Genomic DNA, 57,465 nt, shown 5'->3' on the forward strand with positions numbered 1-57,465 from the left:
GTGGATGTGCATGCGTTTCATGATTTAGCTCCTTGGCACTGCGACACAGCTTGAACGGAACAGTCAGCGCCCGCACAGCAGTTCTCGGTCAGAAACCCGAGCAGTGCGTTCATCGCATCGAAGTTGGCTGAATAGAAGATGAACCGTCCCTTCTGCTCGCTGTTGACGAGGCCCGCATGCGACAGGTCTTTAAGGTGGAACGACAAGCCAGACGGCGAGAGGCCAAGCTGCTGAGCAATCTCACCAGCCGGCATGCCTTCGGGGCCCGCGACAACCAGTGCGCGGAAGATCGCCAGGCGCGATTCATGAGCGAGCGCGCCGAGCGCGCGTACAACGAGGTTCGAGTCCATGGCGGCATCATAGACCTGTCGATTCAAAGATTCAAGTAATCTTGAAACGATGCGGCCACGGTGTTTGATGGTCAATTAGGGACGGTAGATAGCGAGTGGAGGGAAGAAAGTTGAACCCGCCCTCCAACCCTCAAACTCGAAATCTTGGGCTAGAATACCTGTATATTTATACAGTACTCCTGGAGCCAGATCGTGGGTCGGCCTGTCTTAGCCGCACAGCAGTTACGCACGCCCGAGGAACGGGCGCGCTCCCTCGATGCTGCGCTCGACAGAAATATGTATTCGGAGTCGGGGGGAATAACCCTTTGGCGCGGCTCGCAGCTCGCGCGCGGCGGCCCGCGCACGATCGACACGGGCTTCGCGCCGCTGTCGGCCGAGCTGCCGGGCGGCGGCTGGCCGGTCGGCGGCCTCGTCGAACTGCTGGCCGCGCAGCCGGGCTGCGGCGAGATGCGACTGCTCGCGCCGGCGCTTGCCCGCACCGTCAGCGTCCGGCGGCCGCTCGCGCTCGTCGCGCCGCCGCAGTCGCCGCATGCCACCGCGCTCGCCAGTCTCGGCGTGCCGGCCGACACGCTGCTGTGGCTGCGCGCCGGTAGCCGTACCGATGCGTTGTGGGCCGCCGAGCAGGCGCTCAAGACCGGCTGTTGCGGCGCGCTGCTGCTCTGGCAGGACGCGCGGCCCGATGCGCTGCGGCGCCTGCATCTCGCGGCCGCGCGCACGGGCGACACGCTGTTCGTGATGCTGCGTCCGCTGTCGGCCGCGCGGCAGCCGTCGCCGGCCGTGCTGCGCGTCGCGCTGTATCCGGTGCCGGGCGGCGTGTCGCTCGACATCGTCAAGCGTCGCGGGCCCGCGCGCAGCGAGCCGCTCGTGCTCGATTTGCCGTCGCCCATCGTGGAGAGCCGCTATGCGCGTCTTGCTCGGCATCCATCTGCCGCGCCTGCCGCTCGACGTGTGCGCCCCGCCGCCGTCTGACGCGGCGGCCGGCGAGGCCGGCTGCGCGGTGCTCGAGCAGGGCGTCGTGCTGATCGCCGACGCGGCCGCGCGCCGGCAGGGCGTGCGCGCGGGCATGAAGCGCGGCGGCGTGCTCACGCTCGCGCCCGATACGCAACTCGTCGAACGCGATCCCGCGCGCGAAGCCGATGCGCTGCGCGCGGTCGCGCTCGCGTTGCTGCGTTTCTCGCCGTGCGTCGCGCTCGACGACGAAGCCACGCTGATCGTCGACGTCGGCCCGAGCCTGCGCCTGTTCGGCGGCCTGCCGTCGCTGTGCCGCCAGGTGTGCGCGACGCTCGCGACGCTCGGCTACGCGGCGCGCCTGTCCGCCGCGCCGACCGGGCGCGGTGCATGGCTGCTCGCGCGCACGTCGGCCCGCGCACGCAGCCGGCGCCGCGTCGCACGCCAGGCCTCGCTCGTCCGCACGCTCGACCGGCTGCCGTGCGTGCTGTTGCCCGATGCGCGTCCGTATGCGGGCTGGTTCGACGGTCTCGGCTGCCGCACGCTCGCCGATCTGCGCCGCCTGCCGCGCGCAGGGCTGCAGCGACGCTGCGGTCCCGCGTTGCTGGCCGCGCTCGATCGTGCGTACGGCGAAGCGGTCGAGCCGCTGGCGTGGATGGCGGTGCCGCCCGTGTTCGACGTGCGGCTCGAGTTGCCGGAGCGCGTCGAATACGCGGAAGCCGTGCTGTTCGCCGCGCGGCGGCTCGTCGTGCAGCTGTGCGGCTGGCTGGCCGCGCGGCACCTGTCGCTCGCCGCGATGACGTTCGATCTCGAGCACGAACGCGGCCGCCAGGCCGTGCCGCCGACCCCGCTCGCGCTCGCGTTCGCCGCCCCCGTGCGCGACGAGGGGCATTTCATGCGGCTGCTCGGCGAGCGGCTCGCGCGCGTCGAGCTGCCGGCCGCGGTGATCGCGGTGCGTCTGAAGGCCACGCGCGTCGAATCGGTCGCGCCGCCGGCCGACGATCTTTTTCCCGAGCCGGGCGGTACGCGGGAAACCCGCGAGCGGTTGCTCGAGTTGCTGGTCGCGCGGCTCGGCGCGGAGAACGTGCTGCGCGCGGCGCCCGTCGCCGATCATCGGCCCGAAGCCGCGAACCGCTGGTTGCCGCTCGATGCGCAGGCGGGCAAGCCGGCCGGCGGGCCGCCGGCCGTGCCGCCGCGCCCCGCGTGGTTGCTGGCCGAACCGCTGCCGTTGCTGATGCGTGGCGAGCGGCCGGTATTCCATACGCCGCTGAGGATGATGTCGTCGGCGGAGCGGATCGAGGCCGGGTGGTTCGATGGTCAGCTCGCGGCACGCGATTACCACGTCGCGCAGGACGAAGCCGGTGCGTGCTATTGGGTGTTCAGGGAACGAGCGGGGAGCGAGTCCGAACCGCACTGGTTCCTGCACGGCCTGTTCGGGTGAACGAAGATGATGGCGGATTTCAGCGGGCTGCCCGATTACGCGGAGTTGTTCTGCCGTTCGAACTTTTCATTCCTGCATGGCGCGTCGCATGCGGACGAACTGGTCGAGCGTGCGGTGGAACTCGGCTATCGCGGGATCGCGATCACCGACGAATGCTCGCTCGCCGGCGCGCCGCGCATGCATGTCGCGGCGAAGGCGAACGGATTGCCGCTCGTCATCGGTTCGTATTTCGACGTCACGCCGGATGACGTCGCGCCCGGCCACGACCCGGGCCCCGGTGCGTTCGGGCTCGTGCTGCTCGCGCAGAACCGCGAAGGGTACGGCAATCTTTCCGAGTTGATTTCGTGGCGGCGGATGGCATCGTCGAAGGGCACTTACCAGCTGACGTCGCGGATGCTGTCGGCGCCGCCGGCGGAGTTTGCCCACTTGCGCGGCATGCCCGACTGCTTCGCGATTCTCGTGCCGACGTACCCGGTGCGGGCGGACGTGCTCGATGCGCAGGTCGCGTGGTTTCGCGCGATGTTCGGCGAGCGGGCGCGGCTCGGGCTCGTGCAGTTGCAGCGCGCGCTGGACGGCGCGCAGCGCGACGAGATTCGCGAGGCCGGCAAACGGCGCGGCGTGCGACTCGTCGCGCTGGGCGACGTGACGATGCACGTGCGCTCGTGCAAGCCGCTGCAGGACGTGATGACGGCGATTCGCGTCGGGATGCCGGTCTCCGAATGCGGGTACGCGCTCGCGCCGAATGCGGAGCAGCATCTGCGTTCGCGCGGGCGGATCGCGAAGTTGTTTTCGTCGGCCGAGATCGCGGAGACGTGCGCGATGTTCGATGCATGCGATTTCGGACTCGACTCGCTGCGTTACGAGTATCCCGACGAGATCGTGCCGGCGGGACTGACGCCGACGCGCTATCTGGAACAGGAAACCTTCGCCGGAGCGGCGGTGCGTTATCCGCAGGGCATTCCGGAGAAGGTCGACAAGCAGATCCGCCATGAACTCGACCTGATCGCCCGGCTGAGCTACGAGCCGTTCTTCCTGACCGTCTACGACATCGTCAAATACGCGCGCAGCCAGAACATCCTGTGCCAGGGCCGTGGCTCGGCCGCGAACTCGGTCGTCTGTTATTGCCTCGGCATCACCGAAGTGAATCCCGAGCAAAGCACGATGCTGTTCGAGCGTTTCATCAGCGAGGAACGCGGCGAGCCGCCGGATATCGACGTCGACTTCGAGCATCAGCGCCGCGAAGAAGTGATCCAGCACATCTACGCAAAATACGGCAAGGATCGCGCCGCGCTCGCGGCCGCCGTTTCGACGTATCGTCCGCGCGGCGTGCTGCGCGAAACCGGCAAGGCGCTCGGCGTCGATCCGATGCTGGTCGATCGCGTCGCAAAGGGGCATCGCTGGTTCGACGGCAGTCGCGATCTGCTGCGGCAATTCGCGTCGACCGGGCTCGATCCCGAAACGCCGCTGATTCGCACATGGGCCGAACTGGCCGGGCGCTTGCTCAACTTTCCGCGCCACCTGTCGCAGCATTCGGGCGGCTTCGTGATCAGCCGCGGCAAGCTCACGCGGCTCGTGCCGGTCGAGAACGCGGCGATGGACGGGCGGCGCGTGATCCAGTGGGACAAGGACGATCTCGAAGCGCTCGGGCTGATGAAGGTCGACGTGCTCGCGCTCGGCATGCTGTCGGCGCTGCATCGCGCGTTCGACCTGCGCACCGCGTGGCGCGGGCCAGCGAGGGACGGCGAACCGTTCACGCTGAAACACATTCCGCAGGACGACAAAGCAACTTACGACATGATCTGTCGCGCCGATACGGTCGGCGTGTTCCAGATCGAATCGCGTGCGCAGATGTCGATGCTGCCGCGGCTGAAGCCGCGCAACTACTACGATCTCGTCGTTCAGGTATCGATCGTGCGGCCCGGTCCGATTCAAGGCGGCGCCGTGCATCCGTATTTGCAGCGGCGCAGGATCGTGGCCGGTGAAGAGGAGGGCGAGGTCACGTATCCGAGCGACGCGCTCAAGGAAGTGCTCGTTCGTACGCTGGGTGTGCCGATCTTCCAGGAACAGGTGATGCAGATTGCGATCGTCGCCGCGGGTTTTACACCTGGCGAAGCGGATGACTTGCGTCGTGCGATGGCCGCGTGGAAGCGCAAGGGCAATCTCGAGAAATATCAGGACAAGATCATCAGCGGCATGCTCGAACGCAACTACACACGCGAATTCGCCGAACAGATCTTCGAGCAGATCAAAGGCTTCGGCGAATACGGGTTCCCCGAAAGCCACGCCGCGAGCTTCGCGAAACTCGCGTACGCGAGCAGCTGGCTCAAATGCCACGAACCCGCGATCTTTCTCGCCGCGCTGCTGAACAGCCAGCCGATGGGGTTCTACCCGCCGTCGCAACTCGTGCAGGACGCGAAGCGTCACCGCGTGAAGGTGCTGCCGATCGACGTGACGCAAAGCACCTGGGAAGCCGCGCTCGAAGCGTTGCCCGACCAGCCGCCGCCGCACGGTCAGCCGGCCGTGCGGCTCGGCCTGTCGCTCGTGCGCGGCCTGAGCGAAGCCGCCGCGCGGCGCATCGAAGCCGCACGCGCCGCCGGCCCGTTCGACAACGTCGACACCCTCGCGCGCCGCGCGCAACTCGAACGTCGCGATCTCGAGGCGCTCGCCGCCGCGAATGCGCTCGCGACGCTCGCCGGCCATCGTCGCGATGCGTTGTGGCAGGCCGTCGCCGCGGCGCCGGAGCGCGACCTGCTCGCCGCCGCGCCGATCGACGAGGTGGAGCAACCTGCGCTCGGCGCGCCGTCGGAAGCCGACGACATCCTCGCCGACTATCACACCACCGGCCTCACGCTGAACCGCCATCCGGTCGCGTTGCTGCGGCCGGCCTTGCGCGCGCAGCGGCTGTCGTCGGCGGCCGAGTTGCGCGACCGTCCCGACGGCCGGCTCGCACGCGCATGCGGGCTCGTGATCGCCCGGCAGATGCCGGGCACCGCGAAGGGCGTGATGTTCATGACGCTCGAGGACGAAACGGGCTGCGTGAACGTGATCGTCCGGCCCGAGCTGCTCGCGCGGCAGCGCCGCGAAACACTCGATTCGCGGCTGCTCGCGGCGTCCGGCGTGTGGCAGGTCGTGAGCGACGTGCGGCACCTCGTCGCGCAGCATTTCGAGGATCTGACGCCGTTGCTCGGTGGCCTGCGCACGTCGAGCCGGGAATTCCACTAAGGCCGGCATGCAGCGCCGGCACGACGGGTACGATGCCGCACGGCACGGCACGGCACGGCACGGCACGGCACGGCACGGCACGGCACGGCACGGCACGGCACCGCCGCCGCCGCCGCCGCCGCCGTCACCGTCACCGTCACCGCCGCCGCACCACCACCACCCAAGACCGCAAGCCGCCCCCCATACCCGTTACGGCATCACCGGCGGATGGTAAGCGAGCGTACCGGCGAGCGCCCACAGCATGAAGATCACGAGCGGCAGGTGAACGACCAGTTGCGTGAACGTGAAGCCGACGATGTCGCGGGCACGCAACCCGAGCACGCCGAGCAGCGGCAGCATCCAGAACGGATTGATCAGGTTCGGCAATGCCTCGGCCGCGTTGTAGACCGTCACGGCCCAGCCCAGATGAACCTGCAGCAGTTTGGCCGCCTCGATCACGTACGGCGCCTCGATGATCCACTTGCCGCCGCCGGACGGCACGAAGAACCCGAGCACGGCCGAATACACGCCCATCACCGCGGGGAACGACGCATGCGACGACAGCGCGACGAAGAAGTGGGCGAGGTGATCGGACAGCGGCAGTCCGGTGGGCGCGGCCGCCTTGGTCAGGATGTACGCGATCCCGCCGTACAGCGGAAACTGGATCAGCACGCCCGCGACCGACGGCACCGAACGCGCGACGGCATTGAGGAAGCGCCGCGGTCGCCAGTTGAGCAGCATGCCCAGCAGCAGGAACAGGAAGTTGTACGTGTTCAGGTTCGAGATCGCGATCAGCGGATTTTTCGTCGTGAACTCGTGCCACGCCCAGATTGCACCGATCGCCACGATCACGATGGTGACGAGCGGACTGTATTCGAGCCAGTCGCCCGGGCGGCTCGGGCGGGCGAGCGCGGCATGGCTCTCGTCGAGCGCAATGCCGAGTTCCGTCGCGGTCTTCGCCCGCGCGTCGTTCGGCGCGGACAGATACGCGATCAGCAGCGACGCGACGGTCAGCACCGCGGCCATCAGCATCGACTGCGGGAGAAAGATCGTCTCGGTGAACGGGATGACGCCGGAGATCGCGAGCAGCGCCTTGGGCAGGCTGTCCGGATTCGCCTGCAATTGCGACGCGGATGAACTCAAACCCAGCGCCCACGTCGCACCCATGCCGAGATAAGCGGCCGCGCCGGCCGCGCGGTAATCCATCCGCAGATCGGTGCGGCGCGCGAGCGCACGCACCAGCAGGCCGCTGAAGATCAGGCTGATCGCCCAGTTGAACAACGACGCGACGATGCTGACGAGCGCGACGAACGTCACCGCGGCGCGCCCGGACGCGGGCACGCGCGCGAGCGCATCGATCAGCCTCGACGCGGGCGGCGACACCGCGACGACATAACCCGAGATCGCGACGATCGCCATCTGCATCGTGAACGGGATGAGGCTCCAGAAGCCGTCGCCGAACGCCACGCCGATCCGCGCGACCGGCGCCCCGGCCGTCAGCGCGCCCGCCGCCACGATGATCACCGCGAGCGCGGCGAAGATATAGGCGTCCGGAAACCACTTCTCCGACCAGCGCGCCATGCCCGCGGCCATCCGTTCCAGCACGCGTTCGCGGTCCGCCGCCGGCGCGTCGCCGCGCTGCACGTCCATCAGCTCTTTCATCTCGATCTCCTTGCCCGTCACGGGTTCAATTCGTTTTTTCATGGATTTGAATGGCCGCGGCCAGATCCTCCAGCGCGGTGCCGACGGCCTTGAACACGGTGCGCTGCAGGTCGTTCGTCCGGCCCCGCGCGTCGCCCCGGCAAAGCGCCGTCAGCGTCCGACCCAGGTGGTCGGGCGCAATGACGTTGCGCGCCAGCGGGCCCAGCAGGTCGCCGGACTTTTGCGCGGCCTCGTCCGTGTCGACGTAAATCTCCGCGTGCCGGAAGCAGTCGTCGTCCGCTTCGCGCATGCGCGGCGTGAAGCTGCCGATCAGGTCCAGATGCGAGCCCGGTGCGAGCCACTCGCCGCGGACGATCGGCTCCGTCGCGAGCGTCGCGCAGGCGACGACGTCGGCGCGCCGGACGCTGTCCTCGAGATGCGTGACGGGCGCCGCGTCGAAACCGTCGCGGGTCAGCCGGTCGACCAGGCGCGCCACCGCTGCGGGGTCCTTGTCCCAGACCTCGACGTGCGAGATCGGCAACTGGCTGCGATACGCGAGCGGCACGAGGCTGCCGACCCGGCCGGCGCCCAGCAGCACGATGCGCGATGCGTCCGGCCGGGCCAGGTAGGTGGCGGCCAGCGCCGACGCCGCCGCGGTGCGGCGCGACGTGATTTCGTTGCCGTCCAGTTGCGCGAGCGGGCGACCCGTCCGCCCGTCGTAGAGCACGTAGGTCGAATGCAAGCCGGGCAGGCCGTGTTCCGCATTGCCGGGGAAGATGTTGACCGTCTTGATGCCCAGATAGCCGTGGTCCTGCCACGCGGGCATGACGAGTACCGTGCCTTCGTCCGTGCTGCCGGCATTGACGACGTGCGAATGTCGCAGCGGCACGTGGCAGCCGTCGACGAACGCTTGCCGCAGGCGGGCGACCAGCGATTCGAAATCCAGCGCGTCGCGGGTCGCGACGGCGTCGAAATGTTTCATGGTGAACCTTTCCTCGAATGGGGTTTATGCGTCGATGCTGATGTCGGTTGCCGGAATGGCCTGGCAGGCGAGGCACAGGTCGGCTTCGTCCGGCCCCTGTCCGCTCGGATGCGAGACTTCGCCCGAGACGACCTTGACCGCGCAGCTCTCGCACTGTCCGACCCGGCAACCGCTCGGCAACGCGATGCCGAGGCTTTCCGCGAACGACAGCAGGCTGCCGTCGCCGGGTGTCCAGGTGGCCGTGCGGCGCGACCGCGTGAACTGCACCGCGTATCGCTTCGACGGGTCGAGCGTCGGCCGGGACGGTGACCGGAACGCTTCCTTGAAGATGTCGAAGGGCGGGACGCCGCGCGCGATCAGGCCCGCCGTGATCGCCTCCATCATCGGTTCGGGGCCGCACAGATAAAACCGCGCACGCCGCCGGATCAGGTCGTCGGCGACCACGTCGGCCGACAGGTAGCCGTGCAGCTGAAAGTCGCGCCCCGGTATCTCGTCGCCCGGCTGGTTGTAGCAATTGACGACGTCGAGCGTCGGCAGGCGCTGCTTCAACGTCTCGATGCGGTCGCGGAACGCGTGCGTCCTGCTGTTCAGGTTCGCATAGAAGAGCCGCGATTCCGGTGCGCGGTCCGCCAGATCACGAATCGATTCGAGGTACGAAATGAACGGCGTGATGCCGATGCCGCCCGCGAACATCACGACGGGTTGGCGCGATGCCGGCGGCACGACGAACGTGCCGCCGGGCGCACCGAGCAACACCGGGTCGCCGACCTTGAGCACGCCGTGAATGTAGGACGACATCGCACCTTCGAACGCGGCGCCGTCGCGCGTCTGACCCTTCTGGTGCCGCACCGAGATCGCGTAACTGCGGCGATCGTCCTCGTGCGCGGCGCCCGTCAGCGAATAGGCGCGTGTCGTCCCGCCGTCGCCGAGCGACGGGATATGCAGCGTCACGTGCTGACCGGGCAAATAGTCCGGCAGCGCGCCGCCGTCCGCGGCCCGAAACGTGACGGTGCGCACGCCGCTCGCTTCTTCGCGGATCGCGGACACGACGAAATCGCGCAGCCCTTTCCATGCGCGGCGCGCCGGATCGACCGACGGATCGCGCCGGATGCGGCAGCGCACGGAGCGCAGCGGCGACGAGCCGCTGACCGGATCGAGTCGTGTCGCCGACACGAGCTGGTTGAAATTGCTGTTGTCGCGGCCGCCCGCGGCGAGCGCATCGAGGCCGACCTCGTCGCACGCCTGCCACCAGCCGTACTCGGCCACGATCACGTTGCGCGCCAGTTCCGGGACGACGCGCGCCTTGAAGCGCGCCGAACCGTTGGTCGTTTCGATCACGCACCAGTCGCCGTCGACGATGCCGTGCTCCGCCGCGAGTGCGTCGTTGAGTTCCGCCATCGGGTACGGCGCGCGGCGACGCAGGCTCGGCAGGCCGCGATGCTGGCTGTGGCAGTAGTACCCGTTCTTCATCGACGTCAACGTGCACGGAAAGCGGCGGCGGTTGTCCGCGCGCGCATCGTCGCCATGCTGCGGCGGCTCGTACTGCGGGACCGGCGGATAGCCGTGACGATGCAACTTCTCGGAATACAGTTCGACGCGCAGCGTCTCCGTGTTGAAACCGCGAACGCCGTCGGGCGTCGCCGCCGCGTATTGCCGCTCGCGTTGCGGCAACGGCCGGTAGAGGCCTTCCGGATGCGCGCGCAGCGACGCGACGTCCAGCCCGAGCGGTTCGAGCACGTGATTCCAGCCGGCCTCGATGCTGCCGCCGAAGAATGCGTCCTGCATGCCGAGCCGCACGGCCAGGTCGAAGACGATGTCGTAGTCGGCGCGGCTCTCGCCTCGCGGCGGCACCATGCGCTGTCGCAACTGAACCAGTTCGACCGCGCGCTCGTCGATCTCGAAGCCGAGCCGCAGCCCTTCGCGTTCCCACGGCGTGTTCACCGGGAGCAGGATGTCCGCATAGCGTGACGACGGCGTCTCGAAGAGATCGCAGTGGACATGAAAGTCGAGCGCGCAGAGCGCCTCGTGCGCGAGGCCGCCATCCGCCTGCGACATCACCATGTTCGTGCCGAACGCGAACAGCGCGCGCACGCGGTAGGGTTCGCCGTCGAGGATCGCGCGATAGACGTCGCGTGCCGTGACCCAGCCTTGCGCGGGCGGGCCGAGCGGCCGCTCCGCGAGGCCGAGCGCTTTCGCGCGTTGCTGCGGGCTCAGCATCGCGTAGCTGCTGACCGCGTTGGCCGGCTGCTTCGTCCATTCGCGGTTCGAGCCGCGCGTGTCGAACGCCCCCGTCAACGCATACAACGTCGCGATGGCGCGCTCGGTCTGCGTGGCATTGGTGTGCATGCCGACGCCCGACCATGCGTGATAGGCGATCGCCTGGTGCGGGCGCAGCATGGCGGCGGCCTTCACGATGTCGGCTGCGGCGACGCCGGTGAGCGCGGCCGCCTGTTCCGGCGTATAGGCGTCGAGCGCCTTCGCATAGAGGTCGAAGGCCGGCGTGCAGTCCACCTCCACGCAGCGGCCGGCCGCATCGCGGATCGCCACGCGACGCACGCCGGTCGTCAACAGGTCGGCGGACCGCGTCGCGGATTCCTCGCCGGCGCATTCCAGCCGCTCGAGCGTCGCGTTCCAGACCACGTAGCGGTTGCCGGACGCCTCGCCGTCGAGATCCCGCTCGCGCAGGAACCGCCCGGTGTCGGCCCGCACGAGCAACGGGCCGTTGGTCCATTCGCGCACGAATGCGTCGTCGACGTTGCCGGTCGCGATCATCTGCCGCGCGATCGCCATCGCGAGCGCGCCGTCGGTGCCGGGCTGCACGCGCAGCCACAGATCGGCCTCCCGCGCGAGCGCGGTCGGCCGCGGATCGACGACGATCAGCCTGGCGCCGTTGCGGCGGCCTTTCGCGATCGCGTCGGCCTGCGCGAGCCAGGTGTTGGCGGGGTTGTTGCCCCACAGCACGATGAGCTCGGCATGCCGGTAATCCGCGACGGGAATGCCGCAGCCGAACGTGAACGCATGCGCGCTGTCCTTGTGCCAGTTGCAGATCTCGGTCGCGTAGCAAATATTCGGGCTCCCGAACAACCAGACGAATCGCTCGACCCAGTCGATGCTGTCGCTCATCGGCGTGCCGCTGGGCGTGGTCACGCCGAACGCGACCGATTCGGCGCCGTTTTCCCGCTTGAAATACGCGAGACGCCCGGCGATCTCGGCCAGCGCTTCGTCCCAGCCGATGCGTTGCCAGCCGGGGTCGGCGGCACCCTTCGGACGCGTGCGCCGCATCGGGTACAGCACGCGGGTCGGGCTATGCACGAGTTCCGGCGCCGCTTTCCCCTTCATGCACATCGCGTGGCCGGTCGGGTGCGTATCGTCGGGCCGGACCTTGATCATCATGTCGCCACGCACGACGTTGATCGTGCCGCATCGCGACCGGCACAACGTGCAATAGCCCTTCTTTTCCTGCGTCTCCATCGCCTGGCACCGTCCGCTTCATGTTTGCGACTATGCTAGGAAGCCGCGGCGGCCATGACAAATTCATCCTTTCGATGGTCCGGTATATATTGAATCAATATCGCGTCCATCGATCTGCGGTACTGTTCGGGCCTTCGAGGCAGTGCTGATTCGGAGCTGCCCGGCCTTCCCGGACCTTTTCCCGTGAACACGCACATCACCCTGCGCCAGATCGAATACTTCGTGTCGGTTGCCGACACGGGGCAGATTTCGAAGTCGGCCAATCTCTGTTCGGTGTCGCAATCGTCGATGACGATCGCGTTGAAGAACCTCGAGGAGGCGGTCGGCGTCACGCTGCTGCTGCGTCATCCGAAAGGCGTGCGCCTGACCCCGGCCGGCGAGCGGTTCCTGCGTCACGTGCAGCACGCGACGACGTCGATCGATCGCGCGGTCGCGGCCGCGCAGGAGGAGCCGGAGCAGATCTCCGGACATGTCCGGATCGGGATGACCGAAACCATCTCGGCGTATCTGATGCCGGCGCTGATGTCCGCCATTTCCCGGCGCTTCGGCAACCTCGGCGTGAGCATCGTCGAAAGCGAACGCGAAGCGATCGAGACGATGCTGGTCGACGATCGCCTCGATATCGCGCTGCTGCTGGTGTCGAATACCGCGGAAGTCGCCGACCTCAAATACGAGACGATTCTGCGCTCGCCGCGCCGGCTGTGGACCCATCCGGCGCATCCACTGCAGGACGCCCATCGCGTGACCCTCGAGGACGTCGCGCGCGAGAACTATCTGCTGCTCGACATGGACGAGCACCTGCGCACCGTCGGCAAGTACTGGGGCAGCTACGGCATCGCGCCGAACGTCTGGATGCAGAGCAAGTCGATCGAAGCGGTGAGAAGCCTCGTCGCGCTCGGGCACGGGGTGACGATCCTCTCGGATCTCGTCTATCGGCCGTGGTCGCTGGAAGGTAACCGGATCAGCCGTCGCAATCTCAGCGTGACGGTGCCGACGATGGACGTCGGCGCGGTGTGGCGGCGGGGCGGCGCGACGTCGACGCCGTGCCGCGCGCTGCTGGAGCTGTTCCGGTCGTGGAGAAAGACGGCCGGGTAGGGCATCGGCCCGCCGCGTGATGCATACCAGTCGCCCCAAGTGGTTCTATCCTGGTCTGCTCCCGCCCTCCAAAAACGCGGTAAATCCGCCCATCGAACTGTCCCCCTGCATACCACTTCGGGTAAATCCCTATCCCGCACTGCGTTGTAAACAAAGGCCTTGCCGGTACTAAAACGCTTGCCGCGCAAGGCTTTCGGCGATTTCCGCGGCGCTAATACCAGTTCGTTGACTGGTATTATTGTGGTTATATAATGCGTTCACTTTCGACGGTCGGAGATCGTCGTCCGACACGCGGAGGCACATGGAAACCGGCTGGGCCGAACTGGCGCCCGATCCCCTCGACGATACGCCGCTCTATCTGCAGCTCGCCCGCAATCTGGCGAGCGCGATCCACGCGGGCGCGTGGCAGGCCGGCGAGGCGCTGCCGTCGGAGCGGCTGCTGTCGGTGTCGGTCGGCGTGTCGCGGATCACCGCGCGTCGCGCCCTCGCGCTGCTGGTCGAGCAGGGCCTGATCAAGCGGGCGCGCGGCGCGGGCAGCTTCATCACGCCGCGCGTTGCCGATCCGCTGTCGCGCCTCGTCGGCTTCACCGCGAAGATGCGCCAGCGCGGCTTCGTGCCCGATTCGGTGTGGCTGTCGCGCACGCTGCGCACCGCGAGCCGCGACGAGCTCACGCATCTCGGCCTCGCGCCCGGCGCGACGGTGGCGCGGCTCGAACGGCTGCGCCGCGCGGACGGCATCGTGATGGCGGTCGAGCATTCGACGCTGCCCGCGGCGGTGGTGCCCGATCCGCAGGTGCTCGGTGCATCGCTGTACGAATACCTGGAGGCGCGCGGCATGACCGTCGTGCGCGCGCTGCAGCACTTTCGCGCGGCGAACGCGACGCACGCGATCGCGAAATGGATGGCGGTGAAGCCGGGCTCGGCGCTGCTGGTGATCACGCGGATCGGCTACGGTGTCGACCAGCGCGCGATCGAAATGAGCGAAACGTATTGCCGCGACGACTATTACGACTTCGTCGCCGAACTGAAACGCTGACGCGCGAGACTGCCCGCGCAGCACATGCAACGGATTTGCAAATCACGACGCGGATGCCCGCGTCACCAGATCATCAAGAGAACGTCATGCTGACTGGAAACATCCTCACCCCCGACGGCTGGATTCACGGTTCGCTCGATAGCGAGAACGGCCGCATCACCACGCTCGACGGCGCGCCCGTCGATCCCGCGAAGAACGACGCGCCGTACATCCTGCCCGGCTTCATCGACCTGCACGTGCATGGCGGCGGCGGCGCCGACGTGATGGAAGGCGGCGACGCGATCGAAACGATCGTCCGCACGCATGCGCAATTCGGCACGACGAGCCTGCTCGCGACGACGATGACCGCGCCGCGCGACGAACTGATGGAAGTCGTCGCGAATCTCGGCACCGCCGCGCGGGCCCGCACGCCGGGCGGCGCCCGCGTGCTCGGCGTGCATCTCGAAGGGCCGTACATCAACCCCGGCAAGCTCGGCGCGCAGCCCGACGCGGCCGTGTCGGCCGTGCTCGACGAGGTGCTGAAGTACCTGTCGATCGCGCCGATCCGCGTCGTCACGCTCGCGCCGGAAATCGCGGGCCACATCGAGATCATCGGCGAGATGGCCGCGCGCGGCGTGCGCGTGCAGCTCGGCCACTCGCTCGCGACCTACGACGACGCGGTCGCCGCGCTCAAGCACGGCGCATGCGGTTTCACGCACCTGTTCAACGCGATGTCGCCGCTGCATCACCGCAACCCGGGCCTCGTCGGCGCGGCGCTCGCGCATGCCGAATACGCGGAAATCATCCCCGATCTGCTGCACGTCCACCCGGGCGCGATTCGTGCTGCGCTGCGCGCGATTCCGCGCCTGTACGTCGTGACCGACAGCACGTCCGCCACCGGCATGCCCGACGGCGAATACCGGCTTGGCAGCCAGCACGTGACGAAGTGCCTCGGCGGCGTGCGGCTCGCCGACGGCACGCTCGCCGGCAGCACGCTGACGATGGACCAGGCGCTGCGCAACCTCGTGTCGCTCGGCCTGCCGATCGCCGACGTGTCGAACCGGATGTCGCGCTACGCGGCCGACTACCTCGGCGTGACCGATCGCGGCCGCCTCGAGCGCGGCGCATGGGCCGACCTCGCGGTGTTCGATCGCGACCTGAACCTCACCGCGACCTACGTCGAAGGAGAATCGATTGTCGAATATGCTTAAGGAAGCGCGCGAGTCCGCCCAGGTCGTCGCCGCGCAGATCGCCGACACCGCGCGCGTCGAAGCGCTCGCCGGCCAATTGCTCGATCACCCGCCGGCCGTCGCGCTGACGGTCGCGCGCGGCAGCTCGGATCACGCCGCCAGCTATTTCGCGAGCCTGACGATGAGCCGCCTCGGCGTGCCGGTCGCGTCGCTGCCGATGTCGGTCGCGACGCTGCAGCAGGCGCCGCTGAAGGTGCAGGACCAGCTCGCGATCGCGTTCTCCCAGTCGGGCAAGAGCCCCGATCTCGTCAATACGATGGCCGCGCTGCGCGAAGCCGGCGCGCGCACCGTCGCCGCCGTGAACGTGCTGCCGTCGCCGCTCGCCGATGCGTGCGAGCACCAGTTGCCGCTGCTGGCCGGCCCCGAACTGTCGGTCGCCGCGACCAAGAGCTATATCGCGATGCTGTCGCTGTCCGCGCAGATCGTCGCGTACTGGCAGCGCGACGCCGCGCTGATGACCGCGCTGCGCGGGCTGCCCGACGTGCTCGCGCAGGCCGGCCGGCTCGACTGGTCGCAAGCCGTCGCGGCGCTCGCGGGCGTCGAGCGGATGATCGTCATCGGCCGTGGTCTGGGCCTCGCGATCGCGCAGGAAGCCGCGCTGAAGCTGAAGGAAACGTCCGGCATCCAGGCCGAGGCATTCTCGAGCGCCGAAGTCCGTCACGGCCCGATGGAGCTGATCGACCGCGACTATCCGCTGCTCGTGTTCGCGCCGCCGGGGCCCGAACAGGCCGGCCTGCTGCAGCTCGCCGCGGACATGCGCGCCCGCGGCGCCGCCGTGCTGCTCGCGGCGCCGGCCGGCACGCCCGGCGTATCGACGCCCGGCGTATCGGGCACCGTGCTGCCGCTCGCGCAGTCCGCCCATTCGGCGCTCGACCCGATCGCCGCCATTCTTTCGTTCTACGTGATGGCGGCGGATCTCGCCGTCGCGCGCGGGCGCAATCCCGACACGCCGCGCCACCTGAACAAAGTCACCGAAACGCACTGATAGCCGAGAAAGCCGATGAGACGCGCCGAGGAATCCCAGTTGAAGAGCCCCACCCACGATCAGATCGTTCTGCTCAGCCCATTGACGGGGCCGATCGTCGCGCTGGCCGACGTGCCCGATCCGGTGTTCTCCGGCGGGATGTTCGGCGACGGCATCGGCATCGACCCGCTCGCGGGCCGGCTCGTCGCGCCGTGCGCGGGCGTCGTGTCGCATCTCGCGCGCACGGGCCATGCGGTCACGATCACGACACCGCAAGGCGCGGAAGTGCTGCTGCACATCGGCATCGACACCGTCGAGCTGAACGGGCAGGGCTTCATCGCGCACGTCGAAGCCGGCGCGCGTGTCGAGGCGGGCGCGCTGTTGATCGAGTTCGACCAGGACGCGGTGGCGCGCCACGCGCATTCGCTCGTGTCGGTGATCGCGATCGCGAATTCCGACGCGTTCGAGGTGGTCGAGCGCGCAAGCGGTTTCGCGACCGCCGGCGAGACGCCGTTGCTCGCGCTGCGCGGCAAGGGCGAAGCCGCCGCGCAGGCGGCGCAGGCCGGTGCTGCCGCGCAGAACGAAGTGCGCCGCGAGATCGTGCTCGCGCAGCCGGGCGGGCTGCATGCGCGGCCGGCCGCACGGGCGCGTGAAGCCGTGCGCGGGTTCGATGCGACCGTCGACGTGCTGTTCGACGGCCGCAAGGCGTCGATCGCGAGCGTCGTCGGCCTGCTCGGCCTCGGCGCCGGCGAAGGCGCGACGGTCGAACTGGTCGGGCGCGGCGCGCACGCGCAGCAGGCCGTCGATGCGGTCGAGCGCGAGCTGCTGCGCGAGGCGCACGGCGAAGTGGAAGAAAAGCCGGCGCGGCTGAAGTCGCCCGCGCCGCAAGCCATCGCACACGCACCCGGCGCGACGCTCGACCCGAACACGCTCGCCGGCGTATGCGCGGCGCCCGGCATCGCGGTTGGCACGCTGGTGCGTCTCGACGATGCGGACATCGTGCCGCCCGAGCAGGCGTCCGGCACGCCGGCCGCGGAAAGCCGCCGCCTCGACCAGGCGCTGAAGGCGGTCGACGCCGAACTCGGCGAAACGGTGCGCAACGCCTCGGCGCGCGGCGCGGTGGGCGAGGCGGGCATCTTCGCGGTGCATCGCGTGCTGCTGGAGGACCCGACGCTGGTCGACGCGGCGCGCGACCTGATCAGTCTCGGCAAGGGCGCGGGCTTCGCGTGGCGCGCGACGATCCGCACGCAGATCGACACGCTGTCGAAGCTCGACGACGCGCTGCTCGCCGAACGCGCGGCCGACCTGCGCGACATCGAGAAGCGCGTGCTGCGCGCGCTCGGCCATACGAACGGCGCCGCGCGCGCGCTGCCCGACGAGGCCGTGCTCGCGGCCGAGGAATTCACGCCGTCCGACCTGGCGTCGCTCGATCGCGAACGTGTGACCGCGCTCGTGATGGCGCGCGGCGGCGCGACGTCGCACGCGGCGATCATCGCGCGGCAGCTCGGCATCCCGGCGCTGGTGGCGGTCGGCGATGCACTGTACGCGATTCCGGACGGCACGCAGGTCGTCGTCGATGCGAGCGCGGGCCGGCTCGAACATGCCCCGACCGCGCTCGACGTCGAGCGCGCGCGGCACGAGCGCCAGCGCCTGGACGGCGTGCGCGAGGCGAACCGGCAACAGGCCGGCGAGGCGGCCGCGACGGTCGACGGTCGCGCGATCGAGGTCGCCGCGAACATCGCGACGCTCGACGACGCGAGTACCGCGGTCGACAACGGCGCGGACGCGGTCGGCCTGCTGCGCACCGAACTGATGTTCATCCATCGCCAGGCCGCGCCGACGGTGGTCGAGCATCAGCAGAGCTACCAGTCGATCGTCGACGCGCTGCAGGGCCGCACGGCGATCATCCGCACGCTCGACGTCGGCGCGGACAAGGAAGTCGACTACCTGACGCTGCCGCCCGAACCGAACCCGGCGCTCGGCCTGCGCGGCATCCGTCTCGCGCAGGTGCGCCCCGATCTGCTCGACGATCAGTTGCAGGGCCTGCTCGCGGTGAAGCCGTTCGGCGCGGTGCGCATCCTGCTGCCGATGGTGACCGACGCAGGCGAGCTCGTGCGGCTGCGCAAGCGCATCGACGAATTCGCGCGCGCGCAGGGCCGCACCGAGCCGATCGAGGTCGGCGTGATGATCGAGGTGCCGTCGGCCGCGCTGCTGGCCGACCAGCTCGCGCAGCACGCGGATTTCCTGTCGATCGGCACCAACGACCTGACCCAGTACACGCTCGCGATGGACCGCTGCCAGGCCGACCTGGCCGCGCTGTCCGACGGCCTGCATCCGGCCGTGCTGCGCCTGATCGACATCGCGGTGCGCGGCGCCGCGAAGCACGGCAAGTGGGTCGGCGTATGCGGCGCGCTCGGCGGCGATCCGCTCGCGGTGCCGGTCCTGGTGGGCCTCGGCGTGACCGAACTGTCGGTCGATCCGGTGTCGGTGCCGGGCATCAAGGCGCGTGTGCGCCGTCTCGATTACCAGTTGTGCCGTCAGCGCGCGCAGGATCTGCTCGCGCTCGACTCGGCACAGGCGGTAAGGGCAGCAAGCCGCGAGGTCTGGCCGCTCGACTGAGCGTCGACGGCAGGTTCGCGACCGGTTTCACGACGAAGGCATTCGCTCAACGACGATTAATGACGAGACAAGGATTGGAGGACTGAATGAACGGGAATCCGTTTCTGAAAATACAGGGCCTGGGCCGGGCACTGATGCTGCCGATCGCGGTATTGCCGGTCGCCGGCATCCTGCTGCGACTCGGCCAGCCGGACGTGTTCAATATCAAGATGATCGCCGACGCCGGCGGCGCGATCTTCGACAACCTGCCGCTCTTGTTCGCGATCGGCGTGGCGGTCGGCTTCGCGAAGGACAACAACGGCGTGGCGGCGCTCGCGGGCGCGATCGGTTACCTGATCGAAACCGCGATCATGAAGGACATCGATCCCAAGCTGAACATGGGCGTGCTGTCCGGGATCATCGCGGGGGTCGTCGCGGGCCTGCTGTACAACCGCTACAAGGACATCAAGCTGCCGGACTACCTCGCGTTCTTCGGCGGCAAGCGGTTCGTGCCGATCATCACCGGGCTGGTCTGCGTGATACTGGGCATCGCGTTCGGGTACGTGTGGCAGCCGATCCAGCATGCGATCGACGCGGCCGGCCAGTGGCTGACGACGGCGGGCGCGATCGGTGCGTTCGTGTTCGGCTTCCTGAACCGTCTGCTGCTCGTCACCGGCCTGCACCACATCATCAACTCGCTCGCGTGGTTCGTGTTCGGCAACTTCACGCCGCCCGCCGGCGGCGAGATCGTGCACGGCGACCTGCACCGCTTCTTCGCGGGCGACCCGACCGCGGGCACCTTCATGGCCGGTTTCTTCCCGATCATGATGTTCGGCCTGCCGGCGGCGTGTCTCGCGATGCTGCACGAGGCGCCGAAGGAGCGCCGCGCGATGGTCGGCGGCCTGCTGTTCTCGATGGCGCTGACGTCGTTCCTGACCGGCGTGACCGAGCCGATCGAGTTCAGCTTCATGTTCCTCGCGCCGGTGCTGTACGTGATCCATGCGGTGCTGACGGGCTTGTCGCTCGCGATCTGCCAGATTCTCGGCGTGAAGCTCGGCTTCACGTTCTCCGCCGGCGCGATCGACTACGTGCTGAACTACGGGCTGTCGACGAAGGGCTGGATCGCGATTCCGCTCGGCATCGCATACGGCGCCGCGTACTACGGGCTGTTCCGCTTCTTCATCCGCAAGTTCAACATGGCCACGCCGGGCCGCGAGCCGGCGTCGACCGATGCGGCCACGGAATCGTACGCATCGGGCGGGTTCGTCGCACCGGCCGCGGGCGCGGCTGCAACGGCTGCCGCACCGCGCGCGCAACGCTACATCGCCGCGCTCGGCGGCGCGGCCAACCTGTCGGTCGTCGACGCGTGCACGACGCGCTTGCGCCTGACCGTGGTCGATCCGGAGCAGGTGTCGGAGCCGGAACTGAAGTCGATCGGCGCGCGCGGCGTGCTCAAGCGCGGCGGCAACAGCGTGCAGGTGATCATCGGGCCCGAGGCCGACATCATTGCCGACGAGATGCGCGCCGCGATCGGCGGCGGCGCGACCGGTGCGGCCGCGCCGGCGACGGCCGCCGCGCAGCCGGTCACGGGCGCGGCCGCCGGCCCGCTCGATCCGGAACCGACCCGATGGCTCGCGGTGTTCGGCGGCGCGACCAACGTCGCGTCGCTCGATGCGGTGGCCACGACGCGCCTGCGTGTGGTCGTGCGCGATCCGTCGGCGGTCGATCGCGAGCGTCTCGGCACGCTCGACGTCGCGTGGGTGTCGCTCGACACGTTCCACATCGTCTGCGGCAACGCGGCCGCACGCTATGCCGAACAACTCGGCGCGCGCCTGCCGCCGTCGGGCGGCGGGGCGGCAGCCCAACCGGCGTGATGCGGTGAAGCCGGCCTGACATCCGCGCGGCGGATGCGGGTCGGCGGTCAAGAGAGGCCAAAAGAAAACGGCTTGCGACGACGATGTCGCAAGCCGTTTTTGCTTTGGAGACGGCGGTGCGCGATACGCGATGCGTTGCGCCGCATCGCTTGTCGCTCGACTGCCTGGCCGGTCAGCCGATCACGGATTCGTCAGCGTGAAGGTCGGCTTCCGGTAGCCGACGCCGGCGCGGTCGAGCTTCGGCAATTCGCGTTGCGTGAGCAGCGTCGCGAAGCCGGCCCAGTCGCGCTGCAGCGCGGCGATGTCGACGTGATGCGTGTCGCCGCGCTTGAAGCGCACGCCGGCCGCATACGGCAGCTCCCAGTCGGCCCGGTGCCACGCGCGCTCGGCGAGCGCGAGCAGTCGCGGATAGGTCATGTATTCGAGAAAGGTGTCGTTGCGCATCACCTCGCCCCACGCCTGGCCCTGCATGCCTTCGATGCGCGGCGCGGGGCCCGTGCCCGTCACCTCGAACGGGTTGCCGTCGCGGTCGCCCATCACTTCGGCGTTCTGCGGCAGGTTCTCCGGCGCGAGCGAGAACACCTTGTACTCGTCGGTCGCGTGCGAGCCCCAGTAGTAGCCGCGCTCGCGCGGATTGAGCGTGTACGGGAAGTCGAAGTACAGGTAGTCGGGCAGCGCGAGCACCGTCTGGTAGCCCTTGCCGCTCAGGTCGCGCGCGCTGTCCGACGCGCCCCAGAAGATCGTGTCCCACAGCGACACCATCACGTGGCGCGTGCTGAAATCCTGCGGCCCGTTCGCATGCTTGATGCCGTCCTGCCACGCGGCCATCGTGCCGATCCCGTTCGCGTTGACCGCCGCGCTCACCTGTTTCGCGAAACGCGTCGGCAGCTCGTCGATCGACTTGATCTCGCCGCGCTGGAGCAGCGCCGTGCAAGCGGGCGAACGCGCCCACGGCTTGTCCTGCGCGGCCAGATCGATGCGCCCCTTGTTCGGGTCGGTGCCGTTCAGCGGCTGGAAGCCGCCGCCGAGGAAGATGTTCTTCGCTTCGTCGCCGCCGTAGTGCCAGGTCTGCAGCGGCGCCTGCGCGTCCGCGTGCATCGCCGCGATCTCGCGGATCACCTTCGACGCGAAGTTGAGCGCGCCCGGCACGCACGGGTTCAGGTCGCTGCGCCGGTCGTAGAACTGCACCGTCGTCAGGTTCGTCGTGTCCTGCGGGTCGAGCAGCCGGTATGCGTTCGCTTCCTGCTCGCGACCCGCCGCATGCAGCCGCCGGTAGCGCGCCTCCATCGTCACGACGGCCGCCCGCGCATGCGCGGGCATGTCGATCTCGGGGATGATCTGAACGAAGCGCGCGGCCGCGTAGCGCACGAGCGCCACGTAGTCGTCGCGCGTCAGGTAGCCGCCGCCCGAGCGATTGTCCGGCCCGGAGCCGAGCTGCGGCAGCAGGCAGCGCGTCTCGCTCGGGTCGTGGCAGCGGCGTCCCCCGATCTCGGTCAGCTCGGGCAGGCCGGGAATCTCGATGCGCCAGCCTTCGTCGTCGGACAGATGCAGGTGCAGGCGGTTGAGCTTGTACGCGCTCATCTGGTCGATCAGGCGGCGCAGCGTCGCCGGCTGCTTGAAGTTGCGCGCGAGGTCGACGTGCATCCCGCGATGCGTGAAGCGCGGCGCATCCTCGACGAGCATCGCCGGGATCGGGCCGCCGCCGGCCGGCGCGAGCGAGTAGAGCGTCTGCACGCCGTAGTAGAGGCCCGCGCGATCGTAGCCTTCGATCAGCACGCCGCGCGGCCCGATCGCGAGCCGGTAGCCGCCCGGTGTCGCGAGGTCGGCCGGCAGCCGGCGCGGCGCGACGAAGCCGCGTACCGGCACGCCTGCGCCGTCGAGTCCGAGGGTCGTCGCGCGCTCGCGCAGCGCCGCGACCTGTGCGTCAGGCAGGTCCGGCAGCGCGAGTTCGACGCCGCGCAGCTCGAGCGTGCCGGGCAGCGGCAGCTCGCGCTTCACGCTCGGCAGCGCGCGACCGGGATCGGGCCGCACGGCCACGGGCGGCGCGTTGCCGGTCGAATTGTTCTGCGCGTCGGCCGGCAGCGATTCGACGTAGCGCAGCTCGTTGTCGGTGTCGTCGTAGCGCAGCACGGCCGGCGGCGCGCCGTCGACGACGACATACGGACGCGGAATCACGTCGCTGTAACGCAGCAGCCAGTATTCGGCGACGAACGGCAGCTCGATGCGCTCGCCGGGCGCGAGCCGCACCGAGCCTGGCTGCGGCGTCAGCTCGTACAGGTCGCCGGTGAGCCGCCGCAGCGCGAAGCCCGGCCGGTCGATCCGCAGCAGGCGGCGGATGCTGTGCAGGTAGAGCTTCCAGCCGCCGTCGGCAATCGCCGCATGGCCGCGGTTCTGCAGGATCAGGCGGCCGGTCGCGCAGGCGGCGCCGTCGGCGCCGAGATCGGCGCACGGTACGCCGGCCGCGGCCGCGTGGTTGTTGTCGACGGCCACGCGCAACGCGAGGCCGTTCGACAGCAGCGTCGCGAGGCTGGCCGCCTGGGCGGCGGCCGCTTGCGCGGTGCCGGCGTTCGCGCCAGCGGCGGCCGACGCCGGCACCGCGGAGATCGCCGCCGGCGACAGCACGGCGATCAGCAGGCCGGCAATGAGGGAGGGCAAGGTACGCTTCAATTCGAACTCCTGAGAAAAAGGGGGCGTAGCGGCGCCGTGACGCGACGTCGCTGCGATCGGGTCTTTCAGTGGAGCTGCGGGAGATACCAGCACGCGGAGCGATGCGGCTGCGCCGCGCGCATTCGGCACGCGGGCGCGTGCGTTACGGAACGGGAGGCGGGCATGCGTGCCGGTCGGCGCGGCGCGGCGGCGTGCGCGGAATCATCGGCGGCTCGCGGCGTTCGCTGCAGCGGCGAGACGGCCGCAATCGACGGCGCACGGTTGGCCGCGCACGAGCGCGACGACGGCACGCGCCGTGGCACGCGGACATCGACACGGCGCGCACGCGCACGCCACACACGGGATTCGCATGTCTCCCCCACCCAGAAGGAATCGGCCTGTCAGCGGCCGTGTCCAACGATCTTATGAAACCTTTTATTGGTATTCAAGTGGTATCAATCTGGCGCTAAATTGGCATCGCCGTGCGACGTCCCGCCGGCGCGGCCGTGACGAAAAAAAACCTCGCGCGAAGCGAGGTTCTTTCCGTTGTCGGACGGCGGCCGCGCGTATCGCGCGCGGTGCGTCACTGCGTCAGTCGCGGCGCGCACGCACCGGCGCTTCCTGCGGCTTCTGCCGCGCTTCGAGCCACATCGCGTTGACGATGCCGAACGACAGCGCGACGCCGATACCGAGAATCCAGCTGAAATACCACATGATCCGACTCCTTGCGAAACGGTGGGCGAGGGCGCCTGCGCGCCCCGGCCCGGTTCAGTGCGTCAATACATCGAGTGCTTGTTCTCTTCGAGCGTCTGGTGCGTGACCTTGCCGCGCATCACGCGATACACCCAGCTCGTGTAGAGCAGGATGATCGGCAGGAACACGATCACCGCGAACAGCATCACCTGCAGCGTCATGTGGCTCGACGTCGAATCCCACACGGTCAGGCTGCTGCGCGGGTCGAGCGACGACGGCATGATGAACGGGAACATCGAGAAGCCCGCGGTCAGGATCACGCCGACGATCATCAGGCCCGTGCAGAAGAACGCCGTCTTCTCCTGCTTCGAGCCGGCGAGCAGCAGCGCGAGCACGCCGCCCGCGATCCCGACGACGGGCGCCGCGATCATCCACGGATACTCGCCGTAGTTCGCGAGCCACAGGCCCGAACCGGCGGCGACGTCCTTGAGCAGCGGGTTCGCGACGGTGTCGGTCGGCGCGGCGTGGGTGATGTGGAAGCCGCCGATATACGAAGCGACGAGCACGCCGGCCAGCACGAACAGCACGACCGCGAGGAACGACGCGACGCGCAGCGCGATCGACGCACGGCGCGCGATCACGCCGTCGGTCTTCATCTTGATGAACGCGGCGCCGTGCGCGACGAGCATCGTGAGGCTGACGAGCCCGCACAGCAGCGCGAACGGGTTCAGCAGCGCCCAGAAGCCGCCGTAGTAGGTCACGCGCAGGTCGCTGTCGAACTTGAACGGCACGCCCTGCAGCAGGTTGCCGAACGCGACGCCGAACACCAGCGCCGGCACGAAGCCGCCGACGAACAGGCCCCAGTCCCAGCCCGCGCGCCAGCGCGGGTCGGGCCGCTTGCTGCGGTAGTCGAAGCCCACCGGCCGGAAGAACAGCGCGAACAGCACGAGCAGCATCGCGAAGTAGAAGCCGGAGAACGACGCGGCGTAGACGAGCGGCCACGCGGCGAACATCGCACCGCCGGCCGTGATCAGCCACACCTGGTTGCCTTCCCACGTCGCGCCGACCGTGTTGACGATGATGCGGCGCTCCTCGTCGGTCTTGCCGAGGAACGGCAGCAGCGCGGTCGCGCCCATGTCGAAGCCGTCGGTGACGGCGAAGCCGATCAGCAGCACGCCGACGAGCAGCCACCAGATCAGCTTGAGAGTTGCATAGTCCATAGCGATTCCTTGTTCGGTTGCGAGGGCGTGCTCAGACCGCGGCCCGCTCGCCGGCGGCGGCGAGTTCGTGGTGATAGCGGCCGGTATGCAGCGACGACGGGCCGAGGCGCGCGTACTTGAACATCAGCTTGATCTCGATGATGAACAGTACCGTGTAGAACGCGATGAAACCGGCGAGGCTCAGGTACAGGTCCGTCGACGTCAGGCTGGACGCGGACAGATGCGTCGGCAGGATGCCCGCGATCGTCCACGGCTGGCGGCCGAGCTCGGCGACGACCCAGCCGAATTCCGCGGCGAGCCACGGCAGCGGGATCGCCCACACCGCATAGCGCAGGAACCAGCGGCGGTTGTCCTGCAGCAGCTGCCGGCGCGCGCAGAACCAGAACGCGGCGACGAAGGTCGCGAGGAACAGGAAGCCGAGGAACACCATGATCCGGAACGAGAAGAATACGGGCGCGACCGGCGGGATCGTCTTCTTCGCGGCGGCCTTGATCTGCTCGGGCGTCGCATCGACCACGTTCGGCGTGAACTGCTTGAGCATCAGTCCGTAGCCGAGATACTGCTTGTGCTGGTCGAACAGCGCGCGGGTCGCGTCGCTCGTGTCGCCTTCCTTGATCTTCTGCAAGGCGCCGTACGCGACCATCCCGCTCTGGATGTGTTCCTCGCTGTGCTTCGCGAGCTCGCGCAGGCCGATCACCGGCTCGTCGATCGAGCGCGTCGCGATCAGGCCGAGCGCGTACGGGATCTTGATCGCGTAGTCGGTGCGTTCTTCCTTCTGGTTCGGGATGCCGATCAGCGTGAACGATGCCGGCGCCGGCTGGGTTTCCCATTCCGATTCGATCGCGGCGAGCTTCATCTTCTGCACTTCGCCGGTCGTGTAGCCCGATTCGTCGCCGAGCACGATCACGCACAGCGTGGCCGCGAGGCCGAAGCCGGCCGCGACCGCGAACGAGCGCAGCGCGAAGTCGACGTCGCGCTTTTTCAGCAGGTACCACGACGAAATGCCGAGCACGAACATCGCGGCCGTCACGTAACCGGCCGACACGGTGTGCACGAACTTCACCTGCGCGACCGGGTTGAACAGCACGTCGAACAGGCTCGTCAGCTCCATACGCATCGTCTGGTAGTTGAACTCGGCGCCGACCGGGTTGTTCATCCAGCCGTTCGCGACGAGGATCCACAGCGCGGACAGGTTCGAGCCCAGCGCGACGAGGAACGTGACGACCAGGTGCTTGACCTTCGACAGGCGGTTCCAGCCGAAGAAGAACAGGCCGACGAACGTGGATTCGAGGAAGAACGCCATCAGGCCTTCGACCGCGAGCGGCACGCCGAAGATGTCGCCGACGTAGTGCGAGTAGTACGACCAGTTCGTGCCGAACTGGAATTCGAGCGTGATGCCGGTCGTCACGCCCATCGCGAAGTTGATCCCGAACAGCTTGCCCCAGAACTGGGTCATGTCCTTGTAGACCTGTTTGCCGGTCATCACGTAGACGGCTTCCATGATGACGAGCAGCCAGGACAGGCCGAGCGTCAGCGGCACGAACAGGAAGTGGTAGAGCGCCGTGATGCCGAACTGCAGACGTGACAGATCGACGACTTCGCTACTTATCATGGTGGTCTCCCTCGGTAGATGCAGGCGCCGGCACCGAGAGCAGCTTCTCGGCCACGGCGGCAGGCGGCAACGACATGTGCTCGGCCTGCGGATGATTGAAGAATGCGTATTTGAGCGACATCAGGAGGATCAGCTTGACGATCAGCACCAGCGCGATGTCGCGGGCGAGGGTGGGGCCGCGTGCCCACGCGGCGATGCGCGCGCGCCAGCCGATCGTGCCGGCCGGCCGCGAAGGCTCTTTATTGATCGAGATCAAGGCGATTATCCTGAATCGATTGAGATCGGATTGGGGGCGACTTTACGTCGGATTGGTGACGGCCGTGAAGCTGTTTTAATCCTTTTGCGCCTGACATGCCAATTTTAAAAGGACGGCTTTCCGCTGCCGAGTGCTGCGCTGCGGCAGACCGTCGCGAAGCGTGGGGTAAAAATTGAGGTGGATCAAGGTTATGCGGAAGGCCGCTGCAAATGACGCAATATCCGATGAATCAGGTCAATTAATCGGCGTAGAAACGGCGTGTGAGACGCGTTGAAAAGCGGGTGAAAAGCAGCGGAAAAACGGACGAAAAAAAACCGCTGCCGGTCAGGCAGCGGTTTTCGACGAAGCGCTCTAAATTGCCGCGATTTACGCGTATTCGGCGAGCGCCGTGCGCATCTTTTTCATCGCGCTCGCTTCGATCTGGCGGATGCGTTCCGCCGACACGCCGAACTCGGCGGCGAGATCGTGCAGCGTCGAGCCGCCCGAGCCGTCGTCGTCGACGTGCAGCCAGCGCGCCTCGATGATGCGGCGGCTGCGTGCATCGAGCGCGTCGAGCGCCTGCGCGATGCCGTCCGTCTGCAGCATGTCGCGCTGACGCGCGGCGAGCACGGCGGTCGGCTCGTTGTGCGAGTCGGCCAGGTAGGCGATCGGCGCGTACGACTCCTCGCCGTCTTCCACCTGGCCTTCGAGCGCGATGTCGCCGCCCGACAGGCGCGTTTCCATCTCGGTGACTTCCTCGCGCTTGACGTTGAGCTCCTGCGCGAGGCCGTCGATTTCCTCGGGCGTCATCGCCTGCATGCTCTTCTTGTGGCTGCGCAGGTTGAAGAACAGCTTGCGCTGCGCCTTCGTCGTCGCGACCTTCACCATGCGCCAGTTGCGCAGGATGTACTCGTGGATCTCGGCCTTGATCCAGTGAATCGCATACGACACCAGGCGCACGTTTTGCGCCGGGTCGAATCGCTTCACGGCTTTCATCAGGCCGATGTTGCCTTCCTGGATCAGGTCGCCGTGCGGCAGGCCGTAGCCGAGATAGTTGCGCGCGATCGACACGACGAGACGCAGGTGCGACAGCACGAGGCGGCGCGCCGCGTCGAGGTTGTTGTCGTCGCGGAATTCGGTTGCGTAGCGGCGTTCCTCCTCGGCGGTCAGCAGCGGGATGCGGTTGACGGCCTGGATGTACGCGTCGATGTTGCCGAGCTGGCCGGGCAACATCGATTGGGCTGCGAGCGCCAGCGAGCCTGCCGATTCGGCCTTGGCCGGCGTCGGGCTCAGGGTGTTCGGGAGGGTCAGGGCGTTGCTCACTAAAAACTCCTTTGGAATCAGGGACAAACCCCCGGTCTCGAATGAGATTCCGTGGGTCATCTTAGCACTCCCGCAAGGTGAGTGCTAATTCCTTAGAGCGGGCGGGGGCATCGGAGTTCCCCATTTTTCTATCGAACCAGTCGAGCCGATAGTCTATTCTGCGACCAGGGTGGCGCCACGAAGTTCCGTAAGCCGTTGTTTCTGATGGGAATCAGTAGACGATTTCGATTTTTGTCGTTTTGGAAGGAAGCCATTTCGTTTCGTGATGCCGATCCGAAAAGTCCTTTACCATACCATTCAGTTCGCTCGGGCCCGGCCGTTGCGGCAGGCTCCATTCAACCCACAAAGTTGGAGTGTCAGATGAACAATAAGAAGAATCGCCGGCCCCGCAGCCGGCTGGTGCTGCATGCGATGCTGGCAGCGTCTCTTCTGGGCGGATCGGGTGCGGCTTTCGCGGATCGCTGGGGGATCCAGGCGGGCGGCGGGTTTTCGGATCGTCACGGGGTCGACAAGGCCGATATCGGCGTGGTGTGGGATCCGGGCTGGAACTGGTGGGAAGTCGGCGGCTGGCACTTCGCGTTCGTCGTCGAAGGGCACGCCGGCTACTGGCACACGGGCGGCAACGTCCACAGCAGCATCGGCGAGTTCGGCGTGACGCCGATGTTCCGCTTCATCAAGAGCAGCGGGCAGATTCGCCCGTTCATCGAGGCGGGCGGCGGCGTCCGGCTCCTGACGCACCCGACGATCTCGGACAATTTCTCGCTGTCGACCGCGTTCCAGTTCGCGCCGACGGGCGGCGTGGGCGTGCAGTTCGGCCAACGGCAACAGTATCAGGTCGGCTACCGTTTTGAACATGTGTCTAACGCGGGTATCAAAGAGCCGAATCCTGGTATAAATTTCCACCAGTTCTACCTGCAGTACAACTTCTGATCCGTACGCCCGTGCAAGGCGGGCGCGTTGCCGAGGAGTCAGGCGATGGCGAAGGTGGTCGATGCGATCCGCGCGCTCGAGCGCGACCGGTTCCGGGCGATGGTGGACGGCGACGGCGAGGCGCTCGACGCGCTGTTGTCGGACAAGGTGTTTTTCGTCCATACCAACGGCAAACGCGAAACCAAGCAGCAGTTCATCGACGCCATCGTCGCCGGCCGCCGCCGCTATCGCCAGATCGAAATCCAGTCGCAGGACGTGCTGCCGGTCGGCGACGAGACCTGCGTCGTCACGGGGCGCGCGTTGATCGAGATGGAAACCAACAACGGCGGCCTCGTGTTCCCGATTGCCTATACGTCCGTCCACACGCACGACCACGGTCGCTGGAGCCTGTTCGCGTGGCAGGCGACGCGGTGCGCGACCGAGGCGTGAGCGCGGGTAACGCGCCTTTTTCATGCCCCGACCGAAGCGGCCTTCTGAGCCGCTTTTTGTTGCCGCGTGCGGCGCGGATCGCGCGTCGCACGGGCGGTCACGCCCCGCTCGCTGACGTTTCAACCCTGCATCGAAGCCCCGCGTTCAGGCCGCCGCGCGGCGATCCGCGCAGTGCCATGCCGAGCGGTTGATCGCGCTGACGACCGCATCGAGCGCCGCACTCGCCGCATCGGCGTGCACGCCGACACCGTGCCGCAGCGGCGCGTCGCCGACCCGGCAGCCGACCGATACCGCGACCCGGCCGTCCGCCGTGCGCGTGGATTCGCACGACGCGATGTCGATCGTGGCGCCGGCGGCGCTCGCGAATGCCGCGGCGAAACGTCGCACGGCGTCGTCGGGCGTCGCGTCGGCGGCGGGCGCCAGCGCGATCTCGCGGTTTTGCCAGCGCGCGCCGATGCCGTGGCGCGCGGTCGGGCCGTCCGTCTCGAAGAATTCGCGCGCGAACAGCGCGCAGATCGTGTCGCCCGTCACTTCCTCGCCCGATGCGTCGGCGAGCGTCTGCACCGCATGGCTGAACTCGATCTGGACGCGGCGCGTCGGCGTGAAGCCCATCCCGCGTTCGAGCAGGAAGGTCGCGCCGCCCTTGCCGGACTGGCTGTTCACGCGGATCACCGCGTCGTAGCTGCGGCCGAGATCCGCCGGGTCGATCGGCAGGTACGGCACTTCCCAGATCGCATCGGGGCGCTGCTGCGCGAAGCCCTTGCGGATCGCGTCCTGGTGCGAGCCGGAAAACGCGGTGAACACGAGGTCGCCCGCGTACGGATGGCGCGGATGCACGGGAATCTGGTTGCAGCGTTCGACGACGCGGCGCACGGCGTCGATGTCGGAGAAGTCGAGGCCCGGGTCGATGCCTTGCGTGTAGAGGTTCAGCGCGAGCGTGACGAGATCGACGTTGCCGGTGCGCTCGCCGTTGCCGAACAGGCAGCCTTCGATGCGGTCGGCGCCCGCGAGCAGCGCGAGTTCGGCCGCCGCGACCGCGGTGCCGCGATCGTTGTGCGGATGCACGGACAGCACGATGCTGTCGCGATACGCGAGGTTGCGGTCCATCCATTCGATCTGGTCGGCGAACACGTTCGGGGTTGCGGCCTCGACGGTGGCCGGCAGGTTGACGATCATCTTGTGGTCGCGGGTCGGGCGCCACGTCTGCGCGACCGCGTCGCAGATCTCGCGCGCGAACGTCAGCTCGGTCATGCTGAAGGTTTCCGGCGAGTACTGGAAGGTCCAGTGCGTCTCGGGGCGCGCGGCCGCGTGTGCCTTGATGATGCGCGTGCCGTCGATCGCGAGCGCCTTCACGTCGTTCTTCGACATGCCGAACACGATGCGGCGGAACGACGGGCAGACCGCGTTGTACAGGTGCACGATCGCGCGCGGCACGCCTTCGAGCGCATCGAACGTACGGGCGATCAGGTCTTCGCGCGACTGCACGAGCACCTCGATCGTCACGTCGTCGGGAATCCGCTTGTCGTCGATCAGCTTGCGGACGAAATCGAAGTCGGTTTGCGACGCCGACGGAAAACCGACTTCGATCTCCTTGAACCCGATGGCGACCAGCATTTCGAAGAACTCGAGCTTCTGCTCGATGCTCATCGGCTCGATCAGCGACTGGTTGCCGTCGCGCAGGTCGGTGCTCATCCACACGGGCGCACGCTCGATGGTGCGGGCCGGCCAGCGGCGGCCATTGAGGCGAACGGGCTCGAACGGACGGTACTTGTCTTGCGGATTGCGCATCATCTTCTGGACCTCGGGTCTCAAGTCGCGAGCGAAGACGGGGCGGCATGGGCGACGGTTGGCGCTGCCTCGCATCCCGGCGCACGATGGCGCCGCGGATGCGGATGATCTTCGCGAATCGGCCGACGGATAGACGGACGAAGGCTGACGACTTCGGGTTGTAAAAACTGCGAGAGGGGTACTGCGAGGAACTGCTGGGAGGACCGTGCGAACAGCACACGGCGCTACGACAGCCTTAGGCTAGTCGTAGCGATAGCGGCCGCGCTAGGCGGCCGGAGGTAATTCGGAGGGTGTTCGGAAAGGAACGCATGACGGCCACTCTATGCCAGGATGCGCTCGCGTGTCAAATGTCGGGATAAAGGGGCAGGTCGTCAGCGCGCGATGCGGGCGACCTGCACGATCGTCGCGACCTGGCGCGCCACGGTGTCGGGCACCGGCACCTCGCCGCGCAGCACGGCGTCCGTCCACGCGGCCGTGGTCGCCGCATCGCGCGACTCGGGCAGCGCGACGGGCGGTGCGTCGGTCGACGAACGCTCGGCCTCGATCAGCGTGTCGCACACGCCGTCATGCAGCCAGTCGACCTGCACCTGGCGCCGCGTGTCGGCCACCGCTTCGCCTTCGGTGCCGCGCGCGAGCAGCGCGCCGCCGAGCGCGGCGTCCGGATGATCGCGGAACAGCTGCGCGAGGCTGTCACGGTACGGCGGGTGCGTGTAGTTGACGAGCCGCAGCCCGGCCGGCGCGAACGGCTGCAGGATCTTCACGAGCGTATGCGTCGAGTTGCGCACGCCGAGCACGCTGCGCATCGACAGCAGGTGCGCGATGCGCGGCGCCAGCACGTCGATCGGCGCGAACGCGACGCGGCGTTCGGCGAGCGTGTCCTCGATCGCATCGTGCGACGTCGACGGCGGGAGCGACAGCGCCGAGAAGATCTCGGCGCTCGTCACGCGGCCCGGATCCTGCTCGACCCCATGCACGAGCACCGGCACGCCTTCGCGCGCGAGCAGCAGCGCGAGCAGCGGCACGAGGTTCGGTTGCTTGCGCGCGCCGTTGTAGCTCGGAATCGACACCGGGCGGAACGCGGCGTCCTGCACGTGCACCGGCTCGAACGACGCCTGCGCGGCGGCGAGCATCGCGGCCAGTTCGTCGGCGGATTCGCCCTTCAGCCGATAGGCGATCAGGATCGCGCCGAGTTCGACGTCCGACACGCGCGCATCGAGCATCGCGCGATAGAGCGTGAACGTGTCCTCGGCGGACAGGGCGCGCGCGCCGTGCGGGCCGCGGCCGATTTCCTTGATGAAGCGGGCGCAAGGGAACGGAGCGGCGGCGGGATCGTGGGAAGCGGTCATCGGAACGTGGGGCGGGCGGCCGGCATCGGGCCGCGCGGTGAGCGGTGAGGAATGTCCCGAGTATCGCACGGGCGCGGGCGCGCATCGTGCCGCGCTACACTCTGGTTCCCGGCGGCGCGCGCACCGGCTGCGCCGCGCCCGTGCCGCTGCCGACCGAATACGACTACGAGAGACATCCCATGAAGCTCTACAGCTATTTCCGCAGTTCCGCGTCGTACCGCGTGCGGATCGCCCTGAACCTCAAGCAGTTGCCGTTCGACTATGCGCCCGTGCACATGCTGCGCGATGGCGGCGAGCAACTGAAGGACGCGTACCGCGCGCTGAATCCGGATGCGGTCGTGCCGACGCTGATCGATGGCGACGCGACGCTGCAGCAGTCGCTCGCGATCATCGAATATCTCGACGAAACCCATCCCGAGCCCGCGCTCCTGCCGAAGCAGCCGGTCGATCGTGCGTACGTGCGCGCGGTCGCGCTGCAGATCGCGTGCGAAATCCACCCGCTCAACAACCTGCGCGTGCTCAAGTACCTGAAGCACACGCTGAAGGTGCCCGAGGACGCAAAGAACGCGTGGTACCGGCACTGGATCGAGGCGGGCTTCGAAACGCTCGAGGCGCGTCTCGCGAACGACCCGCGCACCGGCAAGCTGTGCTTCGGCGACACGCCGACGCTCGCCGACGTGTGCCTCGTGCCGCAGGTGTTCAACGCGAACCGCTTCTCGATCGACACGACGCGGTTCCCGACGATCCAGCGGATCGTCGACCATGCGGCGACGATCGACGCGTTCAAGGCCGCCGAGCCGGGCGCGCAGCCCGACGCGGAATGAGCGCGGCGCGCCCGTGGCGAGCATGATCGGACGCGCATGAAAAAGGGCGCCCGAAGGCGCCCCGTGCGATGCAGGCCGGCGGCGTTCAGCCGAGCAGCGCGTCCGCGAATTCCACCGCGCTGAACGGCTGCAGGTCCTCGACCTTCTCGCCGACGCCGATGAAGTAGACGGGCACCGGCCGTTGCCGCGCGATCGCGGCGAGAATCCCGCCCTTCGCGGTGCCGTCGAGCTTCGTGACGATCAGGCCGGTCAGGCCCAGCGCGTCGTCGAAGGCCTTCACCTGCGTGAGCGCGTTCTGGCCGGTGTTCGCGTCGATCACCAGCAGCACTTCGTGCGGCGCGCCGTCGTGCGCCTTCGCGATCACGCGCTTCACCTTCTTCAGCTCCTCCATCAGATGCAGCTGCGTCGGCAGGCGGCCGGCCGTGTCGGCCATCATCACGTCGATCTTGCGCGCGCGCGCGGCGCTGACCGCGTCGAAGATCACCGCGGCCGGATCGCCGCTCTCCTGCTGCACGACCGTCACGTTGTTGCGCTCGCCCCAGACCGCCAGCTGTTCGCGCGCGGCCGCGCGGAACGTGTCGCCGGCAGCCAGCAGCACCGACTGGTCGAAGCTCTGCAGGTGCTTCGCGAGCTTGCCGATGCTGGTCGTCTTGCCCGCGCCGTTCACGCCGGTGATCATCATCACGAGCGGCTGCGCGCGGCCGAGCATCAGCGATTTCTCGAGCGGCGTCAGCAGCTCGACGAGCAGGTCGTGCAGTGCAGCCTTCACCTGCTGCGGATCGGTGAGCCGGCCCGCGCGCACCTTTTCGCGCAGCGCGCCGAGCAGGTATTCGGTCGCGTCAACGCCCGCGTCGGACATCAGCAGCGCGGTTTCGAGCTCCTCGTACAGATCCTCGTCGATCTTCGTGTTGACGAAGACGCCGGTGATGCTCGAGCCCGTCTTCGCGAGCCCCGTCTTCAGGCGCGCGAGCCACGACTTCTTCGCGGACGCGTCCTGCAGCGGCGGCGGCACGATCTCGACCGTCTCGACGACTTCGTCGCGGCCGTCGTTGGTCGGCGTGACGGTCATCACGACGGCCGGCGCAGCCGGTTGCGCGGGCGCTGGCGGCACGCTGGCCGCGGGCGGCGCGTCGAGCACGGGCGCGTCGGCGTCGGACGCTTCGTCCGCTTGCTGCGCGTCGGCCGATTGCGATTCCGCCGGATCGGGCTCCTGCGTTTTCTTGAATCGTTTGAAGAAACTGAACATGGTCTGACGTCGGGAAGAGGGCGGGCCGCCGCCGGGAGCGGGGCGCCGGACGGGCCGTTCTGCGTTCGCGCGGGCGCGGCGCACGGCGGCCGAAACCGTGCATTTTATCAGTGCGGCGTGGCGCTCGCGTCAGTGCGCGTCGCCGCTGTGGTAACGTGCGCCTGTTTGGCGGCGCGCCCCTGCGCGTGCCCGGTCCCTCCGTTGTCGATATCCCGTATGTCCCGTTCCTCTTCCGGCCGCCCCGCGGCCTCTCCCGGCCGCGGCAAGCCGCACACGATCCGCATCATCGGCGGCGACTGGAAACGCACGCCGCTCGCGGTGCTCGATCTCGACGGCTTGCGCCCGACCCCCGATCGCGTGCGCGAGACGCTGTTCAACTGGCTCGGCCAGGATCTCGAAGGCCGCCGCTGCCTCGACCTGTTCGCGGGCACCGGCGCGCTCGGCTTCGAGGCCGCGTCGCGCGGCGCGGCGAGCGTCGTGATGGTCGAGCGTCATCCGCGCGCCGCGCAGCAGTTGCGGGCGATCAAGGACAAGCTCGGCGCCCGTTCGGTCGAGATCGCCGAAGCCGATGCGCTGCGGCTCGCGGCCGGCCTGACGCCGGGCGCGTTCGACGTCGTGTTCCTCGATCCGCCGTTCGACGACCTGGCCGCGCTCGAGCGTGCGATCGCGCTGTCGGCGCCGCTCGTCGCGGCGGGTGGCGCGTTGTACGTCGAAACGGGGGCGGAACTCGATCCGGCCGCGCACGACGCGCTCGCAGGCTGGCAGGTGGTGAAGCACGGCAAGGCCGGTGCGGTTCACTATCATTTGCTGCGGCGCGAAAATGATGAATAATGCGCGTTCCATACGAGGCGGCGCGCCGCAAAGGCGACGCATGCCCATCTCGGCAGCGGCGCGTGCATCGCACGGCTGCCATCCCGTTTGCGTGATGACAGGAGGAGCGACATGGTAGTCGCCGTGTATCCCGGTACGTTCGATCCGCTGACGCGCGGGCACGAAGACCTCGTGCGGCGTGCGTCGAGCATTTTTGATACGCTGGTGGTGGGCGTTGCCGACAGCCGCGCGAAAAAGCCGTTTTTCTCGCTCGAGGAACGTCTGACGATTGCGAACGAGGTGCTCGGCCATTACCCGAACGTGAAGGTGATGAGTTTCACCGGCCTCCTGAAGGATTTCGTCCGCGTGAACAATGCGCGCGTGATCGTGCGCGGGCTGCGCGCGGTGTCCGATTTCGAGTATGAGTTCCAGATGGCGGGGATGAACCGCTATCTGCTGCCCGACGTCGAGACGATGTTCATGACGCCGTCCGACCAGTACCAGTTCATCTCGGGGACGATCGTGCGCGAAATCGCGCAATTGGGCGGCGATGTTAGCAAATTCGTGTTTCCGTCCGTCGAGAAATGGCTGACCGAGAAGGTCACCGCGATGGGAGGCCCTGCCGCGTGATGCGGCGCCGGCCGGTTTCGTTGCGAAGCCGGCCGCCGGCCTGAAGAAGTGAGATCAGTATGGCTTTGATGATTACCGACGAGTGCATCAATTGCGACGTGTGCGAGCCCGAGTGCCCGAACGGCGCGATTTCGATGGGCCCGGACATCTACGTGATCGACCCGAACAAGTGCACCGAGTGCGTCGGCCATTTCGACGAACCGCAGTGCCAGCAGGTGTGTCCGGTCGAATGCATTCCGCGCGATCCGCAGCATGACGAATCGCATGCGCAATTGATGGAGAAGTACCACGCGCTGATCGCCGTGAAGGGCGGCGACGCGTCGTGATCCGGCGCTGACGCGCGCTTTGTGTGGCGCGCGCGTCGCGCTTTCAGCCCGGCGCCATTCGGCGCCGGTTCTTCCGTATCAGGCCAGCAGCTCGCGCAACGCCGCGACGAGCGCGTCGCATTCGGCATCGGTGCCGACGGTGATGCGAAGATGCTGGTCGATCCGCGGCAGCCGGAAGTGCCGCACGAAAATTTCCCGTTCCTTCAGCTTCGCCGCGATCGCGCCCGCATCGTGCGCGGGATGGCGCGCGAACACGAAATTCGCGGCCGACGGCACGATCTCGAAGCCGAGTGCGTCGAGCGCCTGCGTGAGCCGCGCCCGGCTGTCGATCACGCGCCGGCAGGTGGCGTTGAAATAGTCGGTGTCTTCGTACGCGGCCTGCGCGGCGACCTGCGCGAGCCGGTCGAGCGGATACGAGTTGAAGCTGTCCTTCACGCGGTTCAACGCGTCGATCAGCGCCGCATCGCCGAACGCGAAGCCGACGCGCATGCCCGCGAGCGAGCGCGCCTTCGACGTCGTATGCACGACGAGCAGATTCGGATGGCGATCGATCAGCGTAATGGCCGACTGCGCGCCGAAATCGACGTACGCTTCGTCGATCACGACGACCGACGACGGATTCGCGGCCGCGATCCGCTCGACGTCCGCGAGCGGCAGCGCGCGCCCGGTCGGTGCATTCGGGTTCGGAAACAGCACGCCGCCGGCGTCGTCGAGATAGTCGTCGACACGGATCGAGAAATCGTCCGCGAGCGGCACGACCGTGGTCTCGACGCCGTACAGGCGCGCGTAGGTCGGATAGAAGCTGTACGTGATGTCGGGGAAGCGCAGCGGCCGGTCGTGCTTGAGCAGCGCCTGGAACGTGTGCGCGAGCACCTCGTCGGAGCCGTTGCCGACGAACACCTGTTCGGGCTTGATGCGGTGATGGGCCGCGACCGTCTCGCGCAGCGCGCGCGCGACCGGGTCCGGATAGCGGCGCAGCGTGTCGCCGGTGCCGCCGAGTTCGCGGGCGATCGCCGCGACGACGCGCGGCGACGGCGGATAGGGATTCTCGTTGGTGTTCAGCTTGACGGGGTGCGCAAGCGCGGGCTGTTCGCCCGGCACGTAAGGCACGAGTTGCTGAACGACGTCGCTCCAGTAACGGCTCACCGCTTGGCTCCTGTCGGGCAAAACGTCGAGATTACCGCATGTGCGCGTCGCGGTGGGGCGGACGAGGCCGCCCGGTTGCGCCGGACGGCCGATGCGCCAGGCGGGTGCGACGGGCGTCAGTTGCGATGCAGCTGCATCGTCGCGCGGTCGAGTTCGCCCTTGACGACCATCGGCATCACGGCGAGCGCGCGTTCGATCGATGCGTCGATCACGTCCTGCTCCTCGCGGCGCGGCGGCTTCAGCACGAAGTTCGCGACGTCGGGCTTCGCGCCAGCGCGCGCGCTTTCCGGAATCAGGTCGCGCGGATGGCCGATGCCGATCCGCAGCCGCCAGTATTGCTGCGACGACAGGTGCGCGGTGATGTCCTTGAGGCCGTTGTGGCCGCCGCTGCCGCCACCGAGCTTCAGCTTCACGGTGCCGGGCGGCAGGTCGAGCTCGTCGTGCGCGACGAGGATCTGGTCGGGCAGGATCTTGAAGAATTGCGCGAGCGCGACGACCGACTGGCCGGAGCGGTTCATGTAGGTCTGCGGCTCAAGCAGATGGACTTCCTCGCCATGCAGGCGCGCTTTCGCATAGAAGCCGTGGAAGCGGCGTTCGTCGCGCAGCGTCGTGCCAGCTTCGCGGGCGAGCTGGTCGATCAGCCAGAAACCGGCGTTGTGGCGCGTCGCGGTGTATTCCGCCCCGGGATTGCCGAGGCCGACGATCAGTTTGATCATGACGTTTCGAAGGCGGCAACGGCCGCCTGGGCGCAGAAAAAGAAAAACCCGCCGGGCAAGCCGCGGCGGGTTGCGTCGACCGTTTCGTGAAACGGATCGAGGGGGCGCGTACGCAGCCGCTTAGGCAGCCGGCGTTTCGCCTTCTGCTGCGTCCGACACGGCGCCAGCCGGGACCGTCGCCGAGGCGACAACCGGGTTTTCCGCGTCGACGTGCGCGACCAGCGTCACGCCCTTCGGCAGTGCGATGTCCTTCGCGTGCAGCGACTGACCGGCTTCGATCTTCGACAGGTCGACTTCGAGGAACTCCGGCAGGGCAGCCGGCAGGCACTCGACTTCGATTTCCGTCGCGACGTGCGAAACGATCGCGCTCGACAGCTTCACGGCCGGGCTGACTTCAGCGTTCAGGAAGTGCAGCGGCACCTTCGTGTGCAGCTTCTTCTTCGCGTCGACGCGCTGGAAGTCCACGTGCAGCACCAGTTGCTTGAACGGGTGGTATTGCACGTCGCGCAGCAGAACCTGTTGCGACTGGCCGGCCACTTCGAGGTCGAGGATCGACGAGTGGAAAGCTTCCTTCTTCAGGGCGTGCCACAGGGCGTTGTGATCGAGTTCGATCTTTTGCGGGGCTGCTTCGCCACCGTAAACGATACCCGTGGTCTTACCGGCGTTGCGCAGGCGGCGGCTCGCACCCGTACCTTGCTGTTGGCGCTCGAAAGCGACGACTTTCATGTGATTCTCCAATGGCTGCCCGCGACCAGGCAGTAAAACGGGGCCATCAACTGGTGGCCCCCGATGAAACGGCCGGGGTTTCGTCTATCCCGTCCGATTGTGCAAAAAGCGAAGCGTCGCCGCTTCGCTTTCTGCGCATGCTTTGTTCAGTCGATTCGCGATCAGGATTCCGCGAACAGCGACATCACCGAATCGCCGCGGCGAATCCGCGAGAACGTTTCGGCCAGCAGGCTCGCGCTCGTCAGCGAGCGGATCTTCGAGCAGGCCAGCGATTCGGCCGACAGCGGAATCGTATCGGTGACGACCAGCTCGTCGAGTGCCGACGCGGCGATGCGATCGGCGGCGCCGCCGGACAGCACCGGATGCGTCGCGTACGCGAACACCTGCTTCGCACCGCGGTCCTTCAGCACTTGCGCGGCCTTGCACAGCGTGCCGGCCGTATCGACCATGTCGTCCATGATCACGCAGGTGCGGCCTTCGACTTCACCGATGATGTTCATCACTTCGGCGACGTTCGCCTTCGGACGACGCTTGTCGATGATCGCGAGATCGCAGTTGAGCTGCTTCGCGAGTGCACGGGCACGCACGACGCCGCCGACGTCCGGCGACACGACGAGCAGATCCGAGTAGTTCTGCTTGCGCAGGTCGCCCAGCAGGATCGGCGTGGCGTAGATGTTGTCGACCGGGATGTCGAAGAAGCCTTGAATCTGGTCGGCGTGCAGATCCATCGTGATGATCCGCTCGACGCCGGCGATTTCCAGCATGTTCGCGATGACCTTCGCCGAGATCGCGACGCGCGCCGAACGCGGGCGGCGATCCTGACGGGCATAGCCGAAGTAGGGGATGGCAGCAGTGATCCGGCCAGCGGATGCGCGCTTGAGCGCATCGACCATGATCATCAGTTCCATCAGGTTGTCGTTCGTCGGTGCGCACGTGGATTGCAGGACGAAGACGTCCTTGCCGCGCACGTTTTCCTGGATCTCGACCTGGATCTCGCCGTCGGAGAAACGGCTGACCATTGCTTTGCCGAGGGGGATACCAAGGATATTGACGACTTCCTGGGCGAGCGCGGGATTCGCGTTGCCAGTAAAGACCATCAGGCCATCATGGCTGTGGCTGCTCATCGTGCACCTGCTTCAGGCTTGGGCGGGAAATGCGGGAAAATTTTTGGCAGGGGAGGAAGGACTCGAACCCTCGCATGCCGGAATCAAAATCCGGTGCCTTGACCAACTTGGCGACTCCCCTACACTTAACTGATAACTTCACCGAACTCGTGTAGGCCGTTCGGCAAAGTAAAACTTCATGACGCGAAAGTGAAGAGCGGATGCTCGTTCAGACTCTCGGCAACTGCGCCATTCCAACTGGCGGGCAGTTTGGCTTTCGCCGCTTCTGCCTCGTGCTTGCTGTGAAACGCTGCAAACACGCTTGCTCCGGAGCCGGTCATCCTCGCGGGGGTCACATCATACAACCATTTGACCACCTGCGCAACTTCCGCGTACTTCCTTGTTACAACTTCCTGCATATCGTTCCGGCCGAAGCTATCTGGCCATCCCGCATCGCTGGTTTGCTGTGCAAGAAAGTCAGCAATTGTGACGGGCTTCGTATCTCTTGTCAACAACTCATCTGAAAATATTTCAGCGGTCGGGACATGAACGCGTGGCGTCACAACCAAGAACCAGCGAGTCGGCAATTGTACCTCAGCTAATTCTTCTCCGATACCCTCTGCGAACGCATTTTTTCCAAAAATAAAAAACGGCACGTCGGCGCCGAGTTTGACCGCGAGCGATTGAAGTTCGGCGCGCGGTAAATCGAGTTGCCACAGGCGGTTCAGCGCGAGCAGCGTCGTCGCCGCGTCGGAGCTGCCGCCGCCGAGGCCGGCGCCCATCGGCAGGATCTTGTCGATCTCGATGTCGACGCCGTGCGCGGTGCCCGTATGCGTTTTCAGCAGGTTGGCCGCGCGCACGACGAGGTCGCTTTCCTCGGGCACGCCGGGCACGTCGGTGACGCGTGCGACGCGGCCGTCGTCGCGCAGCGTGAAGTGCAGCGTGTCGCCCCAGTTCAGCAGCTGGAATACGCTCTGCAGATCGTGATAGCCGTTCGGACGGCGGCCGGTGATGTGCAGGAACAGGTTGAGTTTCGCGGGCGCCAGGCAGTTGCGCAGCGAGCGGGTCGAATCGGTCATGCGGGTATCGGGGCTAGGCGCGCGTGCTCACTGATCGAGCACGAGCTTGATGTCGAGCGGCGGCGTCGCGCGCACGAGGTTGACGCGTTTGACGCCCGTGGCCGGGGCATCCGCGTAGGCAAGGTAGTCGATCGTCCAGCCGTCCTGACGGATCTGCTTGACGCGCGTGCCGTCGGCCGGGTCGCGCACGGTTTCCGCCGGCGTCGCGGGGGCAACGGTCGGCAGCAGCCAGTAGCGCAGGCCCGCGAGCGGCAGCTCGAAGCCGAGCGTTTTCTGCATCAGGTCGCCGACGTCGGGCGCATATTGGGTCGGACGGTTCGGCAATTCGAGCGACGCCGCGCGCGGCGTCGATTTCACGACCGCGAGCGTCTGGCCGAGCGGGCTGCGCAGCTCGAGCGACACGTCGTCGCCGTGCTCCTGCCAGTCGAAGTTGCCGTACACGTTCTGCGGGTTGCCGAGCCGATCGTCGTACCGCACCGCGAAGCGGCCATGGTACGCATGCGTCGCGGCCGTCTGCAGTGCGGCGCCCGTCGACGTGCCGGCCGGCGGCGGCGTGCTCGCGCAGCCGGCGAGCGCGAGCGCCGCGCCGGCCGCGGCCAGCGTGCGCTGCGTGCGGAAGGACAGGGAAAACATCGGGAACATCCGCATCAGAGGCCGTTGATCTGCAGGCGTTTCAGCGTCTGCACGAGCGTTTCATTGTCGGGCTCGAGCTTCTGCGCGGCGCGCCACGCGTTGCGCGCGTCGTCCTGCGCGCCGCTCTTCCACAGCACTTCGCCGAGATGCGCGCCGATTTCGGCGTTCGGCTGCAATTCGTACGCGCGTTGCAGCACTTTCGTCGCGCCGGCCGTGTCGCCCATCCGGTACTTCACCCAGCCGAGGCTGTCCATGATGTACGCGTCGTTCGGCGCGAGCGCCATCGCCTTGTCGATCAGCTTGCTGGCCTCGGGCAGGCGCTGGTTGCGATCGGCGAGCGAATAGCCGAGCGCGTTGTAGGCCTGCGGGTTGTCGGGCTGCGTGCGGATCAGTTCGCGCAACTGCTTTTCCATCGTCGCGTAGTGGCCGGTCTTTTCGGCCGCCATCGCGTAGTCGTAGCGCAGGTCGGGATCGTCCGGGAAGTCCTGGACGGCCTGCCCGAGCCGCGCCTCCGCTTCCGGATAGCGCTTCGCGGTGAACAGGATCGACGCATCGGTGCGCGCCACCACGGCCGCGTCGCGCGGATCCGTGATCGGCAGGTTGTCGAGCACCTTGCGCGCCTCGTCGGTCTTGCCCTGTTTCTGCAGCAGCTGTGCGCGCGTGATCTGCGCGGGCAGGTAGTGCTGGCTCGTCTGGTCAACCTTGTCGAGCCATTGCGACGCCTGCGCGTCGTTGTTCTGGTCGATCGCGATCTGCGCGAGGTAGATGTAGCCCTGGCCGACGTCGAGGTTCGGCTGCTTGTCGCCGAGCTGCACGTACTGCTTCAGGTAGCCGGTCGCCTCGTCGAGTTTCTTCTGCTGGATCTTGATCAGCGCGAGCGCCATCAGCGGCGTCGGATCCTTCGAGTCGAGCTTGCGCATCGTCTCGAACTGCTTCTGCGCGTCATCGAGGCGGTCGTCGGCGAGATAGAGCTGCGACAGTGCGAGCCGCGCGTCGCGGGACTTCGGATTCTGCTGAACATATTTCTCGAACGACGCGATGCCCGCCGCGCGTTCCGCCGGCCCCATCTGCGACAGCATCAGCGCCGCCGGCAGGTAGTCGGGGCGGATCTGCAGCGCCTGCTTCAGCGACTGCGCGGCGCCGTCCTTGTCGTCGACCGCGAGCTGCTGCCGCGCGATCGCGAGCTGCGCCTCGGGGCGATTCATGTCGTTCTTCAGCATGTCCTTCAGCACCGCGAGGCCGCCGACGCGGTCGGGGCCGCGTACCAGCAGCGCCTGCAGCGCGAGGATCGCCGGACCGCGCGTGTCGCCGGTCGCGCGGGCCAGCTCGCGCGCGAGCATCGGCTGCGCATCGGCCGGCTTGCCGGCGAGCACCAGCAGCGCGGCGTCGACCTGCGATGCCCGGTTCGAATCCGGTGCGTACTGGCGCCACAGATTCGCGGCGGACAGTGCGTCGGCCGGGCTCTGCGCGCCGAGCGCGATTTCGGTCGCGCGCTGCGCCATGCGCGGGTCGCGCGTGTCGCGGGCCAGCGCGAGGTAGGTCTGGTAGGCCGGTGCCGGCTGGTTGCGCTGAAGCGCGACCTCGGCGGCGAGCACCTGATAGACGATCTGGCTCGTCAGCGGCACAGCGGGGAGATTTTTCTGCTCGTCCGGCATCACATGCTCGAACGCACCCTGCGGCTCCGCGTCGTCCGAGGCCGGATCCTGCGCGTGGGCCGGAAAGGCGGTGAGGGTCCAGGCGGCAAACAGCGCGGCACCGAGTGCACGGCGGACCGGGAAGGCGCGCGCGCCGCGCACGGCGGCGGGGCGCTTCTGAAGCAGCTTCGAGGGCAGGGTCATGGAAATCCGTTCGATGTTTCAACCGATTGTAACGCGCTCGCTACAATACACGCACGATCGTGATAGGGTCCGTTTACCTGCGGAACCCACATGCGGATGCCCGAAATCGCCCGCCTCGCGTGCTGCCAGGCCGGGCGATTTCGGGCATTCCCGTGTTTAATTCGGGGTCGTCGCGAGAACGGCCGTTCTCGTGGCGCCGCATGCGCATTCTTTCTGTAAGCAGACCGTAGCCTCAGACCCGCAAAACATGCCAGAGTTGCCAGAAGTCGAAGTCACGCGCCGGGGCATCGAGCCCTTTGTCGCGGGCCGCCGCGTCGAGCGTGTCGACGTCCGTACCGCGATGCTGCGCTGGCCCGTGCCGGCGGGGCTCGCCGAGCAGTTGCGCGCGCGCGAGGTGCTCGCCGTCGAGCGCCGCGGCAAATATCTGCTGTTCGAGGTCGATGCGGGCTGGTTCATCGTCCACCTCGGGATGACGGGCACGCTGCGCGTGCTGCCCGCGGCCGGCGTGCCGGTCGCCGCGAAGCACGACCACATCGACTGGATCTTCGACGAATTCGTGCTGCGGTTCCGCGATCCGCGCCGCTTCGGCGCCGTGCTGTGGCACCCGCGCGAAGCAGGCGACGTGCATGCGCATCCGCTCCTCGCGAGCCTCGGCGTCGAGCCGTTTTCGCCGGCGTTCACCGGCGCGCTGCTGCATGCGCGCACGCGTGGCCGCACGGTGTCGGTCAAGCAGGCGCTGCTCGCGGGCGACATGGTCGTCGGCGTCGGCAACATCTACGCGTCGGAGAGCCTGTTTCGCGCCGGCATCCGGCCGACGACGGCCGCCGGCAAGGTTTCGCTGCCGCGCTACGAGCGGCTGGCCGACGCGGTGCGCGCGACGCTCGCGGACGCGATCGAGCGCGGCGGCAGCACGTTGCGCGATTTCGTCGGCAGCAACGGCGAAAGCGGCTACTTCCAGCTCGACTGTTTCGTCTACGATCGCGCCGGCCAGCCGTGCCGCGTATGCGGCACGCCGATTCGCCAGATCGTGCAGGGCCAGCGGTCGACCTATTACTGCCCGACGTGCCAGCGTTGAAACCCTTTTCCACAATTCGATAACTTGAAGCCGCCCCGCATCGCCCCCGCTCCGTTCCCCGCCACGCCGCTGCACCGCACGTTCGCCACGCGTCTCGTCGCGTGGCAGCGCGCGCACGGCCGCCATGACCTGCCGTGGCAGAACACCCGCGATCCGTACCGGATCTGGCTGTCGGAAATCATGCTGCAGCAGACGCAGGTATCGACCGTCATTCCGTATTACACGCGCTTTCTCGATCGCTACCCGGACGTCGCCGCGCTCGCGGCCGCGCCGAGCGACGACGTGATGGCGCTGTGGGCGGGCCTCGGCTACTACTCGCGCGCGCGCAACCTGCACCGCTGCGCGCAGGTCGTCGTCGCCGAGCATGGCGGTGTGTTTCCGGCGACGCCCGACGCGCTGGCCGAACTGCCGGGCATCGGCCGTTCGACGGCCGCCGCGATCGCGTCGTTTGCGTACGGTGCGCGCGCGACGATCCTCGACGGCAACGTGAAGCGCGTGCTTGCGCGGGTATTCGGCGTCGAGGGCTTTCCGGGCGAGAAGCGTGTCGAGAACGACATGTGGGCGCTCGCCGAATCGCTGCTGCCCGATGCCGCGAACGCGGCCGACGTGAGCGCGTATACGCAGGGGCTGATGGATCTGGGCGCGACGCTGTGCGTGCGCGGCAAGCCCGACTGCGCGCGCTGCCCGTTCGCCGGCGACTGCGTCGCGCAATCGACCGGCCGCCAGCGCGAACTGCCGGCCGCACGGCCGAAGAAGGCCGTGCCGACGCGCAAGACCTGGATGCTCGTGCTGCGCGATGGCGACGCCGTGTTGCTCGAGCGCCGGCCGCCGACCGGCATCTGGGGCGGACTATGGAGCCTGCCGCAAGCGGACGGCGATGCCGCGCTCGCGGATCTTGCGCGCGGTTTCGGTGGCGGTCGCACGGTGCCGCTCGCGCCGCTCACGCATACGTTCACGCATTTCCGGCTCGAGATCGAGCCGCGGCTGAGTGATCTGGCGGACGGCGGCGGCCTGCCGTCGCAGGCGCGGGACGCGGACACCGCCTGGGTGCCGCTGAGCCGGCTCGACGCGTACGGCGTGCCGGCGCCCGTGCGCAAGCTGCTCGATGCGCTGAGCGGGCCGCTGCTGTAACGAACCGGGGAAAGGTGCGGCGCGGGCGGCGTTCGACAGGGCGGCGGGCCACCGCGCGCGAAAAAGGCATTCGGGCGGGCGATGCGCGACGAATCAGCCGCGATAGTCAAGCCGGGCTTACAGCCAGCCGTGCCGGTCGAGCACGTGGTGCACGGCGTCGATGCGCGCACCGACGTCCGGAAACTCCATCAGCTTCTGTCGCGCGCGCAGGTCGAGCGGCAGCAATTCCGCGAGGCGGTTCGATACCCAGCTCGGATCGTCGAGGCGGAACGGTTCGCCGAACGGCATTTTTTCCGGATCGGATTTCTTCAACGCGTCGATGATGCGCTCGAGCACCTCGGCGCACGAACCGAACTGCGCGAGCGCCTGTTCGCCTTCGAGCGGGATGTCGTCGGGCAGCGGCTCCGCGATGCCGACCAGCAGCCCGTTGCCTTCGACGCGATACGACAGCAGCTCGAAACGCTGCGTGCCGATCGCCTGCAGATACAGCATCCCGAATTCGCCGGTATCGCACTCGGTGATGCGCGCCATGCAGCCGATGGTTTCGGGCACCGACACCGCGCCGTCCTGCGCGACTTCGGGCCCGCTCTTGAGCAGGCACACGCCGAACGGGGCGTCGTCGCGCAGGCACGTGCGGGACATGTCGAGATAGCGCGCCTCGAACACCTTGAGCGGGAGCAGGCCTCCGGGAAACAGCACCGTGTGCAGCGGAAACAACGGCAGGTCGATCAGGGTGGTCGATAGGGAGGACATGGCGCGCGGGCGTTGGGCGGGTGTCGCTAGGGTCGGTCGACCTCGGAGACGAGCCGCGACGACGCGTCGACATCCACTGGCGCGTCACGATGCCGCACGATCACGTTCGCCTCGCGCGCCAGGCGCGCGGCGAGCGTTTCCGCGATGAACACCGAGCGATGCTGGCCGCCCGTGCAGCCGATGGCGACGGTCAGGTAGCTGCGGTTGTCATCGCGGAAGTGCGGCAGCCATTTCATCAGGAACGCATGGATGTCGTCGATCATCTGATGGACGATCGGCAGTGCGTCGAGAAAGGCGATGACCGGCTGGTCGAGCCCGGTGAGCGGGCGCAACTGGTGGTCGTAGTACGGATTCGGCAGCGCGCGCACGTCGAACATCAGGTCGGCGTCGAGCGGCACGCCGCGCTTGAAGCCGAACGATTCGAACATCACCATCAGATCGTTGTTCTTCTGCTCGATGAAGCGCTTGACCCAGGTGCGCAGCGCGTTCGCGCGCAGCGTGCTGGTATCGATCTGGTGGCCGAATTCGGCGAGCGGCGCGACGAGTTCGCGCTCGCGCTCGATCGCTTCCTCGAGCGACGACAGCAGGCCGACATCCGCATCGTGCGACAGCGAGCCGGACAGCGGATGGCGGCGGCGCGTTTCGGAGAAGCGCTGGATCAGCGCCTGGGTGCTCGCGTTGAGGAACAGCACGCGCACGTCGTGTTCGCGGGACAGCTCGCGGATCAGGCCGGGCATCTCGTCGAGCGACGCGCTCGAGCGCGCGTCGATCGCGACCGCGAGCCGGCGCTGGCCGTCCTGGGCAAGGTAGCGGGCGAGTTCGGGGAGCACGTGCGGCGGCAGGTTGTCGACGCAGTAATAGCCTGCGTCTTCGAGCGCGTTCAGCGCGACGGACTTGCCTGAGCCGGAGATGCCGGTGATGAGGACGATGCGCATGGGAACGGAGAATCCTGACATTTCATCATAGCACCGGCTCGACGCGTCGGCGTTGCGCGGCCGGCGCGTGCGGGTTACACGAGTTTGCCGGGGAACTGACTGTCGGGATCTTGCATCGCGAGTCGTTGCCGATCCATGAAATCGCGCAACGTGTCGATTCCGCGCAACTGCAGGATCGTGTTCCGGACGGCCGCCTCGACGAGCACCGCGAGGTTGCGGCCGGCCGCGACCTGGATCGTGACCTTGCTGATCGGCAAGCCGAGCACGTCGACGGTCTGGCTTTCGAGCGGCAGGCGCTGGAATTCGCCGTCGGGGCGCCGCACGAGCTGAACGATCAGCTTCAGCTTCATTTTCCGCCGCACGGCGGTTTCGCCGAAGATCGTCTTGATGTCGAGCAGGCCGAGGCCGCGCACTTCGAGCAGGTTTTGCAGCAACGGCGGGCAGCGCCCTTCGACGAAATCGGGGCCAAGACGGACGAAATCGACCGCGTCGTCGGCGACGAGGCCGTGGCCGCGGCTGATCAGCTCGAGGCCGAGCTCGCTCTTGCCGAGGCCCGAATCGCCGGTCAGCAGCACGCCCATCCCGAGGATGTCGAGGAACACGCCGTGCAGCGTCGCGCGCGGCGCGAGGATGCGCGACATGTAGAGCCGCAGGCTGTCGATCACCGCGGCGGCCGACATCGGCGTCGTGAACAGCGGAGTGGACGAGCGCGTGCAGCGCAGCACCAGTTCGGGCGGCGCCGCGGCGCCGCCGGCGACGACGAGGAACGGTGGTTCGAGCGCGATCAGCTCGGCCATGTGGCGCGAACGGTCTTCGTCGGTCTGGCGCTGGTAGTAGTCGATTTCGGCTTCGCCGAGCACCTGGATCCGGTTCGGGTGGATCAGGTTCAGGTGGCCGACGAGGTCGGCGCTCGACGTGGCGTTGCCGACCGTGTCGGCCGAAAAGCCGCGTTCCCAGCCTTCATGCCCCGTCAGCCAGCTCAGTTTCAGCGTGGCTGCGTTGTCGTCGAAGATGCTCTGGGCGTTGATGCTGGACGTATCCATGACTCTCGTCACTCCAATGGGCCGGTGCGGGCGCGCGGCGACGGACGTCGCCATGCCGGGCCGGCGCCGGGCGGCCCTGGACGGCGGCGTGGGCCGCCTCGTACGGGGAAATATTCCGCCCGGAACAACTCAAGGTTGCCACTGAGTGAGCAGGCGATGCAACTCGGCGATATCCGTTTCGTTGTGCAGACGCTCGCGGGCGTCGCGATCGGACAGCAGTTGCGCGATTTCCGACAGGATCTCGAGGTGCTGCTGGGTGGCTTGCTCGGGAACGAGCAGGAAGATCAGGAGGCCGACCGGCTGGCCGTCGGGCGCTTCGAACGGGATCGCATCGGCGAGGCGGACGAACGCGGCGAGCGGGTGCTTGAGGCCCTTGATGCGGCCGTGCGGAATCGCGACACCTTCGCCGAGCCCGGTCGAACCGAGGCGCTCGCGCGCGAACAGGTTGTCCGTGACGGTGCTGCGGGCGATGCCGTTCTGATTCTCGAACATCAGCCCGGCTTGTTCGAAGACGCGTTTCTTGCTGGTGACGGAGAGGTCGATGACGACGTTCTCTATGGGCAGGATTTTGGCTAGGCGATTCATGTTGGCAGGCGATTGGGCGGCCTGGGGTCTCCTTGCGGCGGCGGACTGATTTTCCATGTTCGGCGATATCAAGGCATGTGGCATCGGCAACCTGCAGCGCAGCTACCGCATCCAACGCCCCCCGGCGATAACCGGAACATTATAGAGCACAGCCGCGTGCGTGGCGCAGCACGGACGGACCGGTTGCACCTTCGCGCGGAGTCACAAAAAAAACGCCCGGCGAACCGGGCGGCGTGCGTGTTGCGGTGACGGTTATTGCGGCGGCAGCTCGATCTGGTCGATCGACGGCTGAAGCTTGATCGGGTCGTGCGCGTGCGTTTGCAGGCGCTCCATGTGCTTGACGACCTGGCGATCCAGCTTGTCGATCAGCAGATCGATCGCGGCATACAGGTTGCCGTTCGCGCTTTCGACGAAGATGTCCTTGCCCTTCAGGTGCAGGTTGATTTCCGCGCGCTGCTGCTTGTCCTTTTCCTTGTGGTTGTCGACCGAGAGGATCACAGTGCCATCGATCACCTGATCGCTATGCCGTAGCACCCGGTCCAGCTTGGTGATCACGTATTCGCGAATCGCAGGCGTGACTTCGAGATGATGTCCACTGATCTTCAGGTTCATAGTGCTTCTCCAAGCGAGTGGCCACCCGGCCGCATCGAGGCGGCGCTCCGGTCGACTTGCCCGTGCCGCACGAAGCGGCGTATCGCGGACAGATCGTCCGGCCTGTTCCCCGTGTGCGCGGTGGCCGGGACACGCCTGCCGCCGGGCAGGCAGCAGGCTTAAAGAGACTTGCGCAGATTCACTGCCGGGATCTTGAGGGCTTCGCGATATTTCGCAACCGTGCGGCGCGCGACCACGAAACCCTGTTCTGCCAGCAGCTCGGCAATGCGGCTGTCCGAAAGTGGCGATTTTGGGTCTTCAGCTCCTATCAGTTGCTTGATGAGGGCTCGGATGGCGGTCGACGAGGCGGCGCCACCGGTGTCGGTCGAGACGTGAGATCCGAAGAAGTACTTAAATTCAAGCGTCCCGAACGGGGTCAGCATGTACTTCCCGGTTGTCACACGGCTGACAGTCGACTCGTGTAGGCCCAGCGTATCAGCTATTTCCCGCAAAACCAAGGGGCGCATGGCAATTTCACCGTGCGCAAAGAAATTCTTCTGACGCTCGACAATAGCCTGCGCGACACGCAGGATCGTGTCGAATCGCTGCTGGATATTCTTGATCAGCCAGCGCGCTTCCTGGAGCTGCTGTTTCAGCGATCCGGCCGACGGATCGCCGCGGCTGTTGCGCAGGATGTTCGCGTACAGGTTGTTGATCCGCAGGCGCGGCACGACTTCCGGATTGAGCTCCGCGAGCCAGCCCTGGCCGGCCTTCTTCACGATGATGTCGGGCACGACGTAGTCGGCCTCGGCCTTGCCGTATGCGGCGCCGGGGAACGGCTCCAGCGAGCGGATCAGTGCGTGCGCGTCGCGCAGCGCGTCGTCGCTCGCCTTCAGGTGCTTGCGCAACCGTGTGAAGTCGCGTGCGGCGAGCAGTTCGAGGTGCTGCGACACGATCTCGAGCGCGAGCGTGCGCGTCGGGGACGGATCGAGACGCAGCAGCTGCAGCTTCAGGCATTCGGACGCCGAGCGCGCGCCGACGCCGGCCGGGTCGAAGCTGTGCAGCAGCGCGAGCGCCGCGTTCAGTTCGTCGCAGTCGATTTCCAGTTCGGGCGGCAGGTCGGCGAGCACTTCGTCGAGCGTGGCGGTCAGGTAGCCGTCGTCGTCGAGCGATTCGATCAGGAACATCACGAGCGCGCGATCGCGCGGGCCGGCCTGCGTGACGCGCAACTGCGCGGCGAGGTGGTCGCGCAGCGACGTCGCGGCTTCCTGCACCTGCAGCGGCGGCAGGTCGTCGTCGTCGGACGCGCCGCTCGAGCGGCCGTATTCGTCGAGGTTCCACTGCGGGCCGTCGTTGCCGTCGCCGGACCCGTAGCCGTCGTATTCGTCGGCGCCGGCCGGCTCGTCGCGCTCCGCGCGATCGCTGGACGGGCTGCTGCCGTTGGTCGCGGCGGGCTCGGTGTTCTGTGCGGGCGGCGTCTGCGCGATCAGCGATCCGTCCGCCGCGACGCGCAGCGGGCTCGCGATCCATTCGTCGTCGTTCTCGAGCAGCGGGTTCTGCGCGACGGCCATCGCGACTTCCTGCTGCAGTTCGAGCGTCGACAACTGCAGGAGCCGGATCGACTGCTGCAGCTGAGGCGTCAGCGCAAGATGTTGCGACAGGCGGAGTTGAAGGCTGGCTTTCATGGCAAGGAGGGAGTCATACCGGCAGTTTGCCACGACCCAGGCGCATTGAGCCATCCGCGATTACGCGCGGCGCGCCGCCCGGCCGCGGGCATGCCCGCGGGCGTGGATGCAAAGCGGGGCGCAGCCCCGCGCGGCGATGCCGGGCGGGGTGCAGCCAGCCACGAGGAGGACGTTACATGCGGAAGTGTTCGCCGAGGTACACGCGGCGCACGCTTTCGTTTTCGATGATTTCGCTCGGCGCGCCGGCGGCCAGCACCGAACCGTCGCTGATGATGTACGCGTGGTCGCAGATGCCGAGCGTTTCGCGGACGTTGTGGTCCGTGATCAGCACGCCGATGTTGCGCTGTTTCAGGAACTTGACGATCTTCTGGATCTCGAGCACCGCGATCGGATCGACGCCGGCGAACGGTTCGTCGAGCAGGATGAAGCTCGGGTTGGTCGCGAGCGCGCGCGCGATCTCGACGCGGCGCCGTTCGCCGCCCGACAGCGACAGCGCGGGGTTCTCGCGCAGGTGGCCGATCTGCAGCTCGTCGAGCAGCGCTTCGGTACGCGACGAGATCGCGTCCTTCGACAGCCGCTTGCCGTCCTCGTCGTGCTGCAGCTCGAGCACCGCGCGGATGTTTTCCTCGACGGTCAGCTTGCGGAACACCGACGCTTCCTGCGGCAGGTACGACAGGCCGAGCGACGCGCGCTTGTGGATCGGCAGCAGGCTGATCGAGCTGCCGTTCAGCGTGATTTCGCCCGCGTCCGTCGGCACGAGGCCGACGATCATGTAGAACGACGTGGTCTTGCCGGCGCCGTTCGGGCCGAGCAGGCCGACGACTTCGCCGCTCTTCACGTCGAGCGACACGTCCTTGACGACCGTGCGTGAGCCGTAGCGCTTCTTCAGGTTGCGCACGACGAGCGAGCTCGTCGTGCCGGCCGGCTGGCGGTTCGGAAGCGCGTTCATTGGCCCGGCGCTCCCTGGATCGTGGTCGACGGCGACAGCTTGGCCGGCGCCCCGTTCAGCGGCGCGGGGCCGCCGTTCTTCGGCGACAGCATCGCGCGCACGCGGCCGTTCGGGTTGCCCGGCGCCGCGACGTCCTTGCCGCCCTTCGCGGTGTAGAAGTCGCGCTGGCCGTCGTACGTGATCACGCTGCCGTGCACCGTATCGGCGACCGTCGACGTGCCCTGCAGGCGGCGCACGGTCGCGGCGGTGGTCAGCGTGGTGAGATCCTGCTTGCCGTCGTAGTCGATGCGCTCGGCGTCGCCGTCGATGTATTCGTCGAGGCCTTCGCGCTTCTGGCGGAACGTCGCGTGCTTCTTGCCGCTGCCGAACGACGTCGCGTACTGATAGCCTTCCGGGTCCTGGCGCACTTCGACGCGATCGCCCTTGATGATGATCGTGCCCTTCGTGATCACGACGTTGCCGGTCGCGACCGTGACCTGCTTCAGATCGTCATAGGTCAGGTTGTCGGCCTCGACGTTGATCGGCTTGTTCTGGTCGGCCTTCTCGGCATGGGCGAGCGGCGCCAGCCCGACGAGCGGGAGCGCCACGAGCGTCGCGGCGAGCGCGGCGCGGACGGCGCGCGCAGCGCCGCCGGAAATCTGTCGAGGGAACGGTTCGTTCATGCAGTCACGTGAGGGATGCGTCACCTGGGTTGACCTTTCGAGCCGCCGGACGTGTCCGCCGCGGCGATCGTGCCGCGCACGTTGCCGTAAAGCTCGATGACCCGGGTGACGTTGTTGTACTTCATGCCGTCGGTCGCGTTGACGAGCGACAGGCCGCGCTGAAGTTTAACCGGCTTTTCGGTCTGGATCACATCGTCATTGACGAAGATCCGGAAATGCTGGGAATCGGCCTGCATCTGCGGATCGCCGCCGCCGGCCGCGCGCAGGATGCGCGCATCGTCGTACAAATCGACGATCGACACGTCGCCGTTGACGGTGCCGCGCTTCGCGGTGGTCGTCACGACCGGCTTGCCGGGCTGGAACGCGCGCATGGCCGGATCGGTCAGGTCGCTGCCTTCGGTGTCTTCGTAATGGACCAGCTTCGCGGCCGTCAGCCGGTACTGGGTCGTGCCGGTCTGGTCGAGCTCGGTGACCGAGAAGTTGTCGGCGAAATAGTCGGGCGTATGGCGCTTCGGCTGCACGGCGCCCTCGCCGGGCGGCGGCAGCGTGGCCTGCAGCAGCCACCACGTGACGCCCGCGAGCGCGGCGACCGCGACGAGCGGCAGCATCTGGGTCCAGCGGAAATGCGTGCTCATCGGTCAGGCTCCGCAGGCGGCGGCGAGCAGCGCGTCGTAGCGGCGCTGCGCGCGCAGGATCGCATCGCAGACCTCGCGCACGGCGCCGTGGCCGCCGCGGGCCTCGGCGACCCAGTGCGCGCGGGCGATCACCTCGGGGTGCGCGTTCGCGGGGGCCGTCGCGAAGCCGCAGCGCAGCATCACCGGCAGGTCGGGCCAGTCGTCGCCCATGTAGCCGCAGGCGTCGGCCGTCAGGCCGAGCGACGCGATCAGGTCGGCGAACACGGTGAGCTTGTTCTCGACGCCCTGGAACAGGTGCGCGATCTTCATTTCCTTCGCGCGCGCCGCGACGATGTCCGAGCGGCGGCCCGTGATGATCGCGGTCGCGATGCCGGCTTCGCCGAGCAGCTTCACGCCATGGCCGTCGAGCGAATTGAACGACTTCATCGCGTCGCCGGCCGCGGTAAACAGCAGGCCGCCGTCGGTCAGCACGCCGTCGACGTCGAAAATCATCAGCTTCACGCGGCTCGCGCGTTCGGCCGCAGTCAGCGCTGCGCTCATCAGATCACCTTCTTCGAAAACAGGTCGTGCATGTTCAGCGCGCCGATCAGCGCGCCGTCGGCATCGACGACCAGCATCTGGTTGATCCGGTGGCGCTCCATCAGTTCCACGGCCTCGACGGCCAGGTGATCCGGCGCGATCGTGCGCGGGTCGCGCGTCATGACTTCGGTGATCGGCAGCGTGCGGAAATCGCCGTCGCGGGCGAGCACGCGGCGCAGGTCGCCGTCCGTGAAGATGCCGGCGACCTTGCCGTCGGCGTCGACCACGGCCGTCATGCCGAGGCGCTTCGCGGTGATCTGGAACAGCGCGTCCGACAGCGTCGCGTTCAGCCCGACGGACGGGACGTCGTCGCCCGAGCGCATCACGTCGCGCACGTAGGTGAGCAGGCGCCGGCCGAGCGCGCCGCCCGGATGCGAGCGCGCGAAATCTTCCGAGCCGAAGCCGCGCGCGTCGAGCACGGCGACGGCGAGCGCGTCGCCGAGCGCGAGCGCCGCGGTCGTGCTCGCGGTGGGCGCGAGGTTCAGCGGGCACGCTTCCTTCGACACCGCGGCGTTCAGGTTCACGTCGGCGAGCGTGCCGAGGCTCGACCCCGCGCGGCCCGTGATCGCGATCAGCTTCGCGCCGATCCGCTTCACGAGCGGCAGGATCGCGACGAGTTCTTCCGACTCGCCGGAATAGGAGATGCCGATGAAGACGTCGTCGGAGGTGACCATCCCGAGGTCGCCGTGGCTGGCCTCGGCAGGGTGGACGAAGAAGGCCGGCGTACCGGTGCTGGCCAGCGTGGCTGCGATCTTGCGGGCGATATGCCCCGATTTGCCGATCCCGGAGACCACGACGCGGCCGCGGCAGCCGAGCAGCAGCGCCACGGCCTGGACGAAGCCGCCGTCGAGCTGGTCGCGCAGCGCGCGCACGGCGTCCGCCTCGATGTCGAGCACGTCGCGGGCGAGCGCGAGCGCCCGATCATCATTGATTTTCGCTATCATGCGCGGAGTATAGCAAAGGCGTTTGTTCGCCGCGCCGCGCCTTCGGACTCGTCCGAGGTCGCCTGTCCACCGCCACCACCCGCGCCCGCATTGCCGTGGCCCCGACGAACGAGGACGCTTCGCCTGTGATTTCCCCGCTCGAAATGACCCTGCTGCTGCTGCTGGCCTCGGTGGTGGGCGTCGTCGTATTCCGCTCGTTGAACCTGCCGCCGATGCTCGGCTATCTGACCGTCGGCATCCTGGTCGGCCCGCACGCCTTCGGCGTCGCGGCGGATCTCGAACGGGCCGAGCACCTCGCGGAATTCGGCGTGGTGTTCCTGATGTTTTCGATCGGCCTCGAATTCTCGCTCGCGAAGCTGAGGGCGATGCAGCGGCTCGTGTTCGGACTCGGCCTCTTGCAGGTCGTCGCGACCCTCGTGCTCGCGCTCGTGCTCGGCGCGCTGTTCGAGCGCTGGGTGCACATCACGTGGCAGGGCAGTATCGCGCTCGGCGGCGCGCTCGCGATGTCGTCGACGGCGATCGTGTCGAAGATGCTCGCCGAGCGGCTCGAGATCGAGACCGAGCACGGCCGCAACATCTTCGGCGTGCTGCTGTTCCAGGATCTCGCGGTGGTGCCGCTGTTGATCGTGATCGCCGCGTTCGGCGCCGAGTCGTCGAAGGATCTCGCGCTCACGCTCGGCTTCGCGGCGGTCAAGATCGTGATCGCGCTCGCGCTGCTGCTCGTGATCGGCCAGCGCTTCATGACGCGCTGGCTCAACGTCGTCGCGCGGCGCCGCTCGCAGGAGCTGTTCGTGCTGAACCTGCTGCTCGTCACGCTCGGCGCCGCGTTCATCACCGACCGCTTCGGGCTGTCGCTCGCGCTCGGCGCGTTCATCGCCGGGATGCTCATTTCCGAGACGCCGTTCCGCCATCAGGTGGAGGAGGACATCAAGCCGTTCCGCGACGTGCTGCTCGGCCTGTTCTTCGTGACGACGGGGATGCTGCTCGATCCGCGCGTGATCTGGGAGCATCCGCTGATCGTGCTCGGCTTCTTCGTCGGGCAGATCCTGTTCAAGGCGACGATGATCGCCGGGCTCGCGCGGCTGTTCGGCGCGACGCCGGGCGTCGCGATGCGCACGGGCATCGGCCTCGCGCAGGCCGGCGAATTCGGCTTCGTGCTGCTGAACCTGATCCTCGACCGGCATCTCGTCGATTCGACGCTGCTGCAGGCGATCCTCGCGTCGATGCTGCTGTCGATGCTCGCCGCGCCGTTCCTGATCCAGAACGCCGACCGCATCGTGATGCGGCTGTCGTCGACCGAATGGATGCAGCAGTCGCTGCAGATGACGCGGATCGCGACGCAAAGCCTGAAGCAGCGCGGCCACGTGATCATCTGCGGCTACGGCCGCGCGGGCCAGAACCTCGCGCGCATGCTCGAACAGGAAGGCATTTCGTACGTCGCGCTCGACCTCGACCCCGATCGCGTGAGCGCGGCGGCGACCGCCGGCGAATCGGTGGTGTTCGGCGACGCGGCGCGCCGCGAGTCGCTGCTCGCGGCCGGTATCCACCGGGCGGCGGCCGTCGCGATCACCTACGCGAACACGCCGTCCGCGCTGCGCGTGCTGCACCACGTGCACGAGCTCGAACCGACGCTGCCCGCGATCGTGCGTACCGTGGACGATGCCGACCTGGAGAAACTGCTCGCGGCCGGCGCGACCGAGGTGATTCCGGAGATCGTCGAGGGCAGCCTGATGCTGGCGTCGCATACGCTGGTGCTGGTCGGCGTGCCG

49 protein-coding genes and 1 tRNA gene (1 of these 50 only partly in view) are annotated in these 57,465 nt (G+C 67.7%); 18 read left to right on the top strand and 32 right to left on the bottom strand.

The features are described 5' to 3' along the window. Positions 1–17: 17 nt before the first annotated feature. The gene (locus tag DFS13_RS19810) at positions 18–350 is read right to left on the bottom strand and encodes a helix-turn-helix transcriptional regulator (RefSeq protein WP_012431285.1); all 333 of its coding nucleotides are present in this window, start codon (positions 348–350) and stop codon (positions 18–20) included. 276 nt (positions 351–626) lie between these two features. Between DFS13_RS19810 and imuA the strand changes: the two genes are divergently transcribed. From imuA to DFS13_RS19825, 3 genes are read left to right on the top strand one after another with little or no spacing between them, the layout of a single operon-like run. After that, on the top strand, positions 627–1,319 hold the full coding sequence (imuA, locus tag DFS13_RS19815) for a translesion DNA synthesis-associated protein ImuA (RefSeq protein WP_111442035.1): 693 nt from the start codon (positions 627–629) through the stop codon (positions 1,317–1,319). Then, a complete protein-coding gene (locus DFS13_RS19820; protein ID WP_048986785.1) occupies positions 1,252–2,739 on the top strand; it encodes a DNA polymerase Y family protein in 1,488 nt (495 codons plus the stop codon). Before imuA ends, DFS13_RS19820 begins: the two co-directional genes overlap by 68 nt. A 6-nt stretch (positions 2,740–2,745) precedes the next feature. Continuing rightward, on the top strand, positions 2,746–5,961 hold the full coding sequence (locus DFS13_RS19825; RefSeq protein ID WP_111442036.1) for an error-prone DNA polymerase: 3,216 nt from the start codon (positions 2,746–2,748) through the stop codon (positions 5,959–5,961). Between the two features lie 189 nt (positions 5,962–6,150). Here DFS13_RS19825 and DFS13_RS19830 read toward each other — a convergent pair whose 3' ends face one another. The 3 genes from DFS13_RS19830 to DFS13_RS19840 are packed head-to-tail and all read right to left on the bottom strand — an operon-like array spanning position 6,151 to position 12,034. Continuing rightward, on the bottom strand, positions 6,151–7,602 hold the full coding sequence (locus DFS13_RS19830; RefSeq protein WP_111442077.1) for a short-chain fatty acid transporter: 1,452 nt from the start codon (positions 7,600–7,602) through the stop codon (positions 6,151–6,153). A gap of 25 nt (positions 7,603–7,627) precedes the next feature. Further along, a complete protein-coding gene (locus DFS13_RS19835; RefSeq protein ID WP_006487025.1) occupies positions 7,628–8,563 on the bottom strand; it encodes an ornithine cyclodeaminase family protein in 936 nt (311 codons plus the stop codon). 24 nt (positions 8,564–8,587) lie between these two features. After that, entirely contained in the window at positions 8,588–12,034 is a 3,447-nt protein-coding gene (locus tag DFS13_RS19840) for a molybdopterin-dependent oxidoreductase (RefSeq protein ID WP_111442037.1), read from the bottom strand. Between the two features lie 183 nt (positions 12,035–12,217). Between DFS13_RS19840 and DFS13_RS19845 the strand changes: the two genes are divergently transcribed. The 6 genes from DFS13_RS19845 to nagE all read left to right on the top strand — a co-directional run bounded on the left by DFS13_RS19845 (position 12,218) and on the right by nagE (position 20,830). Next, positions 12,218–13,129: a LysR family transcriptional regulator gene (locus tag DFS13_RS19845; protein WP_006487039.1), complete on the top strand. Its 912-nt coding sequence runs from the start codon at positions 12,218–12,220 to the stop codon at positions 13,127–13,129. Between the two features lie 301 nt (positions 13,130–13,430). Continuing rightward, positions 13,431–14,165 carry a GntR family transcriptional regulator gene (locus tag DFS13_RS19850; protein WP_006487014.1) on the top strand — a complete coding sequence of 245 codons (735 nt, stop codon included), beginning with the start codon at positions 13,431–13,433 and terminating at the stop codon, positions 14,163–14,165. 86 nt (positions 14,166–14,251) lie between these two features. Then, a complete protein-coding gene (gene nagA / locus DFS13_RS19855; protein ID WP_012492393.1) occupies positions 14,252–15,355 on the top strand; it encodes an N-acetylglucosamine-6-phosphate deacetylase in 1,104 nt (367 codons plus the stop codon). Then, complete coding sequence (locus tag DFS13_RS19860) at positions 15,348–16,379, top strand: SIS domain-containing protein (protein ID WP_006499033.1); 1,032 nt, start codon at positions 15,348–15,350, stop codon at positions 16,377–16,379. The genes nagA and DFS13_RS19860 overlap by 8 nt, the downstream gene beginning before the upstream one ends. 15 nt (positions 16,380–16,394) lie before the next feature. Then, positions 16,395–18,977 (top strand): phosphoenolpyruvate--protein phosphotransferase, encoded by a 2,583-nt coding sequence (gene ptsP, locus DFS13_RS19865; RefSeq protein ID WP_069353459.1) that lies wholly within the window; start codon positions 16,395–16,397, stop codon positions 18,975–18,977. An 86-nt stretch (positions 18,978–19,063) separates the two neighbouring features. Beyond that, complete coding sequence (gene nagE, locus DFS13_RS19870) at positions 19,064–20,830, top strand: N-acetylglucosamine-specific PTS transporter subunit IIBC (RefSeq protein ID WP_006499031.1); 1,767 nt, start codon at positions 19,064–19,066, stop codon at positions 20,828–20,830. A gap of 180 nt (positions 20,831–21,010) precedes the next feature. Here nagE and DFS13_RS19875 read toward each other — a convergent pair whose 3' ends face one another. From DFS13_RS19875 to rpoH, 6 genes are all read right to left on the bottom strand, one after another. Next, positions 21,011–23,497 carry a family 20 glycosylhydrolase gene (locus DFS13_RS19875; RefSeq protein WP_111442038.1) on the bottom strand — a complete coding sequence of 829 codons (2,487 nt, stop codon included), beginning with the start codon at positions 23,495–23,497 and terminating at the stop codon, positions 21,011–21,013. A 570-nt stretch (positions 23,498–24,067) separates the two neighbouring features. Further along, complete coding sequence (gene cydX / locus DFS13_RS19885; protein ID WP_006483737.1) at positions 24,068–24,190, bottom strand: cytochrome bd-I oxidase subunit CydX; 123 nt, start codon at positions 24,188–24,190, stop codon at positions 24,068–24,070. Between the two features lie 62 nt (positions 24,191–24,252). Next, on the bottom strand, positions 24,253–25,389 hold the full coding sequence (gene cydB / locus DFS13_RS19890; RefSeq protein ID WP_006483746.1) for a cytochrome d ubiquinol oxidase subunit II: 1,137 nt from the start codon (positions 25,387–25,389) through the stop codon (positions 24,253–24,255). A gap of 31 nt (positions 25,390–25,420) precedes the next feature. Next, positions 25,421–27,001, bottom strand: a complete 1,581-nt coding sequence (locus tag DFS13_RS19895; RefSeq protein ID WP_006483728.1) for a cytochrome ubiquinol oxidase subunit I — start codon at positions 26,999–27,001, stop codon at positions 25,421–25,423. Next, positions 26,991–27,263, bottom strand: a complete 273-nt coding sequence (cydP, locus tag DFS13_RS19900; protein ID WP_369718778.1) for a cytochrome oxidase putative small subunit CydP — start codon at positions 27,261–27,263, stop codon at positions 26,991–26,993. Before cydP ends, DFS13_RS19895 begins: the two co-directional genes overlap by 11 nt. A gap of 360 nt (positions 27,264–27,623) precedes the next feature. Continuing rightward, positions 27,624–28,559, bottom strand: coding sequence for an RNA polymerase sigma factor RpoH (gene rpoH, locus DFS13_RS19905; protein WP_006483735.1), 936 nt, complete (start codon positions 28,557–28,559; stop codon positions 27,624–27,626). 360 nt (positions 28,560–28,919) lie between these two features. Here rpoH and pagL point away from each other — a divergent pair, with 360 nt between their 5' ends. Next, positions 28,920–29,489 carry a lipid A 3-O-deacylase PagL gene (pagL, locus tag DFS13_RS19915; protein WP_006483740.1) on the top strand — a complete coding sequence of 190 codons (570 nt, stop codon included), beginning with the start codon at positions 28,920–28,922 and terminating at the stop codon, positions 29,487–29,489. Positions 29,490–29,534: 45 nt separating this feature from the next. Beyond that, a complete protein-coding gene (locus tag DFS13_RS19920; RefSeq protein WP_006483747.1) occupies positions 29,535–29,918 on the top strand; it encodes a nuclear transport factor 2 family protein in 384 nt (127 codons plus the stop codon). Between the two features lie 144 nt (positions 29,919–30,062). Here the strand turns inward: DFS13_RS19920 and leuA are convergent, their stop codons facing one another. Continuing rightward, positions 30,063–31,709, bottom strand: coding sequence for a 2-isopropylmalate synthase (leuA, locus tag DFS13_RS19925; protein ID WP_111442039.1), 1,647 nt, complete (start codon positions 31,707–31,709; stop codon positions 30,063–30,065). A gap of 368 nt (positions 31,710–32,077) precedes the next feature. After that, a complete protein-coding gene (ybiB, locus tag DFS13_RS19930; protein WP_006483732.1) occupies positions 32,078–33,052 on the bottom strand; it encodes a DNA-binding protein YbiB in 975 nt (324 codons plus the stop codon). A gap of 179 nt (positions 33,053–33,231) precedes the next feature. Here ybiB and maiA point away from each other — a divergent pair, with 179 nt between their 5' ends. Then, positions 33,232–33,876, top strand: a complete 645-nt coding sequence (maiA, locus tag DFS13_RS19935) for a maleylacetoacetate isomerase (protein WP_006499022.1) — start codon at positions 33,232–33,234, stop codon at positions 33,874–33,876. 85 nt (positions 33,877–33,961) lie between these two features. On the opposite strand, the gene ftsY is transcribed toward maiA, so the two are convergent. After that, positions 33,962–35,122 carry a signal recognition particle-docking protein FtsY gene (ftsY, locus tag DFS13_RS19940; protein ID WP_006483736.1) on the bottom strand — a complete coding sequence of 387 codons (1,161 nt, stop codon included), beginning with the start codon at positions 35,120–35,122 and terminating at the stop codon, positions 33,962–33,964. A 216-nt stretch (positions 35,123–35,338) separates the two neighbouring features. On the opposite strand from ftsY, the gene rsmD reads away from it, so the two are divergent. From rsmD to DFS13_RS19955, 3 genes are all read left to right on the top strand, one after another. After that, positions 35,339–35,953: a 16S rRNA (guanine(966)-N(2))-methyltransferase RsmD gene (gene rsmD / locus DFS13_RS19945; protein ID WP_006483748.1), complete on the top strand. Its 615-nt coding sequence runs from the start codon at positions 35,339–35,341 to the stop codon at positions 35,951–35,953. 111 nt (positions 35,954–36,064) lie between these two features. Beyond that, positions 36,065–36,562 carry a pantetheine-phosphate adenylyltransferase gene (coaD, locus tag DFS13_RS19950; RefSeq protein ID WP_006477773.1) on the top strand — a complete coding sequence of 166 codons (498 nt, stop codon included), beginning with the start codon at positions 36,065–36,067 and terminating at the stop codon, positions 36,560–36,562. 59 nt (positions 36,563–36,621) lie between these two features. After that, positions 36,622–36,888, top strand: coding sequence for a YfhL family 4Fe-4S dicluster ferredoxin (locus DFS13_RS19955; RefSeq protein WP_043206196.1), 267 nt, complete (start codon positions 36,622–36,624; stop codon positions 36,886–36,888). 78 nt (positions 36,889–36,966) lie between these two features. Here the strand turns inward: DFS13_RS19955 and hisC are convergent, their stop codons facing one another. From hisC to DFS13_RS20000, 8 genes are all read right to left on the bottom strand, one after another. Beyond that, on the bottom strand, positions 36,967–38,034 hold the full coding sequence (gene hisC, locus DFS13_RS19960) for a histidinol-phosphate transaminase (RefSeq protein WP_034201349.1): 1,068 nt from the start codon (positions 38,032–38,034) through the stop codon (positions 36,967–36,969). A 116-nt stretch (positions 38,035–38,150) separates the two neighbouring features. After that, a complete protein-coding gene (pth, locus tag DFS13_RS19965; RefSeq protein WP_006477776.1) occupies positions 38,151–38,750 on the bottom strand; it encodes an aminoacyl-tRNA hydrolase in 600 nt (199 codons plus the stop codon). 120 nt (positions 38,751–38,870) lie between these two features. Next, positions 38,871–39,476, bottom strand: coding sequence for a 50S ribosomal protein L25/general stress protein Ctc (locus DFS13_RS19975; protein ID WP_006483734.1), 606 nt, complete (start codon positions 39,474–39,476; stop codon positions 38,871–38,873). Positions 39,477–39,637: 161 nt separating this feature from the next. After that, the gene (locus DFS13_RS19980; RefSeq protein ID WP_006483739.1) at positions 39,638–40,600 is read right to left on the bottom strand and encodes a ribose-phosphate pyrophosphokinase; all 963 of its coding nucleotides are present in this window, start codon (positions 40,598–40,600) and stop codon (positions 39,638–39,640) included. A 44-nt stretch (positions 40,601–40,644) separates the two neighbouring features. Then, positions 40,645–40,721: transfer RNA gene (locus DFS13_RS19985), tRNA-Gln, on the bottom strand. 55 nt (positions 40,722–40,776) lie between these two features. Next, entirely contained in the window at positions 40,777–41,658 is an 882-nt protein-coding gene (ispE, locus tag DFS13_RS19990; RefSeq protein ID WP_006483733.1) for a 4-(cytidine 5'-diphospho)-2-C-methyl-D-erythritol kinase, read from the bottom strand. A 27-nt stretch (positions 41,659–41,685) separates the two neighbouring features. Further along, a complete protein-coding gene (lolB, locus tag DFS13_RS19995; RefSeq protein ID WP_020979425.1) occupies positions 41,686–42,306 on the bottom strand; it encodes a lipoprotein insertase outer membrane protein LolB in 621 nt (206 codons plus the stop codon). Further along, positions 42,306–44,129 carry a tetratricopeptide repeat protein gene (locus tag DFS13_RS20000; protein WP_006483151.1) on the bottom strand — a complete coding sequence of 608 codons (1,824 nt, stop codon included), beginning with the start codon at positions 44,127–44,129 and terminating at the stop codon, positions 42,306–42,308. Before DFS13_RS20000 ends, lolB begins: the two co-directional genes overlap by 1 nt. A gap of 247 nt (positions 44,130–44,376) precedes the next feature. On the opposite strand from DFS13_RS20000, the gene mutM reads away from it, so the two are divergent. Both mutM and mutY read left to right on the top strand, forming a co-directional pair. After that, positions 44,377–45,204: a bifunctional DNA-formamidopyrimidine glycosylase/DNA-(apurinic or apyrimidinic site) lyase gene (gene mutM, locus DFS13_RS20005; protein WP_006483152.1), complete on the top strand. Its 828-nt coding sequence runs from the start codon at positions 44,377–44,379 to the stop codon at positions 45,202–45,204. Between the two features lie 24 nt (positions 45,205–45,228). Then, complete coding sequence (gene mutY, locus DFS13_RS20010) at positions 45,229–46,335, top strand: A/G-specific adenine glycosylase (protein WP_006499013.1); 1,107 nt, start codon at positions 45,229–45,231, stop codon at positions 46,333–46,335. Between the two features lie 117 nt (positions 46,336–46,452). On the opposite strand, the gene DFS13_RS20015 is transcribed toward mutY, so the two are convergent. From DFS13_RS20015 to kdsD, 11 genes are all read right to left on the bottom strand, one after another. After that, a complete protein-coding gene (locus tag DFS13_RS20015) occupies positions 46,453–47,088 on the bottom strand; it encodes an LON peptidase substrate-binding domain-containing protein (protein ID WP_006483137.1) in 636 nt (211 codons plus the stop codon). A 26-nt stretch (positions 47,089–47,114) separates the two neighbouring features. Beyond that, positions 47,115–48,023, bottom strand: a complete 909-nt coding sequence (gene rapZ / locus DFS13_RS20020) for an RNase adapter RapZ (protein WP_006483144.1) — start codon at positions 48,021–48,023, stop codon at positions 47,115–47,117. Between the two features lie 74 nt (positions 48,024–48,097). Then, a complete protein-coding gene (gene hprK / locus DFS13_RS20025) occupies positions 48,098–49,066 on the bottom strand; it encodes an HPr(Ser) kinase/phosphatase (protein ID WP_006483133.1) in 969 nt (322 codons plus the stop codon). 129 nt (positions 49,067–49,195) lie between these two features. Further along, a complete protein-coding gene (locus DFS13_RS20030; RefSeq protein ID WP_034195643.1) occupies positions 49,196–49,708 on the bottom strand; it encodes a PTS sugar transporter subunit IIA in 513 nt (170 codons plus the stop codon). Between the two features lie 195 nt (positions 49,709–49,903). Further along, positions 49,904–50,263 (bottom strand): ribosome hibernation-promoting factor, HPF/YfiA family, encoded by a 360-nt coding sequence (hpf, locus tag DFS13_RS20035; RefSeq protein WP_006477786.1) that lies wholly within the window; start codon positions 50,261–50,263, stop codon positions 49,904–49,906. A gap of 158 nt (positions 50,264–50,421) precedes the next feature. Beyond that, a complete protein-coding gene (locus DFS13_RS20040; protein WP_006483132.1) occupies positions 50,422–51,927 on the bottom strand; it encodes an RNA polymerase factor sigma-54 in 1,506 nt (501 codons plus the stop codon). 172 nt (positions 51,928–52,099) lie between these two features. Then, positions 52,100–52,876 carry an LPS export ABC transporter ATP-binding protein gene (gene lptB / locus DFS13_RS20045; protein WP_006483143.1) on the bottom strand — a complete coding sequence of 259 codons (777 nt, stop codon included), beginning with the start codon at positions 52,874–52,876 and terminating at the stop codon, positions 52,100–52,102. Beyond that, on the bottom strand, positions 52,873–53,538 hold the full coding sequence (gene lptA / locus DFS13_RS20050) for a lipopolysaccharide transport periplasmic protein LptA (RefSeq protein ID WP_006483139.1): 666 nt from the start codon (positions 53,536–53,538) through the stop codon (positions 52,873–52,875). Before lptA ends, lptB begins: the two co-directional genes overlap by 4 nt. Before the next feature lie 20 nt (positions 53,539–53,558). Further along, a complete protein-coding gene (gene lptC / locus DFS13_RS20055) occupies positions 53,559–54,173 on the bottom strand; it encodes an LPS export ABC transporter periplasmic protein LptC (protein ID WP_006483145.1) in 615 nt (204 codons plus the stop codon). A 3-nt stretch (positions 54,174–54,176) separates the two neighbouring features. Continuing rightward, on the bottom strand, positions 54,177–54,713 hold the full coding sequence (locus tag DFS13_RS20060; protein ID WP_006483148.1) for an HAD family hydrolase: 537 nt from the start codon (positions 54,711–54,713) through the stop codon (positions 54,177–54,179). Beyond that, positions 54,713–55,696, bottom strand: a complete 984-nt coding sequence (gene kdsD, locus DFS13_RS20065) for an arabinose 5-phosphate isomerase KdsD (protein ID WP_006483136.1) — start codon at positions 55,694–55,696, stop codon at positions 54,713–54,715. The genes DFS13_RS20060 and kdsD overlap by 1 nt, the downstream gene beginning before the upstream one ends. 125 nt (positions 55,697–55,821) lie before the next feature. Here kdsD and DFS13_RS20070 point away from each other — a divergent pair, with 125 nt between their 5' ends. Further along, positions 55,822–57,465, top strand: the 5' portion of a protein-coding gene (locus DFS13_RS20070) for a monovalent cation:proton antiporter family protein (RefSeq protein WP_006491635.1). 363 nt of this gene lie beyond the right edge of the window; only the first 1,644 of its 2,007 coding nucleotides appear in the window; its start codon is at positions 55,822–55,824; its stop codon lies beyond the right edge, outside the window.

The sequence above is a fragment of the Burkholderia sp. 28_3 genome (genome assembly GCF_003253915.1).
GTDB classification, from domain to species: domain Bacteria; phylum Pseudomonadota; class Gammaproteobacteria; order Burkholderiales; family Burkholderiaceae; genus Burkholderia; species Burkholderia cenocepacia.

Coding starts and splice junctions, on each gene's coding strand:
- DFS13_RS19810 (WP_012431285.1), bottom strand. CDS start 350: ATGGACTCGAACCTCGTTGTACGCGCGCTCGGCGCGCTCGCTCATGAA.
- cydX (WP_006483737.1), bottom strand. CDS start 24,190: ATGTGGTATTTCAGCTGGATTCTCGGTATCGGCGTCGCGCTGTCGTTC.
- DFS13_RS20000 (WP_006483151.1), bottom strand. CDS start 44,129: ATGACCCTGCCCTCGAAGCTGCTTCAGAAGCGCCCCGCCGCCGTGCGC.
- maiA (WP_006499022.1), top strand. CDS start 33,232: ATGAAGCTCTACAGCTATTTCCGCAGTTCCGCGTCGTACCGCGTGCGG.
- DFS13_RS19895 (WP_006483728.1), bottom strand. CDS start 27,001: ATGATAAGTAGCGAAGTCGTCGATCTGTCACGTCTGCAGTTCGGCATC.
- lptA (WP_006483139.1), bottom strand. CDS start 53,538: ATGAACGAACCGTTCCCTCGACAGATTTCCGGCGGCGCTGCGCGCGCC.
- DFS13_RS19975 (WP_006483734.1), bottom strand. CDS start 39,476: ATGAAAGTCGTCGCTTTCGAGCGCCAACAGCAAGGTACGGGTGCGAGC.
- lptB (WP_006483143.1), bottom strand. CDS start 52,876: ATGAACGCGCTTCCGAACCGCCAGCCGGCCGGCACGACGAGCTCGCTC.
- hpf (WP_006477786.1), bottom strand. CDS start 50,263: ATGAACCTGAAGATCAGTGGACATCATCTCGAAGTCACGCCTGCGATT.
- DFS13_RS19860 (WP_006499033.1), top strand. CDS start 15,348: ATGCTTAAGGAAGCGCGCGAGTCCGCCCAGGTCGTCGCCGCGCAGATC.
- DFS13_RS19820 (WP_048986785.1), top strand. CDS start 1,252: ATGCGCGTCTTGCTCGGCATCCATCTGCCGCGCCTGCCGCTCGACGTG.
- ptsP (WP_069353459.1), top strand. CDS start 16,395: ATGAGACGCGCCGAGGAATCCCAGTTGAAGAGCCCCACCCACGATCAG.
- kdsD (WP_006483136.1), bottom strand. CDS start 55,696: ATGATAGCGAAAATCAATGATGATCGGGCGCTCGCGCTCGCCCGCGAC.
- DFS13_RS19835 (WP_006487025.1), bottom strand. CDS start 8,563: ATGAAACATTTCGACGCCGTCGCGACCCGCGACGCGCTGGATTTCGAA.
- DFS13_RS19955 (WP_043206196.1), top strand. CDS start 36,622: ATGGCTTTGATGATTACCGACGAGTGCATCAATTGCGACGTGTGCGAG.
- DFS13_RS19920 (WP_006483747.1), top strand. CDS start 29,535: ATGGCGAAGGTGGTCGATGCGATCCGCGCGCTCGAGCGCGACCGGTTC.
- DFS13_RS19825 (WP_111442036.1), top strand. CDS start 2,746: ATGATGGCGGATTTCAGCGGGCTGCCCGATTACGCGGAGTTGTTCTGC.
- ybiB (WP_006483732.1), bottom strand. CDS start 33,052: ATGACCGCTTCCCACGATCCCGCCGCCGCTCCGTTCCCTTGCGCCCGC.
- coaD (WP_006477773.1), top strand. CDS start 36,065: ATGGTAGTCGCCGTGTATCCCGGTACGTTCGATCCGCTGACGCGCGGG.
- cydB (WP_006483746.1), bottom strand. CDS start 25,389: ATGGACTATGCAACTCTCAAGCTGATCTGGTGGCTGCTCGTCGGCGTG.
- DFS13_RS19840 (WP_111442037.1), bottom strand. CDS start 12,034: ATGGAGACGCAGGAAAAGAAGGGCTATTGCACGTTGTGCCGGTCGCGA.
- ftsY (WP_006483736.1), bottom strand. CDS start 35,122: ATGTTCAGTTTCTTCAAACGATTCAAGAAAACGCAGGAGCCCGATCCG.
- pagL (WP_006483740.1), top strand. CDS start 28,920: ATGAACAATAAGAAGAATCGCCGGCCCCGCAGCCGGCTGGTGCTGCAT.
- hprK (WP_006483133.1), bottom strand. CDS start 49,066: ATGGATACGTCCAGCATCAACGCCCAGAGCATCTTCGACGACAACGCA.
- DFS13_RS20030 (WP_034195643.1), bottom strand. CDS start 49,708: ATGGAAAATCAGTCCGCCGCCGCAAGGAGACCCCAGGCCGCCCAATCG.
- pth (WP_006477776.1), bottom strand. CDS start 38,750: ATGATCAAACTGATCGTCGGCCTCGGCAATCCCGGGGCGGAATACACC.
- leuA (WP_111442039.1), bottom strand. CDS start 31,709: ATGATGCGCAATCCGCAAGACAAGTACCGTCCGTTCGAGCCCGTTCGC.
- DFS13_RS19830 (WP_111442077.1), bottom strand. CDS start 7,602: ATGAAAGAGCTGATGGACGTGCAGCGCGGCGACGCGCCGGCGGCGGAC.
- imuA (WP_111442035.1), top strand. CDS start 627: ATGTATTCGGAGTCGGGGGGAATAACCCTTTGGCGCGGCTCGCAGCTC.
- DFS13_RS19850 (WP_006487014.1), top strand. CDS start 13,431: ATGGAAACCGGCTGGGCCGAACTGGCGCCCGATCCCCTCGACGATACG.
- rapZ (WP_006483144.1), bottom strand. CDS start 48,023: ATGCGCATCGTCCTCATCACCGGCATCTCCGGCTCAGGCAAGTCCGTC.
- ispE (WP_006483733.1), bottom strand. CDS start 41,658: ATGACCGATTCGACCCGCTCGCTGCGCAACTGCCTGGCGCCCGCGAAA.
- DFS13_RS19980 (WP_006483739.1), bottom strand. CDS start 40,600: ATGAGCAGCCACAGCCATGATGGCCTGATGGTCTTTACTGGCAACGCG.
- mutM (WP_006483152.1), top strand. CDS start 44,377: ATGCCAGAGTTGCCAGAAGTCGAAGTCACGCGCCGGGGCATCGAGCCC.
- DFS13_RS20015 (WP_006483137.1), bottom strand. CDS start 47,088: ATGTCCTCCCTATCGACCACCCTGATCGACCTGCCGTTGTTTCCGCTG.
- DFS13_RS20060 (WP_006483148.1), bottom strand. CDS start 54,713: ATGAGCGCAGCGCTGACTGCGGCCGAACGCGCGAGCCGCGTGAAGCTG.
- rsmD (WP_006483748.1), top strand. CDS start 35,339: ATGTCCCGTTCCTCTTCCGGCCGCCCCGCGGCCTCTCCCGGCCGCGGC.
- lolB (WP_020979425.1), bottom strand. CDS start 42,306: ATGCGGATGTTCCCGATGTTTTCCCTGTCCTTCCGCACGCAGCGCACG.
- DFS13_RS20040 (WP_006483132.1), bottom strand. CDS start 51,927: ATGAAAGCCAGCCTTCAACTCCGCCTGTCGCAACATCTTGCGCTGACG.
- nagE (WP_006499031.1), top strand. CDS start 19,064: ATGAACGGGAATCCGTTTCTGAAAATACAGGGCCTGGGCCGGGCACTG.
- nagA (WP_012492393.1), top strand. CDS start 14,252: ATGCTGACTGGAAACATCCTCACCCCCGACGGCTGGATTCACGGTTCG.
- lptC (WP_006483145.1), bottom strand. CDS start 54,173: ATGAGCACGCATTTCCGCTGGACCCAGATGCTGCCGCTCGTCGCGGTC.